Annotated in this window: 43 protein-coding genes and 2 pseudogenes (2 of these 45 cut by a window edge); 29 read left to right on the top strand and 16 right to left on the bottom strand. The window is 68.7% G+C overall.

Annotated features, from left to right (window positions below; translation table 11 throughout):
• The 7 genes in view from ACFYYR_RS25430 to ACFYYR_RS25400 are tightly spaced (at most 58 nt apart) and all read left to right on the top strand, a layout consistent with a single transcriptional unit that may run on beyond the window.
• Window positions 1-71, top strand: partial view of an alpha-L-fucosidase gene (locus ACFYYR_RS25430; RefSeq protein ID WP_388858185.1) — the 3' portion only. The gene continues 2,098 nt to the left of window position 1, outside the view; the window shows 71 of its 2,169 coding nt (coding positions 2,099-2,169); its start codon lies beyond the left edge, outside the window; it ends in the stop codon at window positions 69-71.
• 58 nt (window positions 72-129) lie between these two features.
• Window positions 130-1,077 (top strand): aldo/keto reductase, encoded by a 948-nt coding sequence (locus tag ACFYYR_RS25425; RefSeq protein WP_388857894.1) that lies wholly within the window; start codon window positions 130-132, stop codon window positions 1,075-1,077.
• Window positions 1,074-1,922: an amidohydrolase family protein gene (locus ACFYYR_RS25420; RefSeq protein WP_388857891.1), complete on the top strand. Its 849-nt coding sequence runs from the start codon at window positions 1,074-1,076 to the stop codon at window positions 1,920-1,922. Before ACFYYR_RS25425 ends, ACFYYR_RS25420 begins: the two co-directional genes overlap by 4 nt.
• Before the next feature lie 13 nt (window positions 1,923-1,935).
• Window positions 1,936-2,976: a zinc-binding dehydrogenase gene (locus ACFYYR_RS25415; protein ID WP_388857888.1), complete on the top strand. Its 1,041-nt coding sequence runs from the start codon at window positions 1,936-1,938 to the stop codon at window positions 2,974-2,976.
• Window positions 2,973-3,752, top strand: coding sequence for an SDR family oxidoreductase (locus tag ACFYYR_RS25410; RefSeq protein ID WP_388857885.1), 780 nt, complete (start codon window positions 2,973-2,975; stop codon window positions 3,750-3,752). Before ACFYYR_RS25415 ends, ACFYYR_RS25410 begins: the two co-directional genes overlap by 4 nt.
• Window positions 3,749-4,471: a bifunctional 4-hydroxy-2-oxoglutarate aldolase/2-dehydro-3-deoxy-phosphogluconate aldolase gene (locus ACFYYR_RS25405; protein ID WP_388857882.1), complete on the top strand. Its 723-nt coding sequence runs from the start codon at window positions 3,749-3,751 to the stop codon at window positions 4,469-4,471. Before ACFYYR_RS25410 ends, ACFYYR_RS25405 begins: the two co-directional genes overlap by 4 nt.
• 23 nt (window positions 4,472-4,494) lie before the next feature.
• On the top strand, window positions 4,495-5,427 hold the full coding sequence (locus tag ACFYYR_RS25400; protein WP_388857879.1) for a sugar kinase: 933 nt from the start codon (window positions 4,495-4,497) through the stop codon (window positions 5,425-5,427).
• A 189-nt stretch (window positions 5,428-5,616) separates the two neighbouring features.
• On the opposite strand, the gene ACFYYR_RS25395 is transcribed toward ACFYYR_RS25400, so the two are convergent.
• On the bottom strand, window positions 5,617-6,630 hold the full coding sequence (locus tag ACFYYR_RS25395; RefSeq protein ID WP_388857876.1) for a YaaC family protein: 1,014 nt from the start codon (window positions 6,628-6,630) through the stop codon (window positions 5,617-5,619).
• 471 nt (window positions 6,631-7,101) lie between these two features.
• Here ACFYYR_RS25395 and ACFYYR_RS25390 point away from each other — a divergent pair, with 471 nt between their 5' ends.
• Entirely contained in the window at window positions 7,102-8,529 is a 1,428-nt protein-coding gene (locus ACFYYR_RS25390) for a sigma-70 family RNA polymerase sigma factor (RefSeq protein WP_388857873.1), read from the top strand.
• Window positions 8,530-8,709: 180 nt separating this feature from the next.
• On the opposite strand, the pseudogene ACFYYR_RS25385 reads toward ACFYYR_RS25390, so the two are convergent.
• A pseudogene (locus ACFYYR_RS25385) lies at window positions 8,710-9,594 on the bottom strand (M28 family metallopeptidase); the annotation flags it as partial.
• Window positions 9,595-11,410: 1,816 nt separating this feature from the next.
• Between ACFYYR_RS25385 and ACFYYR_RS25380 the strand changes: the two are divergent.
• The 5 genes from ACFYYR_RS25380 (at window position 11,411) to ACFYYR_RS25360 (ending at window position 20,646) form a co-directional block, all read left to right on the top strand.
• A complete protein-coding gene (locus ACFYYR_RS25380; protein ID WP_388857870.1) occupies window positions 11,411-12,919 on the top strand; it encodes a sigma-70 family RNA polymerase sigma factor in 1,509 nt (502 codons plus the stop codon).
• A gap of 464 nt (window positions 12,920-13,383) precedes the next feature.
• On the top strand, window positions 13,384-14,328 hold the full coding sequence (locus ACFYYR_RS25375; protein WP_388857867.1) for a LysR family transcriptional regulator: 945 nt from the start codon (window positions 13,384-13,386) through the stop codon (window positions 14,326-14,328).
• Window positions 14,329-15,043: 715 nt separating this feature from the next.
• On the top strand, window positions 15,044-15,721 hold the full coding sequence (locus ACFYYR_RS25370; RefSeq protein ID WP_388857864.1) for a snapalysin family zinc-dependent metalloprotease: 678 nt from the start codon (window positions 15,044-15,046) through the stop codon (window positions 15,719-15,721).
• A 727-nt stretch (window positions 15,722-16,448) separates the two neighbouring features.
• On the top strand, window positions 16,449-17,225 hold the full coding sequence (locus tag ACFYYR_RS25365; protein ID WP_388857861.1) for a hypothetical protein: 777 nt from the start codon (window positions 16,449-16,451) through the stop codon (window positions 17,223-17,225).
• A 757-nt stretch (window positions 17,226-17,982) separates the two neighbouring features.
• Window positions 17,983-20,646 carry a glycoside hydrolase family 97 catalytic domain-containing protein gene (locus ACFYYR_RS25360; protein WP_388857858.1) on the top strand — a complete coding sequence of 888 codons (2,664 nt, stop codon included), beginning with the start codon at window positions 17,983-17,985 and terminating at the stop codon, window positions 20,644-20,646.
• A 70-nt stretch (window positions 20,647-20,716) separates the two neighbouring features.
• Here ACFYYR_RS25360 and ACFYYR_RS25355 read toward each other — a convergent pair whose 3' ends face one another.
• Entirely contained in the window at window positions 20,717-22,246 is a 1,530-nt protein-coding gene (locus tag ACFYYR_RS25355; RefSeq protein WP_388857855.1) for a SulP family inorganic anion transporter, read from the bottom strand.
• Window positions 22,243-22,845, bottom strand: coding sequence for a carbonic anhydrase (locus ACFYYR_RS25350; protein WP_388857853.1), 603 nt, complete (start codon window positions 22,843-22,845; stop codon window positions 22,243-22,245). The genes ACFYYR_RS25355 and ACFYYR_RS25350 overlap by 4 nt, the downstream gene beginning before the upstream one ends.
• Window positions 22,846-23,871: 1,026 nt before the next feature.
• On the opposite strand from ACFYYR_RS25350, the gene ACFYYR_RS25345 reads away from it, so the two are divergent.
• Both ACFYYR_RS25345 and ACFYYR_RS25340 read left to right on the top strand, forming a co-directional pair.
• Window positions 23,872-25,521 carry an NPCBM/NEW2 domain-containing protein gene (locus ACFYYR_RS25345; protein ID WP_388857850.1) on the top strand — a complete coding sequence of 550 codons (1,650 nt, stop codon included), beginning with the start codon at window positions 23,872-23,874 and terminating at the stop codon, window positions 25,519-25,521.
• A gap of 1,073 nt (window positions 25,522-26,594) precedes the next feature.
• Entirely contained in the window at window positions 26,595-28,247 is a 1,653-nt protein-coding gene (locus ACFYYR_RS25340; protein WP_388857847.1) for a sigma-70 family RNA polymerase sigma factor, read from the top strand.
• A gap of 96 nt (window positions 28,248-28,343) precedes the next feature.
• On the opposite strand, the gene ACFYYR_RS25335 is transcribed toward ACFYYR_RS25340, so the two are convergent.
• Window positions 28,344-29,375: a hypothetical protein gene (locus ACFYYR_RS25335; RefSeq protein ID WP_388857844.1), complete on the bottom strand. Its 1,032-nt coding sequence runs from the start codon at window positions 29,373-29,375 to the stop codon at window positions 28,344-28,346.
• 246 nt (window positions 29,376-29,621) lie between these two features.
• The gene (locus ACFYYR_RS25330) at window positions 29,622-30,020 is read right to left on the bottom strand and encodes a hypothetical protein (protein ID WP_388857841.1); all 399 of its coding nucleotides are present in this window, start codon (window positions 30,018-30,020) and stop codon (window positions 29,622-29,624) included.
• A gap of 592 nt (window positions 30,021-30,612) precedes the next feature.
• Here ACFYYR_RS25330 and ACFYYR_RS25325 point away from each other — a divergent pair.
• Window positions 30,613-31,905, top strand: coding sequence for an RICIN domain-containing protein (locus ACFYYR_RS25325; protein WP_388857838.1), 1,293 nt, complete (start codon window positions 30,613-30,615; stop codon window positions 31,903-31,905).
• 255 nt (window positions 31,906-32,160) lie between these two features.
• Window positions 32,161-32,829 (top strand): GntR family transcriptional regulator, encoded by a 669-nt coding sequence (locus ACFYYR_RS25320; RefSeq protein ID WP_388857835.1) that lies wholly within the window; start codon window positions 32,161-32,163, stop codon window positions 32,827-32,829.
• A 246-nt stretch (window positions 32,830-33,075) separates the two neighbouring features.
• Here the strand turns inward: ACFYYR_RS25320 and ACFYYR_RS25315 are convergent, their stop codons facing one another.
• Window positions 33,076-33,885, bottom strand: a complete 810-nt coding sequence (locus tag ACFYYR_RS25315; protein WP_388857832.1) for an SDR family NAD(P)-dependent oxidoreductase — start codon at window positions 33,883-33,885, stop codon at window positions 33,076-33,078.
• A gap of 101 nt (window positions 33,886-33,986) precedes the next feature.
• Between ACFYYR_RS25315 and ACFYYR_RS25310 the strand changes: the two genes are divergently transcribed.
• The 6 genes from ACFYYR_RS25310 (at window position 33,987) to ACFYYR_RS25285 (ending at window position 40,615) form a co-directional block, all read left to right on the top strand.
• On the top strand, window positions 33,987-34,625 hold the full coding sequence (locus ACFYYR_RS25310; RefSeq protein ID WP_388857829.1) for a bifunctional 4-hydroxy-2-oxoglutarate aldolase/2-dehydro-3-deoxy-phosphogluconate aldolase: 639 nt from the start codon (window positions 33,987-33,989) through the stop codon (window positions 34,623-34,625).
• Entirely contained in the window at window positions 34,622-35,569 is a 948-nt protein-coding gene (locus ACFYYR_RS25305; RefSeq protein ID WP_388857826.1) for a sugar kinase, read from the top strand. Before ACFYYR_RS25310 ends, ACFYYR_RS25305 begins: the two co-directional genes overlap by 4 nt.
• Window positions 35,570-35,589: 20 nt before the next feature.
• Window positions 35,590-36,483, top strand: a complete 894-nt coding sequence (locus ACFYYR_RS25300) for an SMP-30/gluconolactonase/LRE family protein (RefSeq protein ID WP_388857823.1) — start codon at window positions 35,590-35,592, stop codon at window positions 36,481-36,483.
• Window positions 36,484-36,592: 109 nt separating this feature from the next.
• On the top strand, window positions 36,593-37,909 hold the full coding sequence (locus ACFYYR_RS25295; RefSeq protein ID WP_388857820.1) for an MFS transporter: 1,317 nt from the start codon (window positions 36,593-36,595) through the stop codon (window positions 37,907-37,909).
• A gap of 43 nt (window positions 37,910-37,952) precedes the next feature.
• Window positions 37,953-39,128 (top strand): mandelate racemase/muconate lactonizing enzyme family protein, encoded by a 1,176-nt coding sequence (locus tag ACFYYR_RS25290; protein ID WP_388857817.1) that lies wholly within the window; start codon window positions 37,953-37,955, stop codon window positions 39,126-39,128.
• A 26-nt stretch (window positions 39,129-39,154) separates the two neighbouring features.
• Window positions 39,155-40,615 carry a hypothetical protein gene (locus ACFYYR_RS25285; protein WP_388857814.1) on the top strand — a complete coding sequence of 487 codons (1,461 nt, stop codon included), beginning with the start codon at window positions 39,155-39,157 and terminating at the stop codon, window positions 40,613-40,615.
• A 265-nt stretch (window positions 40,616-40,880) separates the two neighbouring features.
• On the opposite strand, the gene tgmB is transcribed toward ACFYYR_RS25285, so the two are convergent.
• Both tgmB and tgmA read right to left on the bottom strand, forming a co-directional pair.
• Complete coding sequence (gene tgmB, locus ACFYYR_RS25280) at window positions 40,881-41,810, bottom strand: ATP-grasp ribosomal peptide maturase (RefSeq protein ID WP_388857811.1); 930 nt, start codon at window positions 41,808-41,810, stop codon at window positions 40,881-40,883.
• Window positions 41,811-41,823: 13 nt separating this feature from the next.
• Window positions 41,824-42,018, bottom strand: coding sequence for a putative ATP-grasp-modified RiPP (tgmA, locus tag ACFYYR_RS25275; RefSeq protein ID WP_388857808.1), 195 nt, complete (start codon window positions 42,016-42,018; stop codon window positions 41,824-41,826).
• Between the two features lie 1,482 nt (window positions 42,019-43,500).
• Between tgmA and ACFYYR_RS25270 the strand changes: the two genes are divergently transcribed.
• Window positions 43,501-44,808, top strand: coding sequence for a phytase (locus ACFYYR_RS25270; RefSeq protein ID WP_388857805.1), 1,308 nt, complete (start codon window positions 43,501-43,503; stop codon window positions 44,806-44,808).
• A gap of 456 nt (window positions 44,809-45,264) precedes the next feature.
• On the opposite strand, the gene ACFYYR_RS25265 is transcribed toward ACFYYR_RS25270, so the two are convergent.
• From ACFYYR_RS25265 to rocD, 5 genes are all read right to left on the bottom strand, one after another.
• A complete protein-coding gene (locus ACFYYR_RS25265) occupies window positions 45,265-46,470 on the bottom strand; it encodes an amidohydrolase (protein WP_388857802.1) in 1,206 nt (401 codons plus the stop codon).
• A gap of 68 nt (window positions 46,471-46,538) precedes the next feature.
• Window positions 46,539-47,330: an amino acid ABC transporter ATP-binding protein gene (locus ACFYYR_RS25260; protein WP_388857799.1), complete on the bottom strand. Its 792-nt coding sequence runs from the start codon at window positions 47,328-47,330 to the stop codon at window positions 46,539-46,541.
• On the bottom strand, window positions 47,327-48,217 hold the full coding sequence (locus tag ACFYYR_RS25255) for an amino acid ABC transporter permease (RefSeq protein WP_388857796.1): 891 nt from the start codon (window positions 48,215-48,217) through the stop codon (window positions 47,327-47,329). The genes ACFYYR_RS25260 and ACFYYR_RS25255 overlap by 4 nt, the downstream gene beginning before the upstream one ends.
• Before the next feature lie 84 nt (window positions 48,218-48,301).
• Window positions 48,302-49,216, bottom strand: a complete 915-nt coding sequence (locus ACFYYR_RS25250; RefSeq protein ID WP_388857793.1) for an ABC transporter substrate-binding protein — start codon at window positions 49,214-49,216, stop codon at window positions 48,302-48,304.
• A gap of 64 nt (window positions 49,217-49,280) precedes the next feature.
• Window positions 49,281-50,504, bottom strand: a complete 1,224-nt coding sequence (gene rocD, locus ACFYYR_RS25245) for an ornithine--oxo-acid transaminase (protein ID WP_388857790.1) — start codon at window positions 50,502-50,504, stop codon at window positions 49,281-49,283.
• Between the two features lie 136 nt (window positions 50,505-50,640).
• Between rocD and ACFYYR_RS25240 the strand changes: the two genes are divergently transcribed.
• Window positions 50,641-51,297 (top strand): TetR/AcrR family transcriptional regulator, encoded by a 657-nt coding sequence (locus ACFYYR_RS25240; protein WP_388857787.1) that lies wholly within the window; start codon window positions 50,641-50,643, stop codon window positions 51,295-51,297.
• Window positions 51,298-51,876: 579 nt separating this feature from the next.
• Here the strand turns inward: ACFYYR_RS25240 and ACFYYR_RS25235 are convergent.
• Window positions 51,877-52,851 carry a zinc-binding alcohol dehydrogenase family protein gene (locus ACFYYR_RS25235; protein WP_388857784.1) on the bottom strand — a complete coding sequence of 325 codons (975 nt, stop codon included), beginning with the start codon at window positions 52,849-52,851 and terminating at the stop codon, window positions 51,877-51,879.
• A 115-nt stretch (window positions 52,852-52,966) separates the two neighbouring features.
• On the opposite strand from ACFYYR_RS25235, the gene ACFYYR_RS25230 reads away from it, so the two are divergent.
• The gene (locus tag ACFYYR_RS25230; protein WP_388857781.1) at window positions 52,967-53,560 is read left to right on the top strand and encodes a TetR/AcrR family transcriptional regulator; all 594 of its coding nucleotides are present in this window, start codon (window positions 52,967-52,969) and stop codon (window positions 53,558-53,560) included.
• Window positions 53,561-53,773: 213 nt separating this feature from the next.
• On the opposite strand, the pseudogene istB reads toward ACFYYR_RS25230, so the two are convergent.
• Window positions 53,774-54,572, bottom strand: a pseudogene (gene istB, locus ACFYYR_RS25225) (IS21-like element helper ATPase IstB).
• A gap of 187 nt (window positions 54,573-54,759) precedes the next feature.
• Here istB and ACFYYR_RS25220 point away from each other — a divergent pair.
• The 3 genes from ACFYYR_RS25220 to ACFYYR_RS25210 all read left to right on the top strand — a co-directional run.
• Entirely contained in the window at window positions 54,760-55,635 is an 876-nt protein-coding gene (locus tag ACFYYR_RS25220; RefSeq protein ID WP_388857778.1) for a hypothetical protein, read from the top strand.
• Window positions 55,636-55,910: 275 nt separating this feature from the next.
• Window positions 55,911-56,951 (top strand): ABC transporter substrate-binding protein, encoded by a 1,041-nt coding sequence (locus tag ACFYYR_RS25215; protein ID WP_388857775.1) that lies wholly within the window; start codon window positions 55,911-55,913, stop codon window positions 56,949-56,951.
• Window positions 56,952-56,955: 4 nt separating this feature from the next.
• Window positions 56,956-57,671, top strand: the 5' portion of a protein-coding gene (locus tag ACFYYR_RS25210; protein WP_388857771.1) for an ABC transporter ATP-binding protein. It continues 109 nt past the right edge of the window; only the first 716 of its 825 coding nucleotides appear in the window; the start codon lies at window positions 56,956-56,958; its stop codon lies beyond the right edge, outside the window.

Genomic DNA, 57,671 nt, shown 5'->3' with positions numbered 1-57,671 from the left:
CCGGTGCCCCCGTCAAGGAGTGGAAGCTCAACACCAGTCCCAACCTGCAGTGGACCTTGACCGCTCTCTAGGGACGGCCCCCGGCTCGGCCCCCCGACCCGCCCGTTCTGCTCTCCCAGGGACTCCCTCATGCGATACAACCGGCTGGGCCGGACCGCCCTGACCGTCTCCGAACTGAGCTTCGGCGCCGCACCACTCGGCTCGGTCTATGGTGTCTTCGCCGAACAGGAAGGCATCGACGCCGTTCATGCCGCACTCGATCACGGCATCAACTTTTTCGATGTCTCCCCGTACTACGGGGCCACTACCGCCGAGACCGCACTCGGCCGCGCTCTGCGCGGGGTCGACCGCGACCACTACCTTCTGGCCACCAAGGTCGGCCGGTACGGCGCAGCCGAATTCGACTTCAGCGCCGAACGGGTCAAAGGAAGCGTCACCGAGAGCCTCGACAGGCTGGGCACCGATCACCTCGATCTGATCCAGTGTCATGACATCGAATTCGGCTCGCTCGACCGGATCGTCGAGGAGACCGTCCCGGCACTGCGCGAACTCCAGCAGGAGGGGCTCGTCCGGTACGTGGGCATCACCGGCTACCCGTTGCCCGTGCTCGGCTATGTGGCCGCCAGGACCCCGGTCGACTCCGTCCTCTCGTACTGCCGTCACACCTTGCACGACCGGCGGCTGGCCGGATGGAAGAATCGGTTCGCCACCTACGGCACGGGGGTGATCAACGCTTCTCCGCTCGCCATGGGTGCCCTGACCGCGCGAGGTGCTCCCGACTGGCACCCCGGTTCGGCCGAACTGCACGAGCGCTGCGCGGCGGCGGCCGAGCTCTGCCGCGCGGCCGGCGTCGACCTGGCCAAGCTGGCCCTTCAGTTCTCCGTCTCCACCACCCACGCCGCCACCACGCTCGTCGGCACCCATGAGCCGGATGAGGTCCGGCGCAACGTGGCCTGGGTCGCCGAACCGATGGACCGGGAACTGCTGATCCGGGTCGAGGCCTGCCTCGAGCCCGTCCGTGACCGTGGCTGGACGAGCGGGCGCGCGGCCCTACGGGCAAAGCGGGGGCGGGCATGACGCTTCCCCTTCTGGACTCCCACGTGCACCTGTGGGATCCGCACCGCTTCCGTTACCCCTGGCTGGGGTACCACCCCGCACTCGACCGGCCCTTCGGCCCCAGGGAGCTGGACGCCGCCGCCGGTGTGCCCGTCGGTGTCATTGTGGTGGAGGCCGGCCGGGAGCCCGAGCAGGCGGCCGCGGAGGTCGCATGGGTCCGTGAGCTGGCCCGCTCCCGTCCCGAGATTCGCGGCATGGTCGCTCATCTCTCGCTGGAGCGAGGGCCCTCCGCACACGCGGAGATACCCCGGCTCGCCGAGGACCCGTTCGTCCTCGGCGTGCGCCGCCTCCTCCAGGACGAGCCCCCCGGCTTCACCGCCGACCCGCAGCTGCGCGCCGGGGTCGGCCTGCTCGGCGAAGCGGGGCTGCCCTTCGACGCCTGTGTCCGGGAGCACCAACTGCCCCAGCTGGATGTGCTGGTCGCCGCCTGCCCGCAGACCGTCATCGTGCTGGACCACCTCGGCAAGCCGGAGCCGGCCGGGTTCGGGACCGGCCGCTGGTACCGGGCACTCCGCCGGCTGGCGGACCGGCCGAACGTGGTCTGCAAACTCTCCGGCCCGGCCACGCAGGGGTCGGGTTCATCCGGGCCCCGGGAGCTGCGCGCCTTCCTTTGCGCCGCGGTCGAGCTGTTCGGCCCGCACCGCTGCCTGTTCGGCAGCGACTGGCCGGTGCTGACCCTGAACACCGCATACGGCGCCTGGCTCGACCTCGTCCGCTCCGCGCTCACCGGGTGCTCGGCGGAGGAGACCGCCGCAGTGCTCGGCGGAAACGCTGCCCGGATCTACCGAGTGCCCTCCCGCCACTGAAGCGAGGTATGTGATGCATCAGGCCACCTATACCGGCGGCAGGACCGTGCGAGTCCAACCTGTTCGCCCCCTGGCGCCGCCTCCGGGCCACGTCCGGATCGAGGTCGCGTACACCGGCATCTGCGGTACCGACCTCCATGTCTTCCACGGCGCGATGGACGACCGGGTCCGGCCGCCCGCCGTACTGGGACACGAGATGTCGGGGCGGGTGGCGGAACTCGGCGCGGACGTCGACGGCTGGCGGCCCGGAGACCCGGTCACCGTGATGCCCCTCGGCGTCTGCGATGACTGCCCCGCCTGCCGCGCGGGTCATCACCACGTCTGCCACCGGATGAACTTCATCGGCGTCGACTCCGACGGCTCGATGCAGACCAGCTGGACGGTTCCTGCCGAGCTGCTGGTGGGTCTGCCCGACGGGCTGCGCCTCGATCACGCCGCTCTGCTGGAGCCCACGGCCGTCGCGGTGCACGACGTGCACCGAGCGGGGGTGCGGGCCGGGGAGAAGGCGCTCGTGGTGGGCGGTGGCCCGGTCGGCCTCCTGATTGCCACCGTCGCCCGACGGGCCGGTGCCGAGGTGAGGGTCTCCGAACCCGACGCTCATCGCCGGGCGGTCGCCGAAGAGCTGGGGCTGGCCACGATCGACCCGGTGCACACCGATGTCGCGACGGTGGTGACGGAGTGGACCGGTGGCGCGGGAGTCCCGATCGCGTTCGAGGTGTCCGGCGCCGCCCCGGGGGTGGCGGCAGCCGTCGCCTGCATGGCGGTCCGCGGCCGGCTGGTGATGGTGGCCATCCATCCGACCCCGCGCGAGATCGACCTGCACCGCTTCTTCTGGCGGGAACTGACCCTGATCGGAGCACGGTTGTACCAGCGCACGGACTTCGAGGCAGCGGTCCGGTTACTCGGCGCCGGGCACATTCCCGCGGAGGCTCTGATCTCGCGGATCGAACCGCTCCACCGGGTCCAGGAGGCGTTCTCCGCCCTCGACTCGGGTGACGGAGTGATGAAGGTACTGATCGACTGCCAGAACACTGCAGGGAGCGGCAGGTCATGACTCTCACGGAGTACCGGAGCCTGTTCGACCTGACCGGCAGGCTCGCAGTCGTCACCGGCGCTCGCCGGGGACTGGGCCTGGCCATCGCCGACGGACTGGCTGCCGCCGGCGCCGACATCATCGCCGTCAGCGCAGGGATGGAACCCTCCGGCAGCGAGGTGGAGGAGCGTGTCACCGGCCACGGCCGCACGTTCCGGGCGTTCCGCGCCGACTTCGCCGACCGCGCCGCCGTCCTTGCCCTGGCCGCCGAACTCGCCTCCCTCGACCGGCCGGTGGACATCCTGATGAACAACGCCGGCACCATCGCCCGGGCCCCCGCTGCCGAGCACACCGACGCGGACTGGGACCGTGTGCTGGCCGTCGATCTCAGCAGCCAGTTCGTTCTCAGCCGCGAGATCGGCCGTCGGATGATCGAGCGCGGCTCCGGCAAGATCGTCTTCACCGCCTCGGTGCTCAGCTACCAAGGAGGGGTCACGGTGCCCGGCTATGCGGCCGCCAAGTCCGGAATCGCCGGACTGACACGGGCTCTGGCCAATGAGTGGGCCGGCCGGGGCGTCAACGTCAACGCTCTCGTCCCCGGCTATGTGACCACCGACAACACCCGGGCTCTGTGGGAGGATCCGGACCGCGGCCCGGCCGTCCTCGACCGCATCCCGGCCGGCCGCTGGGCGAAGCCCGAGGACCTCGCCGGTGCCGCGGTCTTCCTCGCCTCGGCGGCCTCCGACTACGTCCACGGCGCGCTGCTGCCCGTCGACGGCGGCTGGCTCGGCCGGTGAGCGCCGTACCCCGCCCGCCGGCGGCGGAGACCGGCGACCGGGCTGTGCCGTTCTCGCCGAGTACGGACGCGGATCCCGTTCTGCGGTCGATCCGGGCAGCCGGGGTGCTGCCCGTCGTGGTCATCGACGACGCCGAGCTGGCCGCGCCGCTGGGCGACGTCCTGCTGGACGCAGGGCTGCCCTGTGTCGAGGTCACGCTGCGCACCCCCGCGGCGCCGGCGGCGCTCCGTGCGCTGTCCCGCTGTGACGGGCTGCTGGTGGGGGCCGGCACCGTACTCGACGCCGACCAGGCCGACGGATGCCTGACCGACGGGGCGCGGTTCCTGGTCTCGCCGGGCTACGACGGGGAGGTGGTCGAACGCTGCCGCAACGCCGGGGCGCTCGCCATCCCCGGAGCGGTCACCGGTACCGAGGTCCAGCGGGCCCGGCGGGCCGGGCTGCGGGTGGTCAAGTTCTTCCCCGCCGCAGCTGCGGGCGGGTACATCGGCCTGCGCGCCCTCGCAGCTCCCTTCCCGGACATGCATTTTCTCCCGACCGGCGGGATCGGCCTCGGGACCCTCCGGGAGTATCTGAGGGACCCGGCCGTCCTCGCGGTCGGCGGTACATGGCCCGTCCCGCGGCGCCTGATCGCCAACGGCTGCTGGGACGAGATCCACCACCTCGCCGTGCACACAGTGGCCGCCGTGGCGGTCTGCCGGGCCTATGGGGGAGTGGAGTGACGGCCCGTCAGGAGGCTGGGCTGGTGACCTTCGGCGAAACCATGGGGGTGGTCACCGCGCTGGAGGCCGGGCCCCTCGAGTACGCGCGCTGCTTCGGTTACGGCATCGGAGGAGCGGAGAGCAACGTCGCGATCGGAGTGGTCCGGCTCGGCGGTGCCGCAACCTGGTTCGGCCGTCTCGGCGTGGATGCGACGGGGGACCTGGTCGAGCGGCGGCTGCGGGCCGAGGGCGTCGACATCCGGGCGATCCGGCAGGGCGGTTTCACCGGCCTCATGGTCAAACACCGCAGGGGCGCCACCGCCGTCCGGGTGGACTACCACCGGGCCGGCAGTGCGGCATCCCGGCTGCGCCCCGAGGACGTCCCGGCCGAGCTGGTCCGCGGCGCCGGTGTCCTGCACGTCACGGGGATCACTCCCGCTCTCTCGGACTCGGCCGCCGAGGCCGTCCGGCATGCCACGGACCTTGCGCGTGACGCCGGGGTCACGGTCTCGGTGGACATCAATCACCGGTCGAAGCTCTGGTCCCCGGACCGGGCCCGTCCGGTTCTGGCGGACCTCGCCACCCGGGCCGACGTGCTGTTCGCCGGGGTCGCGGAAGCCGAGTTGCTGCTCGGCCCCGGCGTGCGCTCGTCGGCCGCACTTGCATGCGCGCTGGCCGGGCTCGGGCCGCGCCAGGCCGTACTCAAGGAGGGGTCCCTTGGCTGCACGGCGATGATCGACGGCACCGCGTACGTCCAGCCTGCCCCGTCCGTCCCGGTGGTCGACCCGGTCGGCGCCGGTGACGCGTTCGTCGCCGGCTACCTCGCCGAACTGCTCGCCCGCAGGTCCGTCGAGCATCGCCTGCGCACTGCTGTGGAGTCCGGCGCGTACGCGGTCACCGTGCCGGGCGACTGCGAGGGGCTGCCCCGCAGGGCCGACCTCGCGGATGTGACACCGGGCGAGGAGGTGACGCGCTGAGCCGAGCTTCCAAGGGGAGCGGGCCGCACCGGAGAAGGCCGGTGCGCCCGCTGCGCGTTCCCGGCGGGAACGGTCCGGACAGCGGAGCGCGTCGGAGCGACCCGCCCAGGAGAGGAGGCTCGCCGCGTCTGCTGCCGCTCCGCGGTCCGCTGCGGCTCGGGTCCCCGGGCCCGCTCTCCCCTCAGGGACCTAACCAATGGCCAGGTCTTCGATGGTGTCGGCGATGAGGACGGGCAGGTGGGTGAGAGCGCTTTCAAAGAGCTGTTCCAGGGGGAGGGCGTGGCGGCTGCCGACGAAGCTGATGTGGAGTGCCCAGGTGGCGGGGTCGTCGTGGGCGAGCCTCGACAGTGCGTAGAGGATGGCCCACCAGGCCATGAGCGGGTGCAGCTCTCGTGGCAGCGGGGCGATGACGGGAAAGCGGTACAGCTGCCCCATGTAGCTGCGTGTCGCGGTGGGGAGAATCACCGGGCTCGCGGCCTCGTTGCTTCGTCTCCTGGAGGTGAACCACCTTTTTGCGCGGCCGCCACTCGCTCGGGGCGCGAGGCCCGGGACGGCTTGGGGCCGGGACGGCGGTGGCAGGTGACTGTCCTGGGCCGTCTCGCTGAACTGTGCGAGGTAGCCGTCCAGAATCTGCGGGCTGTCGGCGCCGATGGACCATGGGGGGAGTTCGTAAGCCGGCTGGCCGAGCAGCAGTTGATCGTGCTCGCCGCTACTGCCGTAGGCCGCGTACAGGGGAGTGGAGCGGTGTCTGTCGGTCAGGGGGTGACCGAGGTTCACCGGCAGGGTGTCCCACACGTCTTCGAGCCGCACGGGGACCCTCTCCCACACGGGTGAGTGCAGCAGTTCGCTCAGCCTCACGAAACTGCTCCGGGAACCCGGCGGATCGGTCCGGATCTCGATGTCGGCGACGCCCACGTCGCCACCGGAGGTCGCGATGCCCGGAGCGACCAGGCGCCAGTCCTCGTGCCCGAGCCGGCCGGCCGCCGCGGCGATGGCCCGTCCGGCCTGGCTCAGTCCATGGAAAACCTGGAGTGGGAGCGCGCAGAGGTCCGTCATCGCCGCCGCGTGGAAGATCTGCTCCATCTGGTCGAGAGCGGAGACGAAGGTGCGGCAGCGCGCTCCGTCGCCTGCTCCGCTGGGCGGGCTCCACCGGTATTCCCGCAGGCGCTCCCAGGCCTGACGTGGATCCACATGTCCATTCATCGAGAGTCCTCCCCAAGGTTGCGGATCGCGTGGCACTGGCGTGCCGGGGCCGTGTGCCGGGCAGTCGAGCCGTTGCCGAGCCTGCTGGACGTCCGGGACGGGCGGAGCCATGCGGCGGTGGTGTGCCGTCGCCGCATGGGATCGTGCGATTGGTCATGTGTCAGGAGGAGACCGGCCCCCGGACCATCCCGCTCCTTTGCCTACGCTTTACCTCTGTCCGCGGGCTAGGCGAAGGAGAACCCGCACGGTGGACCGGAGCCCGGTGCCAACGGCCCCGGAAGGGGGCCGTCGCCACGCCGGGACTCCTTCGGTGTGCTGCGCGCACCCCGGGATCCGACCCCATGAGGCGGTGGCATCGCCCTCGGGCCGGGGAGAACGTGCCGGTGGGTGAGCAATCGGGCCTTCTCCTGCGTACCCTTCCCCAACGGAACCTGGACAGGGCCCCGTCAGACTGGGAAACCAGGTGCTCGCATGCCTCTAGACCAGAACAACGCCTCCCTCTCGGACGCTCCGGATTCCGAACTGTCCGCAGTGATACGCAGTGGAGCGGCCGCGGAGCAGGAATTCACCGAGCTCTACCAGCGCCACCGGAAAGTGGTGCGCGCCTACGCGGGGACGTGCTGCCGGGACCCGCACACGGCCGAGGACCTCACCTCCGAGGCGTTCACCCGGACCATCGACGCGGTACGCCGGGGCGGAGGTCCCAGTGGGTCGTGGCGCCCTTACCTGATCACTGTCGTCCGTCGTACCGCCATCGACTGGGCCATGACCGGACGTCGCACCGAACTGACCGAAGAAGTCGAGGCCTGGGCCGACGAAGAAGCCGGCGGCGAGGAGCGCGTGCTGCGCCTGGAGGAGGCGGACCTCGTCGCACGCAGCTTCCGCAGGCTGCCCGAGCGATGGCAAGCCGTGCTCTGGCAGACCCTCGTGGAGGGGCAGCCGGCTTCCCGCGTAGCGGCCGATCTCGGTCTCAGTGAGAGTGGCGTGGGATCGCTGGCGGAGAGAGCCCGGGAGGGGCTGCGTGAGGCCTATCTCAGCGTGCACGTGGAGAATGTCAGTGCTCGCACGGGTCCCGACGGTGATGCCTGCCGGCACTACAGCGGTCTGCTGGCGGCTGCGGTACGGCGGCCCGGACGACGCGTGGCCAAGGACCTCTCGCGACACCTCAGCGACTGTGCCGACTGCCGCCGGGTACTGCTCGATCTCACCGACCTCAACTCCCGGCTGCGGTCCGTGCTGCCCGGGGCCGTGTTGTTGTGGGGCGGGGCGGGATATTTGGGGGCCAAGGCCACGGCCACCGAGGCGGCGGCCTACGGAGTGGCCGCTCCGCCGCTGCCGCCCGATCCGACCGGCGGAGCGGCCGGTCCGGTCCTCTCCGCCCAGAAGGCCGGGGCTCTCGCCGCGGCTCTGTCGGTGACGATCGGAGGGTACTTTCTGCTGGCGCCCGATCGGGATCCGGCGCCCCCGCGGGCGGTGGAACCGCCGCGCGCGTCGGCGCCCCCGGTGGTGACGCCGTCGCCTTCGCCTTCAGGCTCGTCCGGTCCGCCCGCACCTCCGGCCACTGGCGCAAGGGCTCTGTTCGAGGGGCCGCGGACCACCCTGCGGGTCACCGGCACGGGGAAGTGCTTGCAGGCCGGCACCGAAGCGAAGGTCCGGGAGGTGGCCTGCGACGGTGGCGCCGACCAGATGTGGAGCCAACTCCAGTTCCGGGGCAGTACTGTTCTCCTGCGCAACGCGGTGTCGCGGCTCTGTCTGAGCGATTCCGGGTCCGGCCGGGTGCCGGATGAGCTGCAGCGGTGCGACACCTCCGAACCCAGGCAGGTCTGGCGGCTGGAATTCAGTCTGGCCGAGCGGTCGCTCGTGGCGGTTGGCCGCAGCGGCAGGACGTATGCAACCTGAGTCACGACGAACCTGAGGTGCACGGGAACGGGCCGCACCGGGCGATGCCCTGCCGGTGCGGCCCGTTCGGCTGCGCTCCGCAGGGAGCGAGTTCCGTTGCGGCAGCGTCGGAAACGAAATCGGCCGGTGACCGCCCCTGGGAGGCCCCTCAGGTGGCTTCGGCCGCTACTTGGATCGGCCGCTCAGAGTCCACACCGCGTGCGCGATCGCGTCGCTGTTGCGGTCCAGGGCCGTCATGTTGATGCCCGAGGACGCGTCGCAGGAGGAGTGGTAGCAGCGGTCGAACGGCTCACCCGCCTTTCCGTGCCACTTCTTGGCCTGGGCGGAGGACATCTCGTTGCTCGCACCGGTGAACAGACCGCCCACCGGGACGCCCGCGTCCTTGAAAGCCGCGTGGTCGGAGCGGCCGTCACCCTCGGTCTCGATCTCGGTGGGGATCTTCTTGCCGGCGAACCAGTCCTTGAAGACCGACTCGATCCTGGGATCGTCGTCGTAGACGAAGTAGCCCGGGTTCGGCGACCCGATCATGTCGAAGTTGAGGTATCCGGAGAACTTCGAGAGCTCACCCTCGGACAGTTGTTGGACGTAGTGCTTCGAGCCCACGATGCCGAGTTCCTCCGCTCCCCACCAGCCGAACCTCAGGTGCTTCTCGGGCTTGAGTTTCGCGCGGGAGACGGCCATTGCGGTTTCCAGGATGCCGGCGGAACCGGAGCCGTTGTCGTTGATGCCGGGGCCTTCGGCGACCGAGTCCAGATGAGCACCTGCCATGACCACCTTGTTCGGGTCACCCCCCGGCCAGTCGGCGATCAGGTTGTAGCCGGTGGCGCCGTCGTGGGTGAACCGCTGGACGGTGGTCTTGAACCCGGCCGCGTCCAGCTTGCCCTTCACGTAGTCGATCGACTTCTTGTAGCCCGGACGGCCGTGAGCCCGGTTGCCGCCGTTGGCCGAAGCGATCGACTCCAACTTGGCCAGATGTTCCTTGACGGCCGCTTTGCGGATGTCGGGCGCGGTGACGGACGTGGTGCCCGCATTGGCGTGGGGTATCAGAACCCCCGCGATCACCATCGCGGCTGCTCCGGCCGCAATGGTGCCGACTCTCCGGTTGCGCAGTCGGCGGTGGGATGAGTGCTGTGTGCTCACTTTGCTTGACCTCCATGGGTGATGTGTTCAGCACGGACAGGGTGTGGTTCGCCGGTTGCGGCGGAGCTCTGTGCGTGAAGCCGGCCGGGTGGGGCCTTGCAGCGGGGACCGGCGCGGCACATGCCTTGTCTGAGCCCTGGGGCACTGCCTCGTGTCGGCTGCGTCCCGGGGCGCTCAGCGCTGAGACGGCGCTCAGCGCTGAGACGGCGCTCAGCGCTGAGACGGGGAGCCCGGGGAGCCCGGGGAGCCCGCTTCCTCCAAGCTGAATGCCCGGGGCAAGGATCGTCCGACCTGCTTGTGCCGGGGCCGGCGTCGGCAGCAGAACCGCTGCTGCCGCGAATTCGGCGAGGCTCGCGCCGACGATGGTGCCGGAATCCTGCTCACTCTCGATGAGTGCGTCGCTGATCCGTCATGCTTTCAACTCCAGTCGGTTTGCGGCAGGCCGGCAGGCCAAAGCCAATAAGGGGGCCGGGGAAATCTGTTCCGGAGAGTCCGGTGCAGTTGGGGTGAGGTCACTGTCTACCCTGCCGCCGGACGAGTCCGCAATGATTTCCGGAAGATTCATCTGCGTGAATCGACGTGCGGATCAGTGTAATTGGGCTGTCACAGCAGATCAGTGTGAACACGGCTGAGGCGAAGTTCCGGGGTACTTGGTTCGTCCTCCGCCTTTCCGCCGGGCAGGGGGAACGGCCTGCACATGGGCATGGTGCAGCAACAGCTCAGGCGAACAGAGTGCGCCGGCCGACGGCCTGACACCCCGTAGCCTGGACTCTCGCGGGCATTAGGTCATGACGGAGCAGTCCACTGAGGAGTGGACCGAGCGTACGTACCCCGTCGTGAGAAATGACTGCTGCTCCGTTGCGCTGTCCGCTCATTGAAAGAGCTCGTCAGTTCTCCATTCTTTCCGGTGGACCGATGGGCCCGGCATCGGGACGGCCGGCTCTCGCCGTCGATTCATGTCGGCATTCCTCCAGGAGGCCAGGGCAAGGGGGTGCTGCACAACGGAGCCCGTTTATGGGGTCGAGTCGATGCGCCTTGCGGGAGGCCTGAAGAGGTGCTGGCCGAGGCCCGACGATGGAGGGAAGGGCCGAAGAGGCCGTGGCGGAGGCGCTCTTTCCGTGGGCCGTGCGACATGTCCGCTCGACAGGGCAGGCATGGCGGCCCGGGCGCACTCGGGACGTCTGCTGCGGACCCGGTCCGGGTTCGGCTTGTTCACGGGGCTCCTCTCGTTTGTGCTTGTCGTGCTGTGGCGGCCGGGGCGCGGCAGCCTGAGCGGTGGTGGGCGTCGGGGCGGGCTGGTCGCCCGGCGAAGCCCGCCCGCCTCTCCGGCTGTGGGTGTCTTGGGGGGCAGGACCGTGTCGACCGCCCCACATCCCGTCGCTTTGCCAACGCTTTACTCAAGCCTGGGTTTTGTGAGTGGGGGTGACGAGCGCACGAGCCGGCTGCAGGTGGCCCGATCGGCTGTGACCTGCACGAAGACCTCGTCGATGTGACCAATCCCCCCTCCACGAGGGCGTGTTGGGCATCGCTTTGACGTCGTACTGGGCGGAGTTGATTGGTCCGCATGCTCCCCGGGGACCGGGTGGCGGGGGTTGCGCGCCGGAGCTGTGGCAGACCATGGTGTAGCTGCTCGGCCGGGGATGGGGTGTCACCGGCCATGAGCCGTGAATCCGACGCCGCCCACTTCTGGGCCTGAGCGAAATCAACTCCCTGCGTCGCCACTTCTCAGTGGGCTCCGGACATGCCTGCGCATGTCTGTGAAGAACAGGTACCTTTCATGTCTACTTTTCACCAGAAACACTCCTTCGCGGACTGGTCGGACGAGGAACTGGCCACGTCACTCCGCCGAGGCGAGACAGCCGAAGGAGAACTGGCCGAACTCTACGAACGTCATCGGTCCACGGTGCGTGCTTACGCCGGCACCTGCTGCCATGATCCGAGCACTGCCGACGACCTGATGTCCGAAGCCTTCATCCGGACCATCGAGGCCGTGCGCTCGGGGCACGGCCCGCGCGGGCCGTGGCGCCCCTATCTCCTCACCGTCGTCCGCAACACCGCCATCAACTGGGGTGCGGCCGGGCGTCGCACGGAGCTCAGCGACACCGTCGAGGACTGGGCCGACGAGTGTCCCGGTGGCGAAGAGTTCGCGCTGCGCCGAGAGGAGGACAGGCTGGTTCTCCGCAGCTTCCAGCAGTTGCCGGAACGATGGCAGACGGTCCTGTGGCACACCGTCGTGGAGAGGGAACCGGTGTCCCGGGTGGCGCCGATGCTCGGGATCAGCGAGAGCGGTGTGTCATCACTGGCCGAACGGGCCCGGGAAGGGCTGCGCGAGGCCTACCTGAGTGTCCATGTGTCCAGGGGGAACGGCGATGAGGGCTGCAGTCGGTACAGCGGGCCGTTGGCAGCGGCCGTCCGGCGTCCCGGACGCCGGACCAACAAGGACCTGGCGCGACATCTGAGCAGTTGTGCCAACTGTCGACGGGCCATGACCGACCTGCTCCACCTCAACTCCCGCCTGCGGACGGTCCTGCCCACTGCGTTCGTTCTCGGTGGCGGCGCCGAAGCCGCCGGCTCCCACGTGGCTGCCGGCAAGGCAGCGACACTCACCTTGCCGATGCCGTCTCCGCTCGATCCATCGGGCGGAGCGTCGGCAGGCCCGATGCTCCTCTCCCCGAAGGGCTTAGGGGCGGCAGCCGTCGCGCTGGCACTGTCGGTCTCCGGGTTCGTTCTGCTCGGCCCTGATCAGCGACCGATACCCCCGCGGGCAGAGCCCCAACGGACATTGCTGTCTCCCCGGTCCGCTCCGAGGGTCGAGACCCCTGCATCCCGCCCGACCCCGCCGCCCTCTCGGCCGGCACCGCGCGCCTCGCGCTCCCTCCCGCTTCCCTTGCCCTCCACCACCGTTGATCCTGGCGCCACGCTGCACGAGGCGTGGCGGACCAGATTGCGCAACCTCTCCACCGGACGCTGCCTGGAGGCCCGCTCGGCAGCCGGAGGCGTCCGTGAGGCGGATTGTGACGCCGGTGCCCACCAGTCATGGGTTCAGCTCCACTACCGGGGCAGCACGTTGTTGCTGCGCAACGAGGTGTCGCGGTTGTGCCTGCGAGCCTCGAGCGCCGAGCGGGCCCAGGACGGCCTCCGCCGGTGCGACAGCGGCGACAGTCGACAGGTGTGGCGATTGAGGTTCAGCCTGGCAGCGTCAGCGCTCGTGGTGGTCGGTGGCCATGGTCGTACCTATGAGACGGAGTGAGGCATTGACGAGGCTGGACGCGCACCGGGCCTTCATCTCCCCACGGCAGGTAACCGGTGCCGCCGGAGCCGCGCGGCGGCCCCACGGCCGCACGCCCCACCGCAGCCGTTCCGCGTCTTGTCGAAGGTGCCGTAGCCCCTGAACGCCGAGTGGGACGTGCTGAGCGGTCGCGTTCGGCGACGCGAAGCAACGGAGACCTGTCCGCCGTTTCCTGCCTGTCGCCACGCGGGGTGCATTCTGCGCCTTGCTTTGACACGGATACGGGCCGACAGGTTTTCGTGAGGGCCGCTTCGTATCCGCGCGCACAACTCGTCGGCGGAGACTCCGCAGACATCTCCCTCTTCTCGAAGGATGTCGCTCGGAATTGCGGGTGTGCGGGCCGAAGTTGGCGAAGCGCTCGGCATGGAAGGCAAATCCCGTTCAAATGCTGGCGGGGATCGGGAATCCTGCATATTCTTCCGCGCATGGAGCTTGAAGTAAGACATCTGCGGATACTCTGTGCAGTCGCCGATATGGGGAGCATGCACAAAGCGGCTCGCCTGCTCGGTGTGACACAGCCTTCGCTGTCGTCTCAGATGCGCCGTATTGAAAGATCTCTCGGTGCCGAGCTTTTCTACCGAGTACCCACGGGGTGCCACCCGACTCCGCTCGGCAGGTCGGTGCTGGGCCGTGCTCGACCACTGCTCATGCAGATGTCCGAGCTGGTCGCGGAGACGAGGGCCGCGGCCGTCCAGTCCGCCGGCGCCCGCTTCCGGGTCGGCTCGACCGGCAGCAGGGTCACGACGCGATGGCTGCGCCGCATCAAGCAACGCCTGCCGGACACGGAAACAGCCCTGGTTGTCGACAAGTCACCCTCGGCGTTGGTGCGCATGGTGGCATCAGGACACCTCGATGTCGCGCTCGTCCATGAGCTGGAAGGAATGCCGCTCTCGATTCCTCAAGGTCTGTCGCACCGCGTGGTCGTGGAGCGCGAACCGCAGTTCGTCTCCCTGTCACGTGACCACCCCGCCGCAGCCCAGTCGGTGATCGACCTTCATGACCTGGCAGCGGACCGCTGGGTTGTCGACCCCATGGCCGACGGTGAGTGGGCCGCGCTGCGACAGGTCCTGGATACCGCCGGGCTCCGCCCAGCTGTCGTGCCTGGAGATCCGGCGACCGCTGCCTCCCTGATCGCGATAGGTGAAGCGATAGCCTCCTGTCAGCCCACCACCAGTGCTACCGACCACATCGTGGTCCGGCCGTTGCGAGGCGACCCCCTGGGGGTTCGTCTGCTGCTGATCGCCCAGCCAGGGGTGCAGGAAGAGGTGTACTCCGAACTGGATGAGGCCTACCGCGAATGCGCCATCGAGTCGGTCACCTATCGCGGATGGCTGTCGGAGAGACGGAGTCCTCTGCTCAGTGGCGATTGAGCCCGCGACGAGGCGGATGCGGCACAGCCGCATCCGCCTCACGGCCGGCCCGCCCAAACCATCAGCATGGACGGGGCGACAGCGGCCTACTGCACCGCGCCCGATTTCGGCATCACGATGGTGGCTCAACCGGTCCGGACAGTAGGCCGATTGGGCCACGGACTTCAGAGAGGAGCCTTCAGAGGGGAGGAGGCCGGCAGCCCCCTGCACCGCGTGTGTGATTCCGCAGGCGTGATTGACGGTCGCAGGATGAGGCGACGTCCTTCCTCGTTCTCCAGCGCATCAACGGACCGGCGTGCAAGGGCCGCCGGCGCGAGTGCCGGGAGCATTCCAGCCATGAACGGCGAGCCCGGTGCTGTGCATCTGCCATCGCCTGAACGGAACGTTCGGCCGAGCGCTCGTGGATGCAGCGAAATGAAGCGCCTGCAAGCCCGCGGCACACCCATGCGCATTTGTCGGGACCGCCCGTCGACCAAGCTCGGCGTGAGTGACGAAAGTTATCGGGAGCTGACATCCTCCCAGGGGCGATCATTTCCTGCAGACTCTGACGTGTTCAGGCCGTTGAACCGAAGAGGCATTCTTTCGCCTCCGGCGCATGCGACGTCGGTTCGGCCGGTTCTGAAGCAATTCAGAGGAATCGTTCGGACACCCCCTGCCTCAATTCGTGTGCGAATTGACGGCGAAGAGGTGTACGCCTGATGGAAAGAGATTCACCATGAAGCGCACCGTAGTTGTCTCCACCGTGCTGGGCTTCGGTCTCGTCGCCTCGCTGGCGGTCACATCCGCTTCGGCTGTGGCCACGCCCGATGCCGCGCCGGCGCCGGCCACCAAGGCCCCGATGACGCCCGAGGCCTACGAGGGATCGGTCGCCGACCAGGTCAACACCCGCGACTTCCTCGAGGCGGTCCTGAAGTCGGCCAGGAGCAAGCAGCAGTCCTTCGGAGCTCAGAAGACGGTGACCTTGACCTACGACGCCAGCGAGGCGCCCAAGTTCGCCTCCGAGATAGCCAAGGCCGCGAAGAACTGGAACGCTTCGGTCAAGAACGTCAAGCTCAAGCCCGGCAAGGACGCCGACTTCACGTACGTTGAAGGCAACGACTCGCGCGGCTCCAACGCCGACACGGACATGCGCGGTCACGGCCGTATCCTCCTCGACTACACGCAGAACGAGGAAGCCGACTCGACTCGAGTCACCGCCCACGAGACGGGCCACGTGCTCGGTCTCGACGACCACTACGAGGGCCCGTGCAGTGAGCTCATGTCCGGCGGTGGCCCCGGTGCCTCCTGCACCAACGCGAAGCCCAACAGGCAGGAGGCCGGCGAAGTGAACCGTCTGTGGGCCCGTGGCTTCGACTCGGCGGTCAACTCGGACCTTCTCGACACTCATCGCTGATATAGGGATCTGACCTGACCGGGGGGCAGGGCAGGGCCCATGAACACCTCGTCCCCCGGGCCGGACACGGCCCGGGGGACATCGCCAACCTGGATCCGTCTGCTGTGTCCGAAGGATCCAGGACGGCAAGCCGCCTTCTCCAACGGATGCCGGGTTCGCCTCCGCGATGAGTGGCTCAGGTGCGGATGCCGAGCAGATGAAGGCGAATTCTCGCATCCACACCACCTGAAGCACGTGGTATCGCACGGTGTGCTCAGAGCCCTGGCTCGGAGTTCATGCCCCCGTCCTGGCCTGGACGACATCCAGATGGTCCCGGCCAGGACGGACCGCTCGGGGCGGCCGGGGACGTCGGCGGCCCCGAGCGGAACACCGTCGGTCCCATCGTCGTGGACGCCGGCCGAAGTGCGGGGGCGTACCCGGGGCGAACGTGCAGTTGTCCCTACCCACGGCAGGGGAGCGGAGCGACGCGTCGAATCCACCGGGGGCCGGCACTGCTACCGGCGAGGGGTGAGATGGGAATGCGTTGATCACGCCGAGGAATCTCTGGATTACTGAATGCAGCCGGTCGAGTACCTGGTTCGGCCGATCGGCCATGCCTTTCAACATTGCGCCCTTTCTGTCCTGGGCTGAGCTGAACACCACCTTCGGCCAACCCGTATGGAACGACACGCTACTTCCCTCAGGGGATCGGAGTTCCATGCACAAGAGATCAAGCAGACGCTCGACGTTGACCAACGGAGTGCTCGCCGCCACGGCGGTCCTGACTTTGGGCGGGGGCATTCTGGCAGCCGTCGGTTCCGATGCCTCAGCGGGCGGGGCGCAGACGGCTGTTGTCGCCGATGAAAAGCAGGCCGGGGACATCGGGCGGCAGCCGGTATCTGTCGTCGACTGCCCCGACGTAGGTCGAGCAATCCCCCGGATTCCCCCGGAGGCGCGGGCGGAGGTACGGCGAGAGCTGGCCGCCCTGGACGCCGGGCCCGCCATCCGGCAGCAGGAGTTCTCTGCCCAAGCATGGGAGCGCATCCTTCGAGACCCGGCCTTGGCGGAGGACCGGCTCCTGACGCCGCTGAGGAACGAACGCCTGACGATCATCCAGCGGGTTGCGTCCTTGCTCCCGCAGGAGGCTGAGCCCCCGCAAGGCCTCGAGTCCCTTGCCCCCTGCACGCTGCAGGCTGATGACAACAACGGGGTTTCCGCCGACCCGGGCGGGGGCGCCATCAGTGGCAATGAGAACGGCAACGAGGAAGACGTTTCGGGTGCGCGCAACGACGGCAGCGGCAGCGGTGACGGCAATGAGAACGGGAACGGGAACGGAAACGGTGACGGGCGGGACAACGGCAACACCAACGGAAACGAGAACGGCAACGGAGAGAGTGGCTCCGGTTCCCGGAGCGACGGCAACGGCAACGGGAACGGCAACGGAAACGGAGACGGGCAGAACAATGGCAACAGCAACGGCAACGGGAACGGCAATGGGCTGAACACCGGTTTCGGCAGAGGCTGACGCATCGGCCCGGATCAGCGGGCCACCGTTGCTGTCCCGTCCTGCCGGCCACCCTGTTGTCCCACTCGACGGAGCCGCGCGGCACCCTGGCATCGCATGCCCGCAAGCGTGCGCTGCGTGAGCCTCGGGGGCATTGCCCGCGAGGCTCACGGTGTGAGTGCATCCGGGGGGCGTCCGCCAGGTCCGCGGCACCCTGAAGCCGGCAGCCGGCGAAGACGGACGATGGGTGTCGGATCCACACGAGCGTCCCTCGCCGGTCCACGCACCGTCTACGCCGTCCGGACGGCGTGTGCAGCCGCGGGGAGTCGCGGCCACGGCGCGGTCCGGGGGGCATGAGAGGTGCCGTCGAGGGTGTGGGGGCGGACCGATCCGACTCAGGTCGCGCGGAACGCACACAACCTGCTCACCCCTCGATCCTCTTCGACATGACCGGCGCCCCCGGGCTCAGCCCAGCCTTGCCGCCTCGCTGCCGCCACCCCGTCGAGGTCAGCGTCGCATTTCTGCATTTTCAAACGAAGCTGAACACGCATGCGGCGTGCCGATCGCATCGCCGGCTCTGCAGAATCCTGTGCCGCCAGTCTTTACAGGCACGTTACCGGCGCGATACTCAAGGGCGTAGCACCTCGGCTCCACATGTTGGTAATTGTGCGTTTGCTGTGCACGTCACGTCCCACACGTCACGTCCCCTCATGCGTCCTGGGTGCGGCGCGTCCGTCCCCGGGGCTCGCCCACCCCCTCAGACGAGGCAAAGATGCTGATGAATCAAGCACCCCTCGGCTTCAGATCACGCTTATCGGCAACGCTGGCCGTCATTCTGGGCCTCCTAGCACTCATCCCGCTTCCGGCGCATGCCGCCGAGGACCGGAGCTGGAGCACCAGCCAGCCCCATGCCTCACCGCACGGGCTCACCGCCACCGTCTCGCTGGACGGCGCCACCGGCACGCTGTCCCTGACGGTGCGCAAGGGCAGCACCACCGTGCTCGAACCCGCGCCCGTCGGACTGGTCACCGACAGCGCGGACCTGTCGTCCGGACTACGTCCCCAGGGCCGTGCCGATCGCAGGGTCAGGGAGAAGTACACCGCTCTCACCGGAAAGCGGCGGGACCGGGACACGCTGATGAACGAGACACGGCTGTCCTTCACCGGCGCGCGCGAACGGCGCCTGGACCTGGTGATCAGGGTCAGCGGAGAGGGCGTCGCCTACCGCTACGTGCTGCCCGACGCGAAGCGGGAAGCGGTCCGAGGCGAGGCCTCGGCGTTCCAGTTGCCGGAGGGGGCGACCGCCTGGCTGACCCGCTACGAGGCGTCCCACGAGCAGCCCCATACCCAGAGCGCCGCAACGGCGGCGCCCACCGGATCGTTCGGGTACCCCGCCCTGTTCCAGGTGGGGAACTCGTACGTGCTGCTGTCGGAGTCCGGTGTCGACGGCCGCTACTCCGGCGGCAGACTGAACCACCGCTCGGGAAGCGGGCGGTACACGGTTGGCCTCGCCGACCCCGAGGTGCGGATCGACGGGCCGTCGGCCACACCCTGGCGTGCCGCGGTCATCGGAAGCCTTGCGCGTGTCACCGGGTCGACGCTGACGGACGACCTCGCGCCGCCCTCCCGGGTCGAGGACACCTCGTGGATCCGGCCGGGCACAGTGGCCTGGTCCTGGCTGGCAGGTGGGCGGCCGGCCCAGCGGAACCTGGAGACGCAGCAGACGTTCGTCGACTACAGCGCTGCCCACGGATGGCCTTACACCCTGGTCGACGAGGGCTGGGCGACCGAGAAGTGGATGCCGGAACTCGTCGACTACGCCGCATCGCGCGGGGTGGGCATCCTGGCGTGGCTGCGATGGACCGATCTGGACACCCCGGCCGAACGGGAGACGACGCTGACCCGGATGAACGAGTGGGGCGTGTCCGGACTGAAGATCGACTTCATCGGGTCCGAGGCCCAGGACCGCCGGCGGTGGTACGACGACATTCTCGCCGCGACGGCGGCACACAAGCTGCTCGTCACGTTCCACGGCTCCACCGTCCCCAACGGCATGCAGCGGACCTGGCCTCATGTGATGACCCTGGAGGCGGTACGTGGGGCGGAGTACCGCAACGTGTCGATCGGCGACATGACCACCGTTCCGTTCACCCGCAACGTCGTGGGTTCGATGGACTACACCCCGATGGCCTTCCACCGCGGCGGCCGCGCTCTGTCCGATGCGGGGGAACTGGCCCTGGCCGTGGTCTACGAGTCCGGCTTCCAGCACTTCGCGGGTTCGCTCGACGCCTACCGGAAGCGTCCCGAAGCGGAACGGTTCCTGGAACAGACACCGACGGTCTGGGACGACACCCGACTGGTGTCCGGCCGGCCGCGTGCGGAGGCGACCTTCGCCCGTCGCAGGGGGGACCGCTGGTTCCTGGGTTCGATCGTGGCGGGTGGAGGCCGCGAGCAGCACGTCCCGCTCCGGTTTCTCGGCACCGGACGCTGGCTCGTCGAGACCGTCCGTGACGGCGTGGACGGCCTGGTCCGGGAGGCTCGCCGGGTCCGCCGCGGGGACACTTTGAAGGTACCGGTCCCGGCTCACGGCGGATTCGCCGCGGTCGCCTGCCCCGCCCGTCCCGGGGTCACCAGCTGCTACCGGCCGGTCCACCGCGTGCCGCCGTCGACGCTGGCCGTCACTCCGGCCAGGACGGAGGTGCGGCCGGGCGGGACGATCACCCTCGACGGCCGGTTCGTGGTCGACGAGTTCGGGCCGGTCACCGACGTCACGGTCCAGGCGGATGCACCGCACGGCTGGGACGTCGAGGGTGCCGGCGGGAGCGCCGCAACCCTGGACGAGGGACGGCCGCTCAGCCCGAACTGGCGGATCGCGATTCCCCGGGATGCCGCACCGGGCGGCCTCGACGTTCCGGTCACGGCCCGCTACAGCTTTGTCCGCGACGGCAGGACCGTGACCGTGACCAAGGTCCGGAAGGCCCGCGTCTTCGTTCGCCCGCCCGGTGTCGACTACCTCAGCGATGTGCCTTTCACCGCCGCGTCCAACGGCCACGGCCCCGTCGAGCGCGACACCTCCAACGGCGGGGACAACGGCGGTGACGGCAATCCGCTGCATATCAACGGAGTGATGTACGACAAGGGGCTCGGTATGCATGCTCCCGCTTCGCTCACCGTCCGGCTCGACGGCGCCTACGGGCGCTTCACCGCGCAGGTGGGCGTCGACGACGAGGTGAACGGCAAGGGAAAGGTCACCTTCGAGGTGGTCGCCGACGGGAGAGTCGTCGCCACCAGCCCCCCGTTGCGCGGAGGCGATCCACCGCACGGTATCGATGTCGACCTCACCGGTGTCAGAGAGCTCACGCTGCGGGTCGGGGATGGCGGCGACGGGGTCACCTTCGATCATGCGGACTGGGGCGATGCGCGTCTGATTCCCGTGGGCTGACGACAACCCTGTGGAGTACGGCGGTGTGCCCGGCCGCAGCCCGGCCGGGCACACCGTTCAACAGGCCTTCTCACTCCTCCGAACGGCTGCTGTGCGTTGCCGCACTCGCCGCTGCGTCATTGTGCCGGGACAGCCATTCGTCCAGCGTGGTGCGACAGGTGTGATCGAGGTGTTGCAGGTTCCGCAGGTCCAGTTCGACGGTTCGCTCCTTCGGCTGCTTGTCCAGTACCCCGAGGATGCGGGGGAGCTGCAGGAACGTGGCGTTGCCGGAGACGGTCACCTGAAGCGAATCCGTGCTGTTGTTGACGCTGTCGACCCGGACCCGGACCCGGACGTCCGACATCTCCCAGGCTGTCTTCATCACCGCGAGCGCCAGTCCCGCCAGGACCCCTTCGAACATGCTGGTCGTCACGATGCCGATGGCGGTCGCCCCCAGGACGACGGCCTCACCGCGGTGCCGGCGCCACAGGGGGCCGAGCCTCCGCCACGGTACGAGGCGCCAGCCGGAGCAGACGAGCACTCCGGCGAGCGACGCCAGCGGGATCAGACCGAGAGCCCCCGGGATGAGTGCCGTGAACAGCAGGAGCCAGACGCCGTGCAGTACCCGCGACGCCTTGGTGCGCGCACCGGCCTGGACGTTGGCCGAGCTGCGCACGATGACCGCCGTCATGGGCAGAGCACCCAGAGCACCGCACACCGCGTTCCCCACCCCCTGGGCGAGCAGTTCCCTGTCGTAGTCGGTGGTGGGGCCGGTGTGCAGCCGGTCCACGGCCGCGGCGCTGAACAGGCTCTCCGCCGAAGCGATGACCGCGATGGCCAGCACGGTTCCGAGGGCGCCGACCTCCGCGACCCGCCCGAGTGCGTCGGCGGACGGCGGTCGGATCGCACTTGCCAGGCCCTGGACGTCCACCCGCTCGACAGGAAGCCGGAAGACTGTGGCCAAGGCAGTCGAGAGTGCCACCGCGACCAGTGCCGAGGGGACCGAACGGACACGGCGCGGCACATGCTTCCACAGGGCCATGACCGCGATGGTGCCTGTGCCGAGACAAGCCGCGGTCAGGGTGTGGGGTGAACCGGCCGTCTCGGTGAACAGGCGGGGCAGACCCATGAGACCGGCGACGACGGAGCCGGGGGAGCGCTGATCCGCCATGGGGTAGAGCTGTCCGACGACCAGGATCAGGCCGATGCCCGCGAGCATCCCCTCGACGACTGCCAGGGAGATCGCCCGGAACCAGCGGCCCAGTCCCAAGGCACCCAGCACCAGCTGGATCAGCCCGGCGGCCAGCACGAGGAATCCCAGTGCGCCGACCCCGTAGTCGTTGACGGCATGGAGGACGAGGACCGTCAGGCCGGCGGCGGGGCCGCTCACCTGCAGGCTGCTGCCGGGTAGCAGCCCGGTGACGAGACCTCCCACGATGCCGGTGACCAGGCCGAGTTCGGCGGGTACACCGGATGCCACGGCCACACCCACACACAGGGGGAGGGCCACCAGAGAGACGACGACGGAAGCGGTGATGTCGGCACGCAGATCGGCCGAGCTCTGCCGTGCTCCCTGTCGCAACCGTACGCGGCATCGGCCGCAGGTGAAGGCTCGGTTCATAGCGGCAGGAACACCTTGGACTCCGGCCGGTGAACAAGCACCGAGCCCGTGGCCAATTCGTAGAACCAGCCGTGCAGGCGTAGCCGTCCGGCCGCAATGCGCCGACTGACGGAGGGGTGGCCGCGCAGGCGTCCGAGCTGGCGGACCACATGTTCCTGGACGGCTGCGGAGAGGTCGGGGGTGGTGGGGGTGGTGGGGTTCACGGAGCTCGGGGCCGGTGAGGTCCGCGCGAGCCAGTCGCGGACGGCGGGTGTGGCCGAGAGGTCCTCGTGGCGGGTCATCGCGCCCACGGCTGCGCAGTGGGAGTGACCACAGACCACGATGTCCGGGACCCGGAGCACGGCTACGGCGTACTCGACCGTGGCCGCCTCGCTCGACGGCCGGTCCGGTCGGTGGTCGGGGACCATCCCCCCGACGGTGCGGAGCTCGAAGAGTTCGCCGGGGCGGGCACCGGTGATGAGGGCCGGCATGACGCGGGAGTCGGAGCAGCTGATGAACAGGGCCCGCGGAGTCTGCCCGTCCGTCAGCCGGGTGAATGACCCTGGCTCGGTGGCGACGTGCCTGCGGAAGGCTCGGACGTTCTTCACGAACGTGTGCATGAGGTTCCTCCAGCGCGGCCGGTGACGGCCGAGCGGCAGGGGATGAGGTGAGGGCGAGGTGAAGTGGCGGGCGCTGGGCGGTGGAGACGTCGTTGCCGCGAAGCGCTCGTCGGCACGTGATGAGAGGGCGGTGCGGAGCTTCACAGCGGTTCGTGGCGCTGGGGGGAGCCGGCTGCGGGGCGCCGCCCGAGGAGGTGCGCGAAGTGTTACCTGAGCAACGGGCCCGAAGCGCAGGGACAGGGGCGATCGGTGGTGTCGACGAGACGAGCCGCGCCGTGCGCATCGATCCTGCGGGGCGGACGCGCATGGCGGTGGCCCGTACCTGCGGGCACGAACTCGTCCAGGGGAAGGGGATGTGCGAGGGGACGCATGCCGCCTGCTGTGCGTCGAGCTGGAGGTCCTGGAGGCGGCACCGGGGCTCCGCGCTCTTCCTGAGGGCTTTCCGGTTGAGCCATGCCTGTCCCTTACTGTCCAGTACACGCTGCCGGAGCCGCAGCTTATGCAGGGGCCTCCGAGGATGGAAGTCCGATCAGTCCCAGGGGCAACAGCAGTCGCACTATGACGCGAAAGCAGCCGTCGGGGGCCGCGTCAGCGGGCTGAGGACCCGTCACGTCGCACCGGCGGCGGCCGTGCGTCCGCTGCTTCACTGCGGCGGCCGCCGAACTCCTCCGTGCTGCTCGCGCGGTGTCCGGTGCCGACGGAAGCCGCGTCGCCTCGTCGGCAGGGGACCCTCCTCGTCCGCGTTCCGGAGCGTCTCCAACAAAATTCAACACGATGGGTTTCCAGCCTTGTTGTCGAGTGGCGCGGATTTCTGGGGATGAACGCTTGACGTGAGATCGGAATTCCGAGTCTCATGTGGGGCGACCTGTTGGATCCCGTTTGATTCTGATTGATCGTTTCCGTGGGTGATCGACGATCAGCAGCGGTCCCCAGGTCATCCGTTGCTCACGCGCCGGGGGGACGCGCGTGACCGAGCCATGGGAGCTGTTCGTGCAGAAGGCCACTGTGAGAACCCGGGTGGCGGGTATGGGGACCGTGCTTTCGCTCCTTGCTTCCCTCGGCGCTGCCGGGCTGGCCGGTCTGGGAGCCCAGCTCGCCGTGGCCCCGCCGGCAGCCGCCGTCGAAGACGGGCTGGCACTGACCCCGCCCATGGGCTTCAACAACTGGAACTCCACCAACTGCCGCCGGGAGTTCAACGAGGAGATGGTGAAGGGCATCGCGGACCTCTTCGTCTCCAAGGGACTGAAGAAGGCCGGGTACCAGTACGTCAACATCGACGACTGCTGGGCCAAGAGCACCCGTGACGGCAACGGGAACCTGGTGCCCGATCCCGCGCGTTTCCCGCACGGCATCAAGGCACTGGCCGACTATGTGCACGCCAGGGGCCTGAAGTTCGGCCTCTACACCAGCGCCGGCACCAAGACCTGTGCCCGGAACGGATTCCCCGGCGCCCTCGGCCATGAGCAGCAGGACGCACGGCTCTTCGCCTCGTGGGGGGTGGACTACCTCAAGTACGACAACTGCAACAACCAGGGGGTCGACGCCAGGACCCGCTACCGCAAGATGCGCGACGCGCTCCGGGACACGGGGCGCCCGATCGTGTTCAGTGTGTGCGAGTGGGGCGAGAACGAGCCCTGGGAGTGGGCGGCCGATGTGGGCCACCTGTGGCGCACCACGGGTGACATCACCGACAAGTGGGCGAGCATGCTCGCCATCACCAAGAAGAATCAGACCTTGGCCGACTTCGCGGGCCCGGGACACTGGAACGACCCGGACATGCTCGAGGTCGGCAACGGCGGCATGACGGCGACGGAGTACCGCAGTCACTTCAGCCTGTGGTCGGTGATGGCGGCACCGCTGCTGATCGGAACGGATCTGCGCAAGGCTTCCGCGGAGACCTTCGACATCCTCACCAACGAGGACGTCATAGCCGTCGACCAGGACCTCCTCGGTAAGCAGGGAACTGTTGTCTCTTCCGAAGGCGGCAGGACCGTCTTCTCCAAGCCGTTGGCCAACGGCGACCGGGCGGTGGTGCTGTTCAACGAGACGAATGAACCCGCCACTGTGACGACCAGCGCGAGGGCCATCGGACTGCCCGAGGCCTCCTCCTACGCCCTGCGCGATCTGTGGAGCAAGAAGGGCAGTACCTCGCAGGGCACGATCAGCGCATCCGTTCCCTCCCACGGCGTAGTGATGTACCGGGTTGCCCGGGACGGCGGCCTCGGTACGCCGCCCGCTGGTACGTCGGGGCTCAGCGCCCTGGTCCCCACCAGCGTCACCAATGGCTGGGGACCGGTCGAGACCGACACCAGCAACGGTGAGCGGGCCCCGGGTGACGGCGGCCCCATCACGATTCAGGGAGCCTCCTACCTGCGCGGCCTGGGCGTCCATGCCCCCAGCGAGGTCACCTATCACCTCGGGGGCCGGTGCTCCAGGCTGACGGTCGACGTCGGTATCGATGACGAGAGCTCCACCCGCGGGACAGCCGTCTTCCGGGTGCTCCGCGACTCCACGAAGGTCGCGGACAGCGGACTGCTCACGACCGACGACCCGGCCGAACGGCTGACCGCTGACCTGTCCGGAGGTTCCGTACTCCGGCTCGTGGTCACGGACGGCGGGGACGGCAGGACATCCGACCACGCCGACTGGGCAGAACCGCGGATCACCTGCGCCTGACCCACGCTGTCGTGCGAAGCCGCCCTGCACCGGTGCGTCCCGTCGGTGCCGCCTGTCGTCGCCGGAGCAGGAAGCATCGGCACTCCGGCCCCGACTTCCGAACCGCTGCCCCGGCCCTCCAACTGCCCCCGGGGCCGGGGCAGCTCACCCTCCCTGGGGTCGCGCCCGCGACCGTCGGGCCGCCCTTCGTCGGTCGAATCCGTCGATGGCCAGGAATTCGTCGTCGGGTGAGCCGGAGCCTGCGATCCCACGCGCCAGACGTTGTTGCGCTCACCGAAGCCCCTGCCCCGGGTGGCCGGGGGTGCGGGAGCAGTACGGCCGTGCTGTGCCCCGACGTCGAGCGAGGATCGGGTGGTGCCCGGGGTGCCGTCGGTCGGTCCGGGAGACCGGAAGGGGCCGTGCGGGCATCGTCGTCCATCTGCAGCGTGACGAGTGGTGATCGGCCACGTGTCAGGCTCCTTGGTGGTTGGTGGTTGGGAGAGCAGGGTGAGTCGGAGTAGGCCCCGGCCCCGCGGGGCCCGGGCCGGATTCAAGGCGGAGACGGTGGTCAGGCCGTCATGTCGTCATGGATGGAGCACTCCCCGGCAGGGACAGGGCAAGGGGACCGGAGAAGTGCTCCTTCATGGGTCAGGGTCGGTCGTCCTCCTTCGGCTGTTGGGGCTCTCGAAGCGGGGGACTGGTGGAAGGCCGCAGCATCCCGCCGCTTTGCCAATGCTTTACCTCAATGTCGCGAACCTGCCCTCTGCACCCGCCCGACCCCCGCGTGGCCGACGCCCCGCCCCGGTTTCCGCCGCGGTCGGCCCATGCGGCATGCTGGTGCCCAGCAGGGGTTCCGCAGGTTGGGTAGGCAAGGGGAACCACGGAAGTCGCCCCTGCGGTGCGTGACGGCCCGCGCTTCGGCCGTCCGTCGGTCCGTCAGCGAACGGACGGCGAAACAAGGCATCGAGCCGTCGTTGCCTCCACCCCCGAAGTGTCCTCGGGCCAGTCGTTTCCGAATCCGGTCCCGGGACGCGTTCGTACCCACGTGAAGCAGGAACTTCATGGCAACTCGCCCCAACCATGCATCCGTCAGCGTGCTTTCCGATGCGGAACTGACGGATTCGATACGCCGCGGTGAGCCCGCGGATGCCGAACTCGCCGAGCTCTACCGGCGCCACCGGATCCCGGTCCGCGCCTTCGCCGGAACCTGCAGCCGGGACCCCCACACCGCCGAGGACCTGACCTCCGAGGCGTTCGTGCAGACCATCCATGCCGTGCAGCGGGGCGGCGGCCCCGCAGGAACCTGGCGTCCCTACCTGCTCACGGTGGTGCGGCGTACCGCCATCGACTGGGCCGACACGAGGCGGCGGGGCGAACTCACCGACGATGTCGAGAGCCACGCCCGGAACGTCGCACCGGTCGACGACGGTGAACAGTTCGTGCTGCGCCGCGAGGACGAGGATCTGGTGGTCCGGAGCTTCCGGACCCTGCCCGAACGGTGGCAGGCCGCGCTCTGGCACGTCCTCGTCGAGCGGGAGCCGGCGTCCAGTGTGGGCACCATGATGGGTCTCAGCGCAAGCGGTGTGGGGTCCTTGGTCGAGCGGGCGCGGGAAGGCCTGCGCGAGGCATATCTGAGTGTCCATGCCCACCGCGGTGAGGTCAGCGAGGAATGCCGGCACTACGGCAAGCAGTTGGCGATCACGCTCCGGCGGCCGGGCCGGCGGCCGGACAAGGACCTGGCGCGCCATCTGGAGCAGTGCGACGCATGCCGCCGAGCCCAGATCGACCTGGTCGAACTCAACAGCCGCCTGCGGGCCGTGCTGCCGGGCGCCGTCCTTCTCTGGGGCGGCACTGCCTACCCGGAGATGCGGGAGGCCGGTTGTGCTACGGGCGGGGCGGAGGGGCAGGTCCCGCAGGTCCCTTCAACGGTGCCGGCTGGAGCCGGGCGCGGCGCAGCGGACTCCACGCTCTTCTCGCTGCCACGGCGCGCGGGTGCCCTGGCGGCCTTGGTGGCGGTGACGGCCGGCGGGTACCTGCTGCTGCCCGGTGAGCCGGGCGCCGAGCCGCCGCAGGCTGTGCGGACACCCACCACCTCAGGACCCCGCGGGACCGTGTCGCAGACGCCGCCCGATTCCCGGCCCTCCCCGCGCCGGACGGCCCCGACTCCCCGGCATCCGTCCGGGACACCTTCGTCGGGCACGGTGACATCACCCGCTCCCACACCGACAACAGCACCCACACCGGCACCGGCCGAGCAGGAGAACCCGCCTCCCGGCCCTGCCGGGCGTACCAGGCTGCGCATCGACTCCACAGGACGATGCATGGAGATCCCGGCCGCCGTGCCCACCGCGGGGGCCCGCCCTCAGGAGGCCGGGTGCGACGGGAGCGCCGCGCAGGCATGGGATGTCGTCCCCGCCGGTGGCGGCCGACGGGTGCTGGTGCGCAACGCGGCGACCCGTAAGTGTCTGCGCCACACCGGCACCCGGCGGGACCGTGCCCCGGTCGACCAGCAGACGTGCGACGGCGGTGACGGCCGGCAGGTCTGGAGGCTGGGAGTGAACCGCAGTAAGGGCACCGTCGCGTTCACCGACGGCAGCGCCACGATGTACCTGGGCCTGAACGACTGGGCGCAGGCCAGTCAGGGCAAACCCCATGGACCCGAGATGGGAACACTGCACCACTACTACGGGTCACCTTCACTGCACTTTCGTCACGACGGCGATGTGGATGACCTGATTCCTGGATGACACCGGCGGGGGCGCGGTGAGCCTCGTCCGTGTCCCCGCCCACGGGAACGGTGTTCGCTCGCCGTCGAGGGAAGCGAACACCGGCCTGCCGCGGCCCTACAGGTGCCTGCCGACCGTTCGTCGGCATTCACCGGATCGGATCCGTCGTGCGAGGGACAGGGCCTTGTCGACCGACGGGTGCGAGCTCCTGCGCATCTCCCGGTAGGCGGTGTCGTTCCACCAGCCGAGCAGCTTCTCCGGAAGCTGAGCACGGAGCTGGTGGTCGAGATCGGACAGATCCGACTCCACCTGACCGCAGAAGGTGCACTGAGCCTGATGGCTGTCGGACCAGTGCTCCGATGCGCCGACGGGATGCAGACTGCGGCCCTGGGCGTACACCAGGCACGGCAGCCGGTTCTCCACCTTCCGTCGGTAGGCGGCCAAGTAGGAGTCCCGGAGCGCCCCCCGCGCCCGGTCGCTGAACAATGGCACCTTTTCCTTCGGGACTCCGAGGACCTTTCCCAGCACGGCGGGATCATCGCACTCGATGACGGAGTGCCACAGTGCGGTCTGCCAGCGCATCGGCAGGTGCGTATAGGCGTCGGAGAGTGCGACGCGGGCCTCGATGGGCCAGGTGCCCCCGCTCGCCGCCCATTGCCGGAACTCGGTGGTGATACCCGGTGAGAGGGTGTCCTGCGCCCATACCCGCATCGCAACGGTCCGTGCGGTGGCGAGCAGCTGGATGCGCCACACCATGAAGACGTCGGTTCCCCGTTCGGTCGCCTGGTACGCGCGACGGAACGTCTCCTCGGTCGCCCACTCCACGGGGCCGGGTTCGGTCAGGCAGGTGCGGAGATAGCTGTGGACCGCCGGGTAGTGCCGCTCGACGAGGACGGTGAGGGCGCCCGGATGGCCACGACGTATGTACTGGCCCACGGTGCTGTCGCTCGTACCGGACCACTGCCGACGGCGTTCCAGCCGCCGGACGATTCTGCTGGGGGCGGCCCGCGAGGAGGCGGACCGGGGCAGCGCGCCGGTCAGCGCGGCCAGCGGCGCCAGACGCCTCAGCGCCTCGTAGGCGGCCGGAGGCCAGGGGATGGCCGCGGTCAAGGCGTCGGCCCGTCGCGCTCGACGCACACGAGTGGTCACAGAGTGCATGGAGGGTTTGTCCTTATAGACGGGTGGTGTGAGACCGGACGGTGATGCCGTTTCCGTACCGGCAGGTCCCGCTGTGCTGTCGGTACCGACGAGGAAGGGGCAACGCCCCGGCTGGGGGCGGTGGGGCGCTGCCCCGGTCCTGTTGCGGCGCCCGGTGCGGGAGGGTTCCCGGGCGCCGGGCGGGCCGTGTGCCTCGTCGGTCGTGCGCCGCCGAAAACCACGGCACATGAGCTGTGGCTATCGGTGCCCGGCCCGTCCGTCGTCCACAGCGGCCGGGATCCGTGCCTGCGACACGCCACCAGGCCCTTGGGGGGCGAGGGGCGGTGGGGTCTCCCCTCCGGCGCCGGCGGCCCGGAACGGTGCTCGCATCTCGGGGCCCTGCGGTGCGGTGATTGCCGGAATCTGCCGGGCCGGCTCCGTCTTCTCCTCGCTGCCTCCGTTGGAGACGGCAGACCAGGTGCGCAGGCGATGGCTGGCGGCCTCGGCCAGGCTCACGGGGCCATTGCGCTTGGCGGCCAGACGGCTTGCTTCCCTGCCGAGTGAGGAGATGTCCTCCCAGCGGAGCAGCAGCACCACCTGCAGTTCCGCCATGTTGTCCGGAAGAGCTTGCAGGGCGGGGTTGCCGTGGTCACTCATCGGGTTTCCTTCCCGCCGTTCCCGGAAGGGCTGTGCGGCAGGACCGGTCGAGGCCGAAGGGTGTCGGCAACCCGGACCCGGGAGCCCCGGGTGCCGGTGACGGCGGACTGCAACACGGTGGTGACCGGATCGGCCTGGGGCCCGCAGGCCGGGATGGTGCGAGTGCGCCCGCTCGGCGGGCTCGGGCGCCGGGACGCTCCCGGCCCGTCTGTCGTGGCCGTCTCCCGGGAGATCGGGGGTGCCTCTCCGCGGTGGGTCTGGGGGATGTGCACGGGATACTGCTCTCGTTCGTGGGCCGAGGGGGCCTGTTGGGGGTTCGGGCGGTGCCCCCGCTCGGTGTGAGCGGGGGCACCGCGGGGAGTGCGACCTCCGGAACCGCGTGACGCAGTCGCCTCCTGCCGGCTCCTCGTAGTTGGTGGGTTGTCACGGGGAAGGACCGGCGCAGGCGGCGGACATCCCGGCGCTTTGCCAACGCTTTACGTTCAGCCGTGGGATTTGGCCCACCGGAGCCAACGGCTGTACTGTCCGCCCCGCGACCTCTCAACTCCCGTACGACCGCAGTCCCTTCGCACCGACTCCGCAGGGAGAACACGTGCCAAGGAACCGACACAAGCTGCCGCGCAAGACGGCCATCCCGGTCACGCTCGCCGTGGTGGCGGCACTGGGGTGGACCTCGATCGGCATGCCCGGCTGGGCGAACGAGGAGCCCCGTCAACCGTCCGCGGGCTCCGCACCGTCCTCCGCCGCGGCCCCGCCCGTGGCCTGCGATGACCAGGACAGTCCGAAGAAGGGCTGGTACCAGGCCGTCTACGTGCACACGGCCGGCAAGGACAACTCCGCCAAGGCCGTACCGAACATCCAGCGCGTCATGTGGAACTCCGACCAGGTCTTCGAAGCAAGCGCCAAGCGCTTCGGCCAGGGCGACAGCAGGCGCCTGCGCTTCGTCCAGGACAAGAACTGCCGTATCGACGTCATGTCCGTCGGCGTCGAAGGGCTCCCCGCACGGCCGTCCTTCGGCGCCACGCGGATGAAGGCCCAAGCCGCCGTCGCGGCGGTGATGCGCAAGGCCGACCGGGCCAGTCGGGAGCGCTTCAAGCGAACCCGGCCGGTCTACTTCTACGACAACGGTGCCCGAGGCTGCGGAGTGTCCACCATATTCAAACCGAAGGGACGTGCCGACCTCCACACGGGCCGGGCGGCGGTCTCCTGGGGCTGCGCGACCGTGCCCGCCGTGACGCACGAGCTGATTCACCAATTCGGCGTGAACCACTGCAACAACAAGCGTGACCAGGGCGGTGACCCCATCTGCCGCGGGTACGACAGGACCCCCCGTTGTAACGACACCATGGCCACTGTCGTCCTGGACTGTGCCAAGGACGAGTTCCACTACTTCCACCCGCGCCCCGCATCGGGCAGTCCGCTGGCCCGGAACCCCAAGGAGAATGTCGCCAACAGCCCGTATCTGATCACTGACCAGCCCATGAAGCCGCTGAAGATGCGACTGGCCAACAAGGCCGGCGGGAAGTGCCTCACCGCGGACGGTGCCGGGGTGGTGCAGAGCACCTGTGGGACCGGTGCCGAACAGTCCTGGAGCCGTGCCATCGACAAGGACGGGTACTTCACCTTCACGGTGAAGGGCAAGTGCCTGACCGCTGCGTCGGGTGACCGCGCAGCGGCCACGTTCGCCGCGTGCAAGGCGGGCGACGGGCGTCAGCAGTGGTGGATGCCCTCGGGGCGTGGATCCTCGGCGGATCGCTACGAGATGGTGAACCGTGAGACGGGGCGGAAGCTCAAGGCCGATGGCCGGGCCAACTCCAAGGGCGCCTCGCCGATCGTGACCGCACGGGGAGGGGGCAGCTGGTTCGGCATGCAGACCGCCGGCTGACGGCGGCTCCCCGGCCTGTCACGCCACGGAGCGAGTGCACCGTGTGTGACGGGCCCGGGGCGCGTGCCGGCCGGCCCCCGCGGTGGGACGTGCGGATGATGTCCCGCAACCAAATGGTGGGTGCGCCTGGCGCAGGCGGACGAGGCCGTGGTCCACGGCGGTGACGCGCGCCGGCCCGGGAGGCTCCGGTCTCCCGGGCCGGTGAGCCATGCCTCACCTGCCCGGAGCCCTCGGGATATCGCATACGATGCATGTATGGGGCAGAAGGAGTGGGCAGCGCGGTTGCCGGTGGCGAAGAGCAAGGCGGAGCTTGTCTACGACAACCTCCACACCGCCATCGTCGGAGGAGCTCTCCGCCCGGGCGAACGCATCAACATGGACGAACTCGCGAGGAACCTGGGGGTCAGCAAGATCCCCATTCGTGAAGCCGTCAAGCGGCTGCAGTCCGAGGGACTGGTGGTCTCCCGGGTCCATTCCGGAGTGATGGTGGCCGAAATCGACCAGAAGGAGATCCACGGAGTCTTCCTGGCGCGGGAGGCGATCGAGGGCCTGGTCGGCAGGCTGGCCGTGGGCAACGTTTCCGCGAAACTGCTCGCCGATCTCCAACGGGTGCAGCGGTCCATGCGGAAGCAGTTGGACAAGGGGGAGGTGGAAAGCCTCCCGGAGCTGAACGCCGACTTCCACCGGATTCTCGCGGAGGCCAGCGGCTACCGCATCCTCGTGGAGCTGACCGAACAGCTGCTGCTCACCGTACGCCGGTACCGCCTTGTCTCCCCGACGGACGAACAAGCCTGGTGGACGGTGGTCGACGAGCATGACGCGATCATCGAGGCGCTCCGCGGGAGCGATGCCGAGGCGGTGGCGGAGGCCGTTCGCACGCACACCGTCTCTCAGGCGAGCCGCGAGGGTACGAGCGGCGAGTAGTCACCGTCCGGCCGCTCTTCGTGGGACGGCGAGACCGGGCCTCCGCCGCTCGCCGCCCTGTCGGGCTCGGCCGGATGTGTCCGGTGCGGGCAAGCGGCTCCCCGGCTTCCGGCTCGGCGGTGCCCCGCGCTGCGATGTTCTCCCAACTGCTTGCGGGAGGCGCTGCACCGTACACATCGCCGCCCCTGCTCGATGAAGACCGGCCGGAGCGGACCTGGCTCGCCGTCCGCCCATCGGCCGGATCGGTCACGACTCGGGCGGCGTGCGCTGTGAGGGGAGTGCGGGCGGCGACGAGAGCGGAGGCAGTCCCATCTGCTGCCGGTGGCCGTCCCGGAGCAGGCTCGCCGGGCTGACCACGGACGCGCCGGCGTCCAGCACCCATTCGGAGCCGGTGAGCATGAACGCCTCGGGGGAGGCCGCGTAGGCCACGGCGCCCGCGATGTGCTCGGGGCTGCCCAGAGCGCGGACCGGATTGCTTTCGCGCAGTCGGTTCAGGTCCGCCGCCCCGGCGAGCCGTGACTCGGTGGCCGGTGTGCGCACCCACCCGGGCGAGACGGTGACGAACGATATGCCGTGGCGGCCGTAGTCGACGGCGAGCTGACGGATCAGCGCGGCTATGGCGCCCTTGGCGGCCGCGTAGGCGGGGAGTCCTGGGGCCGCCGTACGGTGCAGCACCGAGCCGATGGCGACCACTGCGCCCGACTCGGCCTCGATCATCGAGGGCAGCACTTCCCGCACGCAGAGGAAGACCGAGGTGAGGTTGGCCGTCAGGACGGCGTTCCAGTCCTCCTCGGAGGTGGAGTGCAGCGGGCCGCCCCGCGTGATGCCCGCGCACAGGACGAGGACGTCGATCCTCCCGTGGTCCTCGACGACCTTCCGGACGGCCCGGGCCACCTCGTGAGCCTCTGTCACATCGGCCTGGTGGAAGGCGACCCCCGGCAGCTCGGGGTCGGTGAGATCCAGCCCGGCGACCTGGCAGCCGTCGGCTGCCAGGCGGGCTGCGACGGCGCGGCCGATACCGCCGGCCGCACCGGTGACCAGGGCTGTTCGCGTCATGGTGGAGGCACCTTTCGTGTGCGCGTCGGCGCGGGGTTGAAGAGCGACAAGAAAAGTATACGATCTACTAAATTTACTGGGAAGAAGCCTACGGAGGTTCTGTGCTTCCCGCTGATCTCATCACTGCCCTGCGAACGCGCAGGCTGCTGGCCATCGTCCGGGGGAGTGACCCCCGCATGGCGCTCTCCACGGTCATCACCCTTGTCGAGGAGGGCATCGACGTCGTCGAGGTCTCGCTCACCTGCGCCGACGCCCTGGGTGTCCTCGCAAGAGCTCGCCGGCATCTCGGGCCCGACACCGTACTCGGCGCGGGCACCGTGGTGACGCCACGTCAGGCACACCTGGCAGCCGAGGCGGGAGCGGCCTTCGTCGTGACTCCCGGGGTGACGGACGCCGTTGCGGAAGCGCGCGATCTGGGCCTGCCCGTCCTCGCGGGCGCGGTGACACCGACGGAGGTGGCGTCCGCGGTCGACGAGGGTGCCACCGCGGTCAAGCTGTTCCCCGCGAGTCTGGGAGGTGTTCCCCACCTGAGGGCGCTGCGCGACCCTTTCCCCGAAGTCTCCTTCGTTCCGGTCGGCGGTGTGGACGCCCGCACCGCCCGGGACTATCTGGCGGCCGGAGCCACCGCCGTCGGTGTGGGCGGCCCCTTGGTCGGTGACGCGGCATCGGGCGGCAGCCCGGCCGGACTCGGCCGACGGATCGCCGAGTTCCGAGCCGTCGCCCAGGAGGTGGCATCGTGACCGAGGTCCTCACGTTCGGCGAGGCCATGGCGGCCCTGCGTGCGGAACAGCCCCTGATGCTCGGTGGCTCGCTACGGCTGTCGGTGGCCGGAGCCGAGGCCAATGTGGCGATCGGCCTCGCCCGGCTCGGCCATGCGGTCCGCTGGGTGGGGCTCACCGGCGACGACGAATTCGGACGACTGGTACGGCGCACCCTGCGTGCCGAAGGTGTCGACGTCTCCCGTGCCGTCACCACCGAGGAAGGTCCCACCGGGTTGGTGGTGTTCGAACCCCGGGTTGCCGACCTGGTGCGAGTGGCCTACTTCCGCACCGGCTCGGCCGGATCGCGCCTCGCCCCCGTCCACCTCGACGCGGCACTCACCGAAGGGGCGCGCATCCTCCACCTCACCGGTGTCACCCCCGCGCTCGGCCCCGGGCCGGCCCGTGCCGTGCATTCGGCCGTCCGGGACGCCGGCCGGCAGGGAATGACCGTGTGTCTGGATGTCAACTACCGGGGAAAACTGTGGTCCCGGGAAGAGGCGGCGCGAGTACTGCGCCCCCTCGTCCCGCATGTGGATGTCCTGGTGGCCTCCGACGACGAGCTGAGCGTGGTCGCTCCCGCGGAGGCCGCGACGGAGGCCGCACGGATCGAAGCGCTGCTCTCTCGTGGGGTGGGCGAAGTCGTCGTCAAGCGAGGATCCGTCGGCGCCGACGTGTTCACCGCAGCCCGGACCATCACCCGGGACGCGGTCGCTGTCCCGGTCCGGGACACCGTGGGCGCGGGAGACGCCTTTGTCGCCGGCTACCTGTCCGGCGTGCTGGACGGCGGCCCGGTCGAACTGCGGCTCGACCGGGCCGTCACCGCCGGTGCGTTCGCCGTTGCCACGGTCGGGGACTGGGAGGGCCTGCCCGGCCACCACGAACTCGACCTGCTGCGGGCCGAGCCCGGCAGCACCCTCCGATGAGCGGGCCGTGCGGGAGGGGTGTGAGAGCCGGAGCGTGGCGTGTCCGGAGCCGGGACCGGTACCACCTCGCCGAAGGGGCGCGCTGGCACGAGGACGCCCTGATCTTCGTCGACCTCTTACGGGGCGTGCTGTACCAGGACGACGCCCCGCCGGGCGACCGGCCGCGTCGACTGCTGAGCCTCGGGGTGCCGTTGGGCGCGGTGGCGCCGGTCGCCGGACGCCCGGGGGAGTGGATCGCCGCTGCGGGTGCCGGTATCGCCCTGGTGGGCCCTGGTGAACCCCTGCGCTGGCTGTCCCGGCCCGAGGAGCGGGCGCCGGTACGCATGAGGATGAACGACGCCGCATGCGATCCCCAGGGACGATTCTGGGCCGGAAGCATGGAAGTGACCGGCGCCCGGGGTGCGGGGTCGCTGTACCGGGTGGACCACGACGGCGGTGTTCAGTGCGTGCTGAGCGGCCTGACCGTACCCAACGGGCCGGCGTTCACCCCGTGCGGCACGGTCATGTACCTCGCGGACAGCGCGCGGAGAGTCATCCACCGGTTCCCCGTCGAGCCGGCATCCGGTGAACTGGGCCCGGGGGAGGTCTTCGCGAGGTTCAGTGCGGACGAGGGGCGTCCCGACGGTATGACCGTCGATGACGAGGGGCATCTGTGGGTCGCGCTCTGGGGTGGGGCCCAGGTGCGTCGCTACGCCCCGCGTGGAAGCCCGGTGCTTCTGGAGAAACTGCCCACCCGCCAGCCGACCAGTGTCGCCCTCGGCGGCGGGTGCGTGTTCGTGACGACGGCCCGTCACCGGATGGACCCGCCCGACCCCCTCGCCGGTGCCGTACTCGTGCGGCCGTGTGCGATGACGGCACCGCCCGCATATGCCTTCGGCCCCGAGGGCGGCGGCAGGGGGATCTCCCTGCCCTGATGAATCATCAGAAAACTTCCCTGCAACGACCTCTAGCCTTCATTTCGTATATCGCATACTTTCTTCCTCACTCCCTCCTCTTCTCTCCAGTGAAGGCTGTGACCCACGGATGAGTTCTCCAGTAGTGACCGACACCGGTCCGAAGCAGTCGGCGGACAGCCGGCGGACGATGGTGGCGAGCACCATCGGCACCGTTATGGAGTGGTACGACTTCAACCTCTACGGGCTCGCCTCCGCGCTGGTGTTCGGGCCGCTGTTCTTCGGCTCCTCCTCCACGGGCGGGACCCTGGCCGCGTTCGCCACCTTTGCCGTCGGCTTCGCCGCGCGGCCCATCGGCGGCATACTCTTCGGCCACCTCGGCGACCGCGTCGGCCGCAAGTACGTCCTGCTGGCCACGATGATGGTGATGGGTGTGGCGACCACCCTTGTCGGCCTCCTGCCGACTCATGCGGAGGTCGGCATCTGGGCCCCGATACTGCTGATCACTCTGAGAATCTGTCAGGGAATCGCGGCGGGCGGCGAGTTCGCCGGCGCCACCCTGCTGACCGTGGAGAACGCGCCACCGGGCAAGCGCGGCCTGTACGGGGCGATCCCGGCCATGGGCACCGGAGCCGGATTCGTCCTGGCGAGCGCCGTGTTCGGCCTGGTGTCCATGATGCCCGACAGCGCCTTCATGGCATGGGGCTGGCGCATTCCGTTCCTGCTGAGCGCCGCCCTGGTGCTGTTCGGGCTGTGGGTCCGGCACGGCATCGACGAAACCCCGGTCTTCTCCGATCTCGACGGAAGCGGCCGGACCGTACGCTTCCCGATCCTGGTCACGATCAAGGAGCAGCCGGGGGCGGTCCTGCGCACACTCGGTATCACCGTGTCCGGCTTCGTCTGGGGCTACCTCATCCAGGCGTTCTCGCTGTCCTACGCCACACAGACCCTGTCCCTTCCGAAGTCGACCATGCTGTGGGCCATTGCGCTGGCCTCGGCGCTGGAGATCGTCGCCATCCCCTTCTGGGGCTGGCTGTCCGACCGGATCGGCCGCCGGGTCATGGTCTCCATCGGTCTGGGCTTCACCATCGTCTACGTCTTCCCGTTCTTCCGGCTGCTGGAGACCAAGAGCACACCCCTGGTCTTCCTGGCCATGGTGCTCGCCATCCCGTTCGCCAAGGACATGGTCTTCGGCCCGCAGGCGGCGCTGGTGGCCGAGCAGTTCGACACCCGCGTCCGCTACAGCGGTATCAGTGTCGGACGGGAGTTCGGCGGGGCGATCTTCGGCGGCACCGCACCCTTCATCGGGACCGCTCTCCTGGCGGGTTCCCACTCCACCAGCCCCATCGCCCTCTACGTCGTGGCGGCCTGTCTGATCACGGCCATCGCGGTCTTCACGGGCCGGGAGACCGCGCGCGACAGCATCCCGCACACACAACCGAGCTGACCCGCGCCCGCACGGCCCCCGTTCCGCGACCGACTGGAGAAAAGTGAGCAGCACGCCCTTGCGCATCGCCAAGATCGAGGCGGTGGCCCTCTCGGCCTGCTTCGACGACCTGTACGACTCCCCTGACGAGGTGCCCGACTGGCTGCGCTACCCCGCATCCAGCCACCTGGTCCTGCCCCGCCGCGGCCAGTACGCCACCCTGGTGAAGGTCCACGCCGAGGACGGCACCGTGGGCATCGGCGAATGCTACGGACTGCCATCGCCCCAGGTGACGGCCACCGTCGTCGCCTCCGTCCTCGAGCCCCTGCTGGTGGGCGAGGACGCCCTGGCCACCACCGCCGTGTGGGAACGTCTCTACCAGGGCCAGGCGGCGGGCGGACACAACCGCGGCTTCTACCTCGAGGCCATGGCCGGCATCGACCTCGCCCTGTGGGATCTGCGCGGAAAACACGCGGGCGTGCCCGTTCACCGGCTCCTCGGCGGCCCGGTCCGCGACCGCATCGATTGTTATGCGAGTCCCGTGGCTCTTCATGCGGACCCGGACGCCTCCGCACGCCAGGCACTCGGCTACGTCGAGCAAGGCTTCCGGGCTCTCAAGGTCAAGATCGGACGCGGTGTGCGCGTCGACCGGGCCCACCTGAGCGCCGTGCGCACCGCCGTCGGAGACGACATCGAGATCCTCACCGATGTCAACTGCGCCTACGACCTGGACGAGGCGACCCGGGTCGGTGCCGTCCTCGCGGACCTCGGGATCTCCTGGTTCGAGGAGCCGCTCCAGGTCGATGATCTGGCCAACCTGGCCGAGCTGCGGCGCCGCACCGGACTGACCATTGTCAACGGCGAAACCCACTTCACCCGCTTCGATCTGCGCGACTCCCTGCTCCACGGTGCGATCGACGTCTTCATGCCCAACGTCTCCCGCAGCGGGGGGATCACCGAGGCCACCCGCCTGGCGGCGCTCGCCTCCGCCTTCCATGTCGACATCGCCCCGCACGGTGTGGGCTCGGGAATCAGCCTCTGCGCAGCCCTCCACTTGTGCGCGGCCACTCCCAACCTGCGCACGTACGAGTACAACCGGCTCCCCAACCCGATCCGGGAACGGATCCTGCGCAACCCGCCCGAGTTCCGCGACGGAGCACTGACTGTCCCTCAGGGGCCCGGCCTCGGGTTCGTCCTGGACGAGGACGCCGTCGACCGGTACACCGTCGCCGTGTTCTGACACCCCTCACCCACTGGAGGTACACCATGCACTCTCCAGAGCCGCGCCGCGTCGGCAGAAGATCCCTTCTGGCCGGCGCGGCTGCCGCGGGCACGTTGGCAGCTCTGCCGTTACTCAGACCATCCACCGCCTCTGCCGCCACGTCCGGCGAGTACGTACTCCGGTTCGATGAGCGCAAGCAGACCATCCTGGGCCTCGGATTCGAGATCCAGTCGGACTCCATCGGCTCCGACAACCAGGGCCTGCCCGACAGGGTCAGCGGCGTTCCCTACGACCTCACCCCGAGCGAACGCGATCGCTTCTACCGGCAGATGCTCAAGGTGCGGTCCGACCGCGGCTTCCGCTACTGCAGACTCGCCCTCGGCCTCTACTACCGAGGGACGGACCCCACCGGCAAGCATCTGCGGGACCGTTACTCCGGACAGGGGGCCCTGCTGGCAGACATGATCAGGAGGGCCGGCATCGAGGGCGTCTCGGCGGAGTACTGGTCGCCCGCACCCGGCTGGAAGAGCAACCGTTCCTACATCGGCGGCAAGCTGGCCTCCTTCGCCCCGGCGGAGCTCGATGCCCTCGGCGACGCCATGGTGGGAGACCTGGATCTGCTGGCTGCGCACGGTGTGCCCATCTCGATGTGGGGCCTGCAGAACGAGCCCATCTACAGGACGGCGTACTCCTCGTGCGTCTACTCCGGTGAGGAGTACCTCAAGACCTTCAAGGCCGTGGCACCCAAGGTCCGTGCCAGGTATCCCCACGTCATGATCCACGCAGACAGCGTCGACGGCTGGAGCGGCGCCGCGGGCAGAGCGATCAGGAGGGATGCCGACGCCCTCTCGTACGTGGATGCCTGGACCTATCACCGGGTCGGCGCGAACAGCGACGACCAGATCGCCGGCGACTTCACCTCGGGCGCCGAGGGAAAGCTCGTCTTCAACAACGAGTTCGAGTATCTCAAGGGCGGGACCTCGGACTGGCGCACCATCAACACCGCGCAGTCGATCATGAACTGGATGACGTTCCAGAACGCACCGACCTGGTTCTGGCTGCACGCCCTCAAGCCCACCACCAACGCCGAGTCGCCCGGCTACTCGCTGGGTTTCTGGCGGCCGCCGCATGACACCGACTTCAGCCACTATCCCCACATCCGGCCCGGCCACTGGGACTTCAACGACCGTAACTGGAACGCCGTCGCCGGATTCGTGCGGTACATGCCCTGGAACTCGGTCCGCTACGGCGCCGACGAATCGGCGATCTTGAAGGACCAGCGGATCATGGCGTGGAAGACCCCGGAAGGCAAGCCTGTCTTCGCCATCACCAATCGCTCCACCTCATCCTTCACCTACGGCATCGACACCCGGACATCGGCCGCCTTCCAGGGGCACCGGTTCGGCCCGTCCACCCACAACAGGACGCTGGAAACTCGTAGGGGACCGAAACTCTCGCTCACGGTGCCCCCTCTGTCCGTCGAGTTCTGGGTCCGGACCCCCTGACGCGTCTGCGCGAACCGCAGCGGACGTCATCGCCCCCGGCAACGGCTTCACAGCCCGCCCACACCGCCGTCGGAGGCGGTGACGGTCGCGGCATCGCCACAAGAATGCTCAGGGGTCTCTGTGACAGATGACCGAGCGCCGTAGTTGGCCACCTCAGCCAACTACGGCGCTCGTCGCATCGCGCACCCCCGGATTCGAGAGCCGACGAACGAAGGGGCAGCGTCGACCACGGAGGGCACACAGGGTTCCGGAGACACTCCTGCGGTCAAGGGGGCGAGGCTCCCAGCCAGGAGGCGACGGATGCCGCGATGGGCAGACCTGCCTCCAGTTCGATGAACCCGAACTGCCCGCCCTGATTGCACTCCAGGAACCACCACGTCCCCTCGTCGTCCTCCGCGAAGTCGAAGGCCCCATAGGAGAGCTCGGCGACCTTCTTGTACGCCTCGACGAAGCGGAGGACTCTCGCAGGCACTTCGACGGGCTCCCAGCAATGCCCGGTTTCGCCGAAGCGGCCGTCCACCTGTTCCGGGCCCGCAATCTTACGGGCGGCCAAATGATCGTCACCGATGCTGGTCAGCCGGATATCCGCACGCTTGGCGATGTAACGTTGCAGCATGGTGGGGCCCGCGGCGACACTGTCGAAATCGGCATCCGGCGGGACGATGGTCGTGCGCAGTTCCATCGGCGGGTCGCCCGGTGGTTTGCCGGACACGGATTTCGCGACCACTTGCCGGTATTGTGAGGCGAATTGCTGGGCCACGTTGGGACGTGTGGTGATCACCGTGGCCGGCACCGGGAATCCGTTGCGGTGAGCTATGACGAGCTGCCAGGGCTTGTAGCGCGCCCGCGCTGCCATACTGGGATGGTTCATCCAGCGGGCCGCTGAACACTCCAGCATCCCGTACAGAGCATGCTCGGACTCGAGGGAAAGCCAGTCCGAGGGGTCGGGGGCGTGTGAGGCCGGTGTGCCGGGCCGACGCATCCAGACGGACCGTACGCAGTCCACGGCCACCAGGCGTGAATCAGTGGATATGTAGCCGCGAACCTTACCGCGTACATATTCCGCATTGAGTCCCACCTCACCGGGAATGTCGCCGGGGTCGAAGCGAAGGAGGGGAACGCTGCGCGCGTGCAGTTCGGCGACAACCATATCGGCCGTCACATCCTCTTTGCACGTCAGGATCAGTACCGTCATGGCGCACAGTCGCTCAGTCGTCGAAGTGAGTCGCGGAGCCGGCTGTCGACGTGGTTGTCCCCGCAGCTGCGAGCATCACCTTGTCGCTGATGGCGGGACGCCCGTCGGGCAGTACATTCAGCTGGAGGGAATGGTCGTACGAGTAGTCCATCGTGTCAGGTGACGACGACTGGGACCGCTGCGCAAAATTCCAGGTGAATGGCTTCATGCTGACTCTCCTTGCTTATGCGGAGCCGGGCGCTGACAGGCTGTTGGATCCACAAATTTCTCGGTCGGCCATCCGGGCTCTCCGCTGGCGGGGATCCCCGACTGGCACCCCGGACGGATCTCCAGGGTCGGATTCGCTACCCAAAGGTCTGAACGAATCGGATGACCATTTTCTACAGTGACGCCGCTTCTCCTCACAACCGCTTCTGAAAATTTCCTGCCATGTGACTGTGTGCAGCGGTTGAGTTACGAGAAGGCGTCCAGTCGTGTCGGGCGACGCAGGAATGAACAATCTGAGCAGGCGAATGCGGCCCGCGGTGATTTCCGCCGCGCGGCGACGTCATGTCAGCGTCGATGCGATGCGATGCCATGTGTGGGCGTGACGGCAACGGCTCAGGCCCTGCGGCCGGGTGCATGGCAATAGGAACGGCGCAAGCCGGCGGGGCCCGGCACGCACACCTCCGCCGCAACGCGTTCCGGCATTGAGGGCAGGGGCCCAGCGAGGCCTCCTTCCGGAAGCGCTTCGAGGAAGGGCGCAGGCCGACCGTGGGCCGGCAGTAGTCGGCTTCGCGGGCGGAGGTCTTCACTGCGCGAACGCTCGGGTCGCTCCGCCCTCGCTCCGTACGTCCCTGACGTACCGTATGCCCGACTCGCCATGGGCGTTTCCTCGTCGAGCGGACTGGTGCCGCACGTTCTCTGCTCATCCGATCCCCTCCCGCGCATCGTTCGTGACGTGCTTCCTGTCAGGTGGGTGATGATGAGTCGGATCGGCCCGCATCCCGCGCCTTTGCGGAGCCTTTACTCATGGATTGACGAGTCGGTCCCCGGCCCCTGCGCCTGCCGCTCCAGAGGCAGCAGCGCTGTGCCAGGGTGCAGTGCCCTCGACGGTTCTGCTGTGTTGGGCAGGCCGGCGATCTCGAACTCGCTCTGCTAAAGGCTCGGGGCGCTGGTGGCAGTCACCGAAGGTGACTCGGCGAAGAGTGCGGGCAGCAGCCGGTATGCCCCCGGTCCGTTTTGTGGTGGGGCGCTCAGCGCGGAATCGCACCCCGCGGCAGGGGCCCGGGCAGCGGGGGCTGGTCTCCCGCACCGAGGGCAGCGGGGGGACGGTCAGAGTGGGCTTACGGGGTGTCAGGTGGGGAGACGCGCTCCCGCCCCGGCCTGCGACACCCACCGTCATCTTGACGTTCATCATCTTTTTCCAACAGAACCAAACATTCGGACTCTCCCGCGTGCTAGACCTATGGGCGGGGCAACTCAGGGTGCGAAAGGCAGGTTTGTCGGCCCTGCAGCACGGCCTCCCGGTTTCATCCGCTGCCATGCGCTGAGTCCTGATCGATGGCTTCTTCCTTCAGAGGCCGAACTTCCGGGATGCGTGGCAGCGTTGTGCACTGTCCCGAGTCTCATCGCATCCACGAACGCCACCGCGGTCCCCGTCATGTACCCGATGTGCACTGTCATGTCTCCGATGTGAAGGAGTACCTTCGTGCTTGCCCAAGGATCTCGCAGGCCGGCCGCCCTCGTGGTGGGCGCCGTGCTGGTGGCACTCACCACGGCCGCGTCCGCGACAGCGCACGGCCACGGCTCCGATCCGCTGCCCGCCGTCGCGCCGCACGCGGAGACGCCCTCGCTGTATGACGACGAAGCAGGCGGCAACGCCAACGCGGACGACCCGGCGATCTGGCGCAATGCCGCTGACCCCGGTCGTAGCCTGGTCGTCGCCACCGCGAAGCAGGGAGGTCTGCGGGTCTACGACCTCGATGCCCGGCAGGTGCAGTCGGTCCCGGCGCCCCCCGCCGCGAACCCCGATGACGCTCCGGGCCGGTTCAACAACGTCGATCTCATCCATCACTTCGGACTGCAGTCGGGACGAGCCGACCTCGCCGTGGCCACCGACCGTGGCCACGACCGGCTGCGGATCTACCGCATCGACCGGGACCGCTCCGGCGGCCCGCTCACCGACATCACCGATCCCGCCGCCCCAGCGGTGTTCTCGGGCAGCCAGGACGAGATCAACGATCAGCGCACCGCCTACGGCCTGGCCACCTGGACGGATTCGGCCACCGGCCGCTCGTACGCGCTGGTCAGCCGCCGCGAGCGCACCAGCATCGCGCTGCTGGAACTGACCGCCGCCCCTGACGGGACAGTCGGGTACCGCAAGATTCGGACCCTGGACCTGCCGTCCTCGTTCCGGCTTCCGGACGACACGTCATGGACGCCATGCGCCGAGCCCGGTGAGCTGCCCCAGGTCGAGGGTATGGTCGTCGACCCGGCCAACGGCATGCTCTACGCCGGCCAGGAGGACGTCGGCATCTGGCGGCTGCGCGCCGACCTGACCGGTGACCGCGAACTCGTCGACAAGGTACGGGAGTACGGCGTCCCGGGAACGTATGACGAGGAGCAGGACGAGTGCGTCGCCGGCACCGATCCCGGCTACGGCGGATCCCGGATCGCGGCGGACGTCGAGGGACTGACACTGCTCACGCAGCCCGACGGCGACGGGTATGTGCTGAGCTCCAGTCAGGGGGACAACACCTTCGCTCTCTACGACCGTGAACTGGAGGACGACAACGAGTACGAGGGCGGCTTCCGCGTCGCCGGCGCCTCGTCGGCACTTGACGGCTCCGAGGAGTGCGATGGCGCGGACGTATTGAATGCGCATCTGGGCAAGAAGTACCCGCACGGGCTGCTCGTCGTCCAGGACGGCCACGACACCCCCGCCGACCACGGTCGCGAGGCCACCGGGTTCAAGTTCGTGGACCTCGGCGAGGTCATGGAGAGCGTGGACGACTGAGCCCGAGAGAGCGCCTCTTGGGTTGTAGCGCGACCCCGCGGACGCCATGCAACGACAGCGCATCAGCGAGGCACCCACGGGGACACAGTGCTGCCGCTGGGCTCCGACAGGGGGGCGACGAGCTCGTCGTCGCAAGGCCAAGGCCCGCCCTCAGAGGAGGCGAGCCTTGGCCTTGCCGCCCAGCAGGTCACCGTTGTTCTTTGCTGCTGTGGTCAGCGTCGGCAGCAGGATGTCCGGAGTGACCGGTCCAGGGCACCGTTGACGGCGGCTCTGGACAAGGAGCACGACCGGGCGGGGGCATCGGCTGGGGCGGAGGCTACGGCCAGTCGCCTTTTGACTGATGGCGCCGGCAGGAGCGTCGGCACCGCCAACGGATGATGCCGCGCCCCGGATCCGTTCCTGACCGGGGCGCGGTGCGTGGTGAGGTCGCCGCCGCCGCGCCGGAGTGGCCGCATGTCACTCTGCGACCTCGAGCCCGCGGTTCCGTCGCTCCTGGAATGTCTCCCATGCGAGGGCCCTTGCAGTGGGGTCGGAAAGCACGTCGTACGCCGTGCAGGCGAGGGCTTCTGCCGCGGCGAGCATGGCTGCTCGTCCGCGTTCGTCGCCGGCCGCGGCGGCGAAGGCGGGCGTGTGATCGCTGTGGTCCGGTGGGAGGATACGCAGGAAGGGGTGGATGGTGGGCACCCTGGTGCTCACATTCCCGATGTCGGAAGAGCCCAGGAACACGTCGGGGTCCGGCTCGGTTGCTTCGATGCCGAGGCGGGCGAGATGCCGGGTGAACGCTTCCGTCAGCGCCGGGTTGCTCTGAAAATGCGTGTAAGCGGCGCCCTCCTGAGCGATCGTCACTTCTGCGCCGGTGGCCTCGGCCGCTTTCCCGGCGCACTGGGTGACCTGGCGCACCAGCTCATCCAGTGCTTCGGTGGTCATCGCGCGCAGGCAGAAGCGGCCTTCAGCCAGGTCGGGCAGGATATTGGTGGCCTTGCCCCCTTCCGTAACGATGCCCTGCACGTGCGAGCCGTTCGGCGTGATCCTTTGTAGCTCGGTGAGAGCGTTGAACAGCTGGATCAGGCTGCGCAGGGCGTCGACTCCGTCGTCGGGGTTGCCCGTGGGGTGTGCGGCGCGGCCATGGAAGGTGATCCGCATTTCCACCATTGCGGTGAGCGGGGCCCAGGACCAGTTGTGCACCCCGGGATGGAACATCAGAGCTGCGTCCACTCCGTCGAACACGCCCGCCTCGACCTGGGCCACCTTTCCTCCGCCGTCCTCTTCCGCGGGAGAGCCCACGACCAGCAGGGTTCCTTCGGGGGTAGGCAGCAGGTCGCGCAGGGCGAGTGCTGCGCCGAGCCCGGCGGCGGCGATCAGGTTGTGTCCGCAGGCGTGGCCCAGGCCGGGCAGGGCGTCGTATTCCAGAATCAGTGCCACGCGGGGTGAGTCACCGCTTCCGGCCCGGGCCACGAAGGAGGTGGGCAGACCGGCGCCGCCTCTGTCGACGCCGAACCCTGCCGAGGCCAGCTCTTCGCTGAGGATCGTGGAGGCCCGGAGCTCGTGATAGGAGAGTTCGGGGTTGGCGTGCAGCTCGAGGCTGACCTCCCAGAGCCGACGGGACAGGGCTTTGATGCGAGTACCGATGTACTCGTGGGGAGTGATCTGCGCGAGGTTCACCCGTGGGTCTCCATTTTCGGGGCTCCGGCGTGCGGCCCGGGTCGGCAATCGGTAGGTGTGCGGGGGAGTCACAGCACTTTGGAGAGAAATGTCTGTGTGCGTTCGTGCCGGGGTGCGGTCAGGACCTGCCGGGGGTGTCCGGATTCGACGACGATCCCGTCGTCCATGAAGACGACAGCGTCCCCTGCTTCCCGTGCGAAGCCCATCTCGTGAGTGACGACGATCATCGTCATTCCGTCCTCGGCCAGGCCGCGCATGACATCGAGGACATCCCCGACCAGCTCCGGGTCGAGCGCGGATGTGGGCTCGTCGAAGAGCATCAGCTTGGGCTCCATGGCCAGCGCACGGGCGATGGCGACTCGCTGCTGCTGCCCTCCGGAGAGCTGGCTGGGGTAGTTGCGTGCCTTGTCGGCCAGCCCCACCCGGCCCAGCAGCTGCAGTGCACGATCCCGCGCGGCCGCTTTGGGCTCCTTCCTCACCCGCAGCGGGGCCTCCATGACGTTCTCCACCGCCGTCATGTGCGGGAAGAGGTTGAACCGCTGGAAGACCATGCCGATGTCGCGTCGCCTGCGCGCCACTTCGTGATCCTTCAGTTCGTGCAGCCTGCCGCTGCGCTCGCGATAGCCGACGAGGTCGCCGTCGACCGTGAGCCGTCCGGCGTTGACCTTCTCCAGGTGATTGATGCAGCGCAGGAAGGTGGATTTCCCCGAGCCCGAGGGGCCGATCAGGCAGAAGACCTCTCCGGTGGCGACTTCCAGGTCGATGCCTTTGAGGACCTCGACCGGGCCGTAGGACTTGTGCACCCCCTGGGCCCTGACCATCGGCTCCGGCGACGAAGAGAGGGAGTTGGCGGCATTCATGAGGTGCCTCCGGTGGCGAGGGGCGCGCGCTGCGTCCGGAGCGCGGTCCGTATGCGCTGAACGGGTGTGGGCGGGAGGGAGCGGCTGGAGCCCCGGCCGTAGTGCCGCTCGATGTAGTACTGGGCGACGGTCAGCAGAGAGGTGAAGATCAGGTACCAGATGCTGACCGCGATCAGCGAGGGGATGATCTCGAATGTGCGCGAGGCGATGTCCTGGCCCGCGCGGGTGATGTCGACGAGGGAGATCGCGCTCACCAGCGAGGTGGTCTTGAGCATCGAGATCGTCTCATTGCCGGTCGGCGGGATGATCACACGCATCGCCTGGGGCAGGACGATCCGGCGCATCACGTGTCCGCGGCGCATCCCCAGGGAAGCGGCTGCCTCGGGCTGGCCCTCGTCCACGGACAGGATGCCGGCTCTGACGATCTCCGCCATGTAGGCGGCTTCGTTCAGGCCGAGTCCCAGAACGGCAGCCGTGAACAGGGTGACCAGGTCGTTGTAGTCCCAGGAGTGGAAGGACGGGCCGAACGGTATTCCGATGGAGATCTTCGGCCACAGCGCGCCGAGAAAGTTCCATACGAACAGCTGGACGAGTATCGGTGTGCCGCGGAAGACCCAGATGAACAGCCAGGCCGCGCCCGAGAGTACGGGGTTGTGCGAGAGGCGCATCACCGCCAGAAGCACACCGCCGAGCAAGCCGATCCCCATGGCCAGTACCGTCAGTTCCAGGGTGGTCCGCAGACCGTGGAGCACGGAGGGATCGCCCATGATCCGTCCGACGGTGCCCCAGTCGAGACGAGGGTTGGTCAGCATGCCGTGGCCGAACATGGACGTGAGTACCAGGACTACGGCGACTCCGGCCCAGCGGCCGGGATGACGGACTGGCACGACCTGAATGTCCTCGGACGGGCCGCTGCGAGCGGTGTCCGGGGGAGCGAAAGACGTCACGGTTGTTCCTCGGATAGCGATGGCTCAGTGGGCAGCGGCATTGACGTCCGCGTGTGCGACAGCGCCGGACCGGACACCCCACCGGGTGAGGATCCGGGTGTAGGTGCCGTCGTCGATCAGGCTCTGCACGGCGCGCTGTACGGCTTCGGTGAGTCGCCCGTCCCCCTTGGGCACGACGATGCCCGAGGGGTCGACGGCATAGGCGGTTCCGAGCTGCTCGATCCGGCCGCGGGACTGTTTGACGGCGTAGGCGACGACGGAGGAGTCGGAAATCATGGCGTCGTCGCGACCGGCCACGAGTGCGGTGGTGACGTCCGTCTGCAACTCGAAGCGGTGGCCGTCGCCGGGGATGGCCGGCCGGTGGTGGGCTGCACACTCCGGGTTGCGCCGGTCCTTGATGTCGTCGGCCGAGACGCTCCCGGTCTGGACGGCGACCTTCACACCGCACAGGCGGTCGGGGTCGATTCCCTTGGGGTTCCCCTTGTTGACCGCGACCGCCAGGCCTGCGGAGAAGTAGGTGACCATGTCGACCGACTTCTCGCGCTCCTTGGTAGCCGTGAAGGAAGACATGCTCATGTCGTACTTCCCGGCCTGAATGCCCCCGATGATCCCGTCGAACTTGGCGTCCTGGAAACGTGCCCGCAGACCCAGCTTGCCGGCGATCGCCTTGCCCAGATCGACGTCCACGCCCACGATGCTCCCGTCGGGCTCCTTGTACTCCATGGGTGCGTAAGAGGCGTCGGTGGCGATGGTGAGGGTGCCTGACTTCTTCAGGTGCGCGGGGAGGACCGACGCCAGCTCGGCGTCGGCCTTTACCGTGACGGGTCTGCCGGGGGAGCTGGGGCCGGAGACCGGGCGGCACCCGGTGACCAGTACGGATCCAGCGATGATCAGAGCTGCCGTCCACGTGCTGCACGTTCCGGTGGTCGTCACGGGCATGGTGTGTACTCCCGTTGGGGGCCGGTTGGGTTCAGCCGAGCCAAGGCAGGCGGAGGCTGCTGCGTCATCCGTCGGAGAGGACGGCGCGGAACTGGGCGAGAGCATGGTTGATTTCGTCCTTCTCGATCACCAGAGGCGGCGCGATCCGGATCGTGCTGCCATGGGTGTCCTTGACCAGGACGCCGCGCCGCAGCAGGGCCTCGGCCACGTCGCGGCCGCTCCCGAACCGCGGGGCTATGTCGATTCCGGCCCACAGCCCCCGGCCACGCACCGCGGTGATCGCTCCGCTGCCACTCAATGAGGACAGTTCGCGGAGCAAGTGGTCCCCGAGTTCGGCGGCGCGCCGCTGGTACTCGCCCGTCCGCAGCATGGCGATGACCTCCAGGGCCACGGCGCAGGCAAGAGGGTTACCGCCGAAAGTCGATCCGTGGCTGCCCGGGGTGAACACCCCGAGGACCTCCCGCGAGGCGACCACGGCGGAGACCGGGACCACACCGCCGCCGAGAGCCTTGCCGAGGACGTACATGTCCGGTACGACGCCTTCGTGCTCACAGGCGAAAGTCGTGCCGGTGCGGCCGAGGCCGGACTGGATCTCATCAGCGATGAACAACGCCCCGCGTTCAGCGGTGATCCGGCGGACGGCCGCCAGGTACCCGGCCGGCGGCACCAGAACCCCGGCCTCACCCTGAATGGGCTCCAGCAGGACCGCGACCGTGCGTTCGTTCACGGCGTCGGCCAGCGCGGCCACGTCACCGAACGGGACCACGTCGAACCCTGGGGCATAGGGCCCGAAGCCCTCCCGGGCTGCCGGGTCGTCGGAGAAGCCGACGATGGTCGTGGTGCGACCGTGGAAGTTCCCGGCCGCGACGACGATCCTGGCCTGGTCGGCGGGTACGCCTTTGACCTGGTAGCCCCAGCGTCGCGCCGTTTTGATCGCTGTCTCCACCGCCTCGGCCCCGGTGTTCATCGGCAGCACCATGTCCTTGGCGCACAGCTCCGCCAGTTCGCTGCAGAAGTCGGCGAAACGGTGGTGGTGAAACGCTCGTGAAGTGAGCGTCACCTGGTCCAGCTGATCTTTCGCTGCGGCGATGAGACGCGGATGGCGGTGACCGAAGTTCAGGGCGGAGTACCCGGACAGCAAGTCGAGGTACCGGTGTCCGTCGACATCGGTCAGCCAGGCCCCCTCGCCGGAGGCTACGACGACCGGGAGCGGGCGGTACGTCGGGGCGCTGCTCACTTCCGCGGCGGCCATCAGCGCCGCACCGCCCGGGACGAACTGTTCGGACATGGGTTCTCCGTACCTGTGGTGGCTGGTTCTTTGACAGCAGAGTCAAAGATAGAGATGCGCCCCACGTCAAGGGTGTGACCTTGCCCTTCTATATTTCTCGTACCCGCCAGTTAAATAATCCGGTAGGCTGCGGTGCATGGCCCGCCCGAAGAACCAGACCGCTCGCCGCGAGCAGCTCATCCGAGCCGCCAGCCGCGCCATCAGCACCCAGGGGCTGGCCCGGCTCAAGGTTTCCGGAATCGCCGACAGCGCCGGCGTCACCCGCGGCTCCGTGCACTACTACTTCAGCGATCTCTCGGAGCTGCTCATCCAAGTCCACAAGCGCGCGCTGGAGCGGTTCTTCACTCAGCGGGCGGCGGTGACTCAGGATCTGCCGGACGCCCGGGACCAGCTCGTCGAGTCGATCCGTCGCGGCATCCCGGACGGTCCTGACGACGAGCTCGCCGTGGTGCTGTGCGAATTCAACACCGCCATCCGGGACGAGCCGCTCTACTCGACCCTGGCGCAGAGCCGGTACGACCGGCAGGTCGTGATGTACAGAGCGATCCTTGACATCGGCGTCGCCCAGGGCCACTTCCAGCTCTCCGAGCCCGCTGTCGACGTGGCTTCCAACATCGTTTCGCTGGAGGACTCGTATCTGCTGCACATCGTCTCGCGCAACGATTCACTGCCGCCGCGACGGGCCTTCGAACTCATCCTGAGCTACGCCCGGACGGCGACCGGTTGCCCTGAAGTCACCCCGGACCGCGTCTCGACCGGTCCGTCCTGGTCCGGTCCGGAGCCCTTGGCCTGACGCAATATCCGTTGTGTTCATTTTTGACCACGAACCTCTTTGGGGCGGCGCCCGCTCAGCGAGGGCCGAAGACTGTGCTGGCGCAGCTTCGTCATGGATGCGTTCGCGGCCTCGGTTCCACGTACGCGCACGAGATCAGAGCTCGGCCGTCCAGACCCCACCGGCGCTCTGCCGGAGCCGGCCACAGCCAGCTGGCTTCGTTGCTCTCTAGGAACAGCGTTTCTCGACGAGTTCTGGAGTCACTTATTGATCAGTGGGCCCGTGAATGTCGATGAGAAATGATGGCAATGACGTGGCGGCAAACGCGGGACGGCCAGTCGCCCGTCAGGGCGGCTGGCCGTCGGTGGCAGGTAGCGGCAGGTGTCAGAGCCTGTGCCTGCACCCCTGATCTGTCACTTGCTGTGACTGATAGGAAGGTTCCTCCACGAGCGGGTCTGCGCGGGGCGTGTTCGAGTGCTGGGGATGGTGCTGGTGGCACGCGAGCACTCGGAGTTCCTTGATGCGCGCCGACGTGGAGCTGAGCTTGGCACTCGCTGATTGTCAGCCGTAGCAACGAGCGTTCGGACCGGCCTGGCCGCCCTACGGGACGACCAGTATGCGGCCCAGCTGTGCACGGCTCTCCAGCAGCCGGTGCACCTCGGGGGTCTCGGTCAGCGGCAGCCGGGCGTGGACCGCTGTGCGTAGCAACCCCTGGGTCGCGTACTTGGTAAGTTCAGTCAGGTCCTTCACTGCGCGCTCGGCGTCGGCCGCATGCGCGGCTATGAGGGAGAACCCCATGACGGACCTCAGGGCGAACAGGTCGGTGACGGGGACGCTGCCGAGCTCGCCGCTCGCGGCTCCATACGTCACCAGCCGTCCGTACGGGGCCAGTACGTCCAGGCTGCGGCGCAGGATGTCGCCGCCGGCCGCGTCGAGGACGATGTCCACGCCGCCGGGTGCGGCCGTGCGGACCTGCTCCGGCCAGTCCTCATCGGTGTAGTTGACGCCGATGTCGGCGCCGTTGGCGCGGGCGAAGCCCAGCTTGGCGGCCGTACTGGCCGTGGCGATGACCGTACCCGCACCGAGTACCTTCGCGAGCTGCACGGCGAGGTGACCGATGGCGCCCGCGGCGGAGTGGACCAGTACGGTCTCGCCGGGCGCCAGCCGCCCGGTGTGCAGCACGCCCAGGGCCACCGGTGCAACCATCGGGAGCGCGCTGGCCGTGCCCGCGTCGAGCCCGTCGGGTACCGGGACGAGCCGCTGTGCGTCCGCGAGGATGAGGTCGCAGAACGCGTCCTCGGAGGCCGTGGCGACCTGCTGCCCGATCAGGGCCGGATCCGTGTCCGGACCGACCGCCTCGACCGTGCCCACCACGTCGCCGGTGAGAGACCTGGGTAAGGGCCGCGAGTAGAGCCCGGTCTGGGCCATGCCGCGCCGGAGCTGGGTGTCCACGAAGTTGGCGCCGATCGCTTCGGCCCGGATGAGCACCTGCCCCGCCTCCGGGACGGGGATAGGAGCTTCCTCCAGGGTGAGGACCTCGGGGCCTCCGTAGGAGTGGTAGCGGATTCGTCGCATGGCAGATCTCCTTCAACACGAGGGTGCTCTAAACTGGACTGGCGGTCCAATTCAACCGTACTGGACCGCCGGTCCAGTTGGCTACGGGTCATGGCCCTGGACAAGGAGAGAGCTGATGGCGGAAGTCCGTCGTGAACGCGCCGACGCGGCACGCAATCGGCAGGCGATCCTGAAGGCGACCGAGAGCCTCCTCTCCGAACACCCACCGGAGCAGGTCTCGATGGAGCGCATCGCTGCCGCGGCCGGGGTCGGGAAGGGCACGGTGTTCCACCGCTTCGGCAGCCGCGCGGGCCTGATGCGAGAGCTGATGCTGGAACGAGCCCACGCCCTGCGCGAATCGGTCACCGATGGCCCCCCGCCGCTGGGCCCGGGAGCCCCGCCCAGGCAGCGGCTGCTGGCCTTCCTCGACGCAGTCGTGGACGTGGTCGGCCGCAACAAGGGTCTGCTGGCCGCCCTCGGCCAGGCGGCGACAGTCCCCCGCGACGCCCAGGAGGACTCGCGTGAACAGCACTCGGTCTACGGGTTCTGGCACGGCCACATCAGCGAGCTGATCACCGAAGAACGCCCTGACCTGGACGCCGAGTTGCTGGCCCATATCCTGCTTGGCGCTCTGCAGAACGGACCGATCGTGCACCTGCTGGGGCAGGGAGAGGCTCGACGGCTTGCGGTGTCGCTGCGGCTGCTGGTTACCGGCATGCTGGAGGCGTGACGGCCCGCCGGGAGCCGCGCCGCCTACCCAGCCCGAAGACCGGTCATCTCCCACTCGGTTGTCACTAGTGCCTGTGTCAGCAGGCATCACCGGTTGGTGCTACTGTCCCGGGCTCTTCGAAGCCCTGGGTCAGGACACCTTGTTGAGCAGCGACCGATTAGGGCCGGGGACTGGAAGCGGAGCATCAGCCACCGCGCCAGTGCCCGACCCTACTCAGCCAGCCTTGGCGGATTCCTCGGCCCGGGCCCGCGTGGACGCGAGGCGATAGGAGTCGGTGCCGGTCTCGATGATGGCGCCGTTGAAGGTGAGGCGGTCGACAATGGCCGCGCAGAGCCGCGGGTCGGTGAAGGTCTTGGTCCAGCCTCCAAAGGACTCGTTGGAGGCGATGGCGACGCTGTTCTTCTCCTCGCGCTCGGCCAGAACCTGGAAGAGGAGTTCGGCGCCGCGGCGGTCGAGCTCCATGTAACCGAGCTCAGATGCACAAAAGATCAACACGCCCGTAGCGGGCGATGGTCTTGTTCAGCTGCTTCTCGTCGGCGGCTTCGACCAGCTCGTTCACCAGTTTCGTGGCGAGCGTGTAGCGGACGCGGTATCCCTTCATTGCCGCCTCGGTGCCCAGGGCGGTGAGCATGTGGGACTTGCCGGTGCCGGAGTCACCGATCAGGCAGAGCGGCTGCCCGTTCTTGATCCATTCACAGCTTGCGAGGGTGTGGACGGTGGCCGCGTCGATGTTGGGGTTCGCGTCGAAGTCGAACGCCCGCAGGGACTTCTCCCGCGGGAAGTTGGCGGCCTTGATCCGCCTCTCCGAACGACGGCGGGCCCGGTCGTCGCATTCGGCCATCAGCAGCTCGGCGAGGAAGCCCCGGTAGCTCATCTGCTCCTTCAGCGCCCGCTCGGCGATGTCGGAGAACTCCTTGCGGATCGACGGCAGCCGCAGCAGGCGGCAGGCGCTGTCGATGGCAGCGTCGGCGGCCTGCTCGGTCAAGCCTCGCTGGCGGGGCAGCGTCGTCACTGTGCTTCTCCCTCACGGTGGTCACCGCCGCTGTCGCGGCGGCGCCGAAGTGCGAACGGAAGGCGATCCACCGGTCGGCCTCCGCCCTCGCCCGGCTCTGCCCCAGCACCCTGGCGACGGCGGCCTTGAGGTTGTCGTAGCGGACCTTGCTCCGCGGGACCCCGCCCAGCGTCCGCAGCGCGTGGACATGGCCTTCGAAGAAGGCTTCCTGGCCGCAGGAGGCGAACACGCGGTGGCCGGCCTTGCCCGAATACGACAGACGGAAGGAGAACAGGTAGCAGGTCACCAGCTCGCCGGCCAGGCGCACGGTCACGTCACCGAAGTCGACCTCCGCCTCATGGCCGGGCAGGTGGGTCTGCGGGACGAACGCCTCCAGCGGCGCCTTGCCGGACTCGACCAGGATCTCCTGCTTCCGGCCGGCGACGTAGTAGCGGACCATCCCGTAGGAGACATCGGCTCCGTGCTCCTCGACCAGCCGGTGGAAGATCCGGGTGACCGTGTGCCGCTGCTTGCGCGGCGCGTCCAGATCCGCCCTCAGGATCTCGTCGATCACCGGCTTGTACGGATCCAGCCCGGTGGCCCGCGGCGGCAGCTTCTTGCGGGGCTCCGGCCAGGACGAGTCCAACGCCTTGCGTACCGTCCGCCAGGTCACGCAGTGCTTGCGCTCAAGCTCCCGCATCGACAGGCCGCCGCGATGGTCACGCCGGATCGCCGCGTACAGCTCGACCTTCGACATCTGCGGCATGACCAGCACCTTTCACCAGGAGCATCCCGATGCTGCCCTGGCAAGAGACCCGGTGCCTCCCAAACCCATCGACATCACCCGACCGTGGGCCGGGGCGCCTCCCAAACCCATCGACAAGTGACGTCACTACTGCTCGATAAAGCCACTAGCCTGATGCACGATAAGGAATCCGCCATGCGAGATGGAATCCAGCAAGCGTTGACGAGGGCTGTACGCGCTGCCATCCTGCTGTACGTGAGCCAATCCGAGAATTTCGCCGTGCGTCTGCACGTCGATCTGCGACGCCAAGCCAGCGCCATCTGTGCCGTTGGCCGCTGAGTCGGTCGCGCTCGACTCCCTCACTTTTCTTCCCGCTCGGCATCCGAAGGTTTCCGCTGCCCCTGTAGCGCGGTGAGATCTGCCTTCGCCGTCCGTTTCTTCCACTTTCCTCGAATCTCCCTCATGACGTGACGAGGAAAGGTCGCATGGTGATGCCATCTGCTCACCGGTGCGCGGATTTCTCGGACCATGTCGTGCGGTTATTCGGTCTGCCCTTCACGTCGCCTTCCGCAAGGGGTTCTTTCATGCCTGCAGTCCGTTCCAGACGACAATTCATGACGCTTCTCGGTGCCTCGGCCGCGGCGGTGAGCTGCGGCAGGTCCGCGGGCGGCTCATCCGGGAAGCAGGCCCGAAAACTCCGGTACCAGGGATGGGCGGGCCAGGTCATCGTGCCGGAGCTCGCCGAGGATCTGGGATATCTGGGTGAGGTGAAGCTGGACTGGGTCGGCAACACGATCAGCGGCCCCCAGGACATCCAGTCGGCTGCCACCGGGCAGATCGACTTCGGAGGAGCCTTCAACGGCGCGGTCGTCAAACTGGCCGCGAACGGCGCCCCCATCACGTCCGTCATCAGCTACTACGGATCCGACCGGCACGCGTACAACGGCTTCTACGTACTGGAGGACGGTCCGATCCGATCGGCTCGTGACCTGATCGGGAAGAAAGTCGGCATGAACACCCTCGGAGCCCATTCCGAGGCGATGCTCGACATCTATCTCAAGCGCCATGGACTGTCCCAGGGGGATATTCACAAGGTGCAGCCCCTGGTGGTGCCGCCGGTCAACACCGAACAGTCCCTGCGGCAACGCCAGATCCAGGTGGGCGTCCTCGGGGACATCCTCCGGGACAAGGCCCTGGCCACCGGCGGAATCCGTCCACTGTTCACCGACTACCAGCTGCTCGGGGCGTTCAGTGCCGGAACGTATGTGATGACCGTTCGCTTCCTGAGGCAGAACCCCGATACGGCCGCGGCCTTTGTCACCGGTGTGGCCCGGGCCATCGAGTGGGCCCGCCGGACGCCGCGCGAGGAGGTGATCGCGCGGATGGAGGAGATCGTGAGGAAGCGCGGCCGCAAGGAGGACGCCACTCCCCTGAAGTACTGGAAGTCCTTCGGCGTCGCCGAGACCGGCGGCCGGATCACCGACCGGCAGCTCCAGTTGTGGGTCGACTGGCTCGCGGAGCGCGGCGACATCAAGCGGGGGAAGGTCAAGGTGTCCGGCCTCTACACCAATGAATTCAACGAGTACCGCCCGTCGAGCACGTCGCCCGGTTCCTCGGCCCCCTCGGCCTCCTCGGCGACGAAGACCCGGAGCTGATCCCATGACCGTCGACATCGCTTTTGAGCAGGTCCGCAAGGCCTTCCCCGTGCAGAGGCCGGCGGGCAGCCGTCAGGCCGGCGAGCTGACCGCCCTGGACGGGATCGACCTGGAGATCTCCGCCGGTGAGTTCATGGTGGTCGTCGGGCCCAGCGGCTGCGGCAAGTCCACGCTGCTGGACCTGCTGGGCGGCCTCACCCGGCCCACCAGCGGGCGGATTCTCCTGAACGGAGAGCCGGTCACCGGCCCCGGTCTCGACCGCGGCACCGTCTTCCAGCAGTACGCCCTGCTTCCCTGGCGCACCGCCCGGGGCAACGTCGAATTCGGCCTGGAGGCCACCGGAGTGCCCCGGCGCGAGCGCGCCGAACGCGCCAGGGAGTACCTGGAGCTGGTGGGCCTGGCCGGATTCGAGGACCGGCACCCCCATGAGCTCTCCGGCGGGATGCGGCAGCGGGTGGCGATCGCCCGCAGCCTCGCCTACGACCCGGACGTACTCCTCATGGACGAGCCCTTCGCCGCCCTGGACGCCCAGACCCGGGAACTGTTGCAGAACGAACTCCTGCGGATCTGGGAACGGACCGGCAAGACGGTCGTCTTCATCACCCACGGCATCGAGGAAGCGGTCTACCTCGGGCAGCGAGTGGCCGTCATGACCTCCCGGCCGGGGGCTGTCAAAGAGGTCGTACCGATCGCGCTCGACGGCCGCACCACGGCGCACGA

The sequence above is a fragment of the Streptomyces sp. NPDC001922 genome (genome assembly GCF_042891165.1).
GTDB lineage: Bacteria > Actinomycetota > Actinomycetes > Streptomycetales > Streptomycetaceae > Streptomyces.
Note: the sequence above shows the minus strand (reverse complement) of the source record. Positions and strands in the feature narration are given on the sequence as shown.

Excerpts from the sequence above, each read along its gene's own strand:
- rocD (WP_388857790.1), bottom strand. The coding sequence starts at position 50,504 with ATGTCCGAACAGTTCGTCCCGGGCGGTGCGGCGCTGATGGCCGCCGCG.
- ACFYYR_RS25215 (WP_388857775.1), top strand. The coding sequence starts at position 55,911 with ATGACGCTTCTCGGTGCCTCGGCCGCGGCGGTGAGCTGCGGCAGGTCC.
- ACFYYR_RS25260 (WP_388857799.1), bottom strand. The coding sequence starts at position 47,330 with ATGAATGCCGCCAACTCCCTCTCTTCGTCGCCGGAGCCGATGGTCAGG.
- ACFYYR_RS25425 (WP_388857894.1), top strand. The coding sequence starts at position 130 with ATGCGATACAACCGGCTGGGCCGGACCGCCCTGACCGTCTCCGAACTG.
- ACFYYR_RS25220 (WP_388857778.1), top strand. The coding sequence starts at position 54,760 with ATGGCCTTCGAAGAAGGCTTCCTGGCCGCAGGAGGCGAACACGCGGTG.
- ACFYYR_RS25415 (WP_388857888.1), top strand. The coding sequence starts at position 1,936 with ATGCATCAGGCCACCTATACCGGCGGCAGGACCGTGCGAGTCCAACCT.
- ACFYYR_RS25315 (WP_388857832.1), bottom strand. The coding sequence starts at position 33,885 with ATGACGCGAACAGCCCTGGTCACCGGTGCGGCCGGCGGTATCGGCCGC.
- ACFYYR_RS25230 (WP_388857781.1), top strand. The coding sequence starts at position 52,967 with ATGGCGGAAGTCCGTCGTGAACGCGCCGACGCGGCACGCAATCGGCAG.
- ACFYYR_RS25320 (WP_388857835.1), top strand. The coding sequence starts at position 32,161 with ATGGGGCAGAAGGAGTGGGCAGCGCGGTTGCCGGTGGCGAAGAGCAAG.
- ACFYYR_RS25390 (WP_388857873.1), top strand. The coding sequence starts at position 7,102 with ATGCCTCTAGACCAGAACAACGCCTCCCTCTCGGACGCTCCGGATTCC.
- ACFYYR_RS25250 (WP_388857793.1), bottom strand. The coding sequence starts at position 49,216 with ATGCCCGTGACGACCACCGGAACGTGCAGCACGTGGACGGCAGCTCTG.
- ACFYYR_RS25330 (WP_388857841.1), bottom strand. The coding sequence starts at position 30,020 with ATGAGTGACCACGGCAACCCCGCCCTGCAAGCTCTTCCGGACAACATG.
- ACFYYR_RS25410 (WP_388857885.1), top strand. The coding sequence starts at position 2,973 with ATGACTCTCACGGAGTACCGGAGCCTGTTCGACCTGACCGGCAGGCTC.
- ACFYYR_RS25380 (WP_388857870.1), top strand. The coding sequence starts at position 11,411 with ATGCCTGCGCATGTCTGTGAAGAACAGGTACCTTTCATGTCTACTTTT.
- tgmA (WP_388857808.1), bottom strand. The coding sequence starts at position 42,018 with ATGAAGCCATTCACCTGGAATTTTGCGCAGCGGTCCCAGTCGTCGTCA.
- ACFYYR_RS25355 (WP_388857855.1), bottom strand. The coding sequence starts at position 22,246 with ATGAACCGAGCCTTCACCTGCGGCCGATGCCGCGTACGGTTGCGACAG.
- ACFYYR_RS25235 (WP_388857784.1), bottom strand. The coding sequence starts at position 52,851 with ATGCGACGAATCCGCTACCACTCCTACGGAGGCCCCGAGGTCCTCACC.
- ACFYYR_RS25420 (WP_388857891.1), top strand. The coding sequence starts at position 1,074 with ATGACGCTTCCCCTTCTGGACTCCCACGTGCACCTGTGGGATCCGCAC.
- ACFYYR_RS25285 (WP_388857814.1), top strand. The coding sequence starts at position 39,155 with ATGCACTCTCCAGAGCCGCGCCGCGTCGGCAGAAGATCCCTTCTGGCC.
- ACFYYR_RS25395 (WP_388857876.1), bottom strand. The coding sequence starts at position 6,630 with ATGAATGGACATGTGGATCCACGTCAGGCCTGGGAGCGCCTGCGGGAA.
- ACFYYR_RS25240 (WP_388857787.1), top strand. The coding sequence starts at position 50,641 with ATGGCCCGCCCGAAGAACCAGACCGCTCGCCGCGAGCAGCTCATCCGA.
- ACFYYR_RS25295 (WP_388857820.1), top strand. The coding sequence starts at position 36,593 with ATGAGTTCTCCAGTAGTGACCGACACCGGTCCGAAGCAGTCGGCGGAC.
- ACFYYR_RS25360 (WP_388857858.1), top strand. The coding sequence starts at position 17,983 with ATGAATCAAGCACCCCTCGGCTTCAGATCACGCTTATCGGCAACGCTG.
- ACFYYR_RS25345 (WP_388857850.1), top strand. The coding sequence starts at position 23,872 with ATGGGGACCGTGCTTTCGCTCCTTGCTTCCCTCGGCGCTGCCGGGCTG.
- tgmB (WP_388857811.1), bottom strand. The coding sequence starts at position 41,810 with ATGACGGTACTGATCCTGACGTGCAAAGAGGATGTGACGGCCGATATG.
- ACFYYR_RS25370 (WP_388857864.1), top strand. The coding sequence starts at position 15,044 with ATGAAGCGCACCGTAGTTGTCTCCACCGTGCTGGGCTTCGGTCTCGTC.
- ACFYYR_RS25375 (WP_388857867.1), top strand. The coding sequence starts at position 13,384 with ATGGAGCTTGAAGTAAGACATCTGCGGATACTCTGTGCAGTCGCCGAT.
- ACFYYR_RS25350 (WP_388857853.1), bottom strand. The coding sequence starts at position 22,845 with ATGCACACGTTCGTGAAGAACGTCCGAGCCTTCCGCAGGCACGTCGCC.